Here is a 56,713-nt window from a genome sequence, read left to right on the forward strand (position 1 = left end):
CGCGTTTCTTCTCGCCAATCCTTTAATCGTTTTTGGAGTCAAGACCATTTACTGCAAGCAGGATGGCGCGGTGAAATTGACTTCTTTAATCAAGAAATTCGTCCTTTAATTGCAACCAACTATTTTCGGTCCCTAGGGGAAACGGGAGATTTCGTCAGTTATTTTTGGCGCATTGATCTGCCTTTCGCGATTGTTTTTGGCGTGGAATTCTTAGCTCGAACTTTTTATATCAGCCGCCGCCATAAAGGTGTCAGTTGGCTCGATGCTATGCTGTGGCGCTGGTATGACGTGTTTTTATGGTTGCCTTTTTGGTTCTGGTTGCCCTCTTGGCGGTTGCTGCGGATTATTCCTGTGACCATTCGCCTGCATCAAGCCAAACTGGTTGACTTAGACTTTGTGATCGCTCAGATCAATCGTGGGTTCGTAGCCAACTTCGCCGAAGAATTAACTGAAGTGGTAGTGATCCGTGTAATTAACCAAATCCAGGGATCAGTTCAGCGCGGCGAGGTGACACGCTGGCTATTTCGTTCACCCAGCGCCCGTGGTTACATCGACATCAACAACACCAATGAAGTAGAAGCGATCGCCACTCTCCTAGTCAAGCTGGTGGTGTATGAGGTGCTGCCGAAGATTCAACCTGACCTCGAAGCTATTCTGCGCCACAGCGTGGAGAGCGGACTGCGACAGTTGCCTCTCTACCAAGGCTTGCAACAAGTGCCGGGGGTGCGGGATTTGCCAACCCAACTCGCCGATCAAGTGGTTACCAATGTGACTCAAACCGCTTACCAAGCTTTAGTCGCTGCTTTAGAAGACCCAGTTGGAGCGCAACTCTCTAGCCAGCTTGTACAACATTTCGCTGAAGCCCTAGGCTCAGAAGTGCAAAACCAGCAAACTCTACATAAAATTCAAGGGCTGCTCTCCGACCTCCTGGAAGAAGTGAAGGTGAACTACATTCAGCGCCTCTCGGAAGAAGACATGGAGGGTGTCCTAGAGCAAACTCATCAGCTCCATCAAATTGTTAAAAAGTAAAGGCTAAGAAATCATGCTTCAAAGCGCAATTTCCTAGAAAAATAGGTCCATCAATCTGCCTCAATGCAGACTTTCCAGGGTTGATCTAGGCCCATCTGCCTATTCCAAAATGGGTGCGCTAAACTATAATCATGTGGGTTTGGGGCTACCCAAATCTAAGCGGTGATTTCATGAAAGTAACTATTTCATGGGGAGTGGGTCGTTACCCACTTTTTTTATTGATAGGGTCTGTGATAAATCTCTACGAACTTGAGAATTTGTCAAAGTAGATCATTGTGTAGCTCCGCTTACACATCACCCCTGATAGTCCCACTTTATAAAGTATGGATGTACAGCAAGCCGAAATAGTCGTTGGAGCTTGACGAAGGAGATAAGACAATGGCTCACCCTTTGATCCCACAAATTATTGACATTGCAACGCCCGTTGCCGCAACTTTGGGATTAGATGTGGTTGGGGCTGTGTTTCACACAAATCAAAGCCCTCCGATTTTGCGCGTAGACATCCGCAACCTCCAGGAAGACACTGGACTGGAGGACTGTGAACGGATGAGCCGTGCCCTAGAAGCGGCTTTAGATCTAGCTGATATTATTCCCGATACCTATGTACTGGAAATTTCCAGTCCTGGTATTTCTCGGTCGCTTACCAGCGATCGCGAGTTCATTTCATTTAAAGGGTTTGCTGTGGTTGTCAGCACTTCAGAGCCTTACGAAGGAAAAAAAGAGTGGCAAGGACTACTGGTGCGGCGCGATGACACGGCTGTTTACATCAACCAAAAAGGGCGAGCGATCGCTATTCCTCAAGCTTTGGTGACTAGAGTGCAACTCGATGAGCAACGTTAGCCCTGGCTACTAGTGATGGGTTCATCGACAAACCAACCCGAGCTAATCAGCGTAGTAAGCGGTTTCTAACTTGAGCAAATTGCCAGATGAGGCCATCCCTATCTAGCCAGCGTTAATTCCTGACGACTCACTGCTTCATTTAATCTTTCAAAACTATGGAGGTGTTACTGATATGTCAATGGTTCCTCTGCCTGGACTCAAAGTCATGATTGATAGTATTAGCCAGGAGCGTAATCTGCCGAAGCATGCGGTGCAAGCAGCATTGCGTGAAGCGCTCCTCAAAGGCTATGAGCGCTATCGACGGACTCAGCGCCTCGATCACGTCAATTTTGATGAAGAATACTTTGACAATTTTGAGGTAGAGCTTGATCCCGAAGAAGAAGGATTTCGCATTTTATCTACCAAGACGATTGTCGAAGCAGTGAATAATGCCGACCACCAAATTGCCTTAGAAGAAGTGCAAGAAGTGGCTGCCGAAGCTCAACTGGGTGACACCGTGATTTTAGATGTCACCCCTGACCAAGGAGAGTTTGGTCGGATGGCTGCCATTCAAACCAAGCAAGTACTGGCCCAAAAACTCCGGGATCAACAGCGCAAGTTAGTCCAAGAAGAGTTTCAAGAATTAGAGAGCACAGTACTACAAGCCAGAGTGCTACGGTTCGAGCGTCAATCTGTGATCATGGCGGTCAGCAGTGGGTTTGGTCAGCCAGAGGTAGAAGCTGAATTACCCAAGCGAGAGCAATTGCCCAACGATAACTATCGGGCTAACGCCACATTCAAGGTTTACCTGAAGCGAGTTTCTGAAGGCTCGCATCGGGGGCCACAACTGCTCGTATCTAGAGCCGACGCAGGCTTAGTGGTGTATCTGTTTGCTAACGAAGTCCCAGAAATTGAAGATGAAGTCGTACGCATTGTTGCCGTAGCCAGAGAAGCTAATCCACCTTCTCGCTATGTTGGCCCGCGTACTAAGATTGCCGTTGACACCTTAGAGCGTGATGTAGACCCAGTAGGCGCTTGCATTGGGGCTAGAGGTTCTCGGATTCAAGTCGTGGTGAACGAGCTACGTGGCGAAAAAATTGATGTGATTCGCTGGTCTCCTGACCCATCAACTTACATTGCCAATGCTCTTAGCCCTGCCCGCGTGGATGAAGTGCGCTTAGTTGATCCCGAAGAGCGCCAAGCTCACGTTCTAGTAGCCGAAGACCAGCTCAGTCTTGCTATCGGTAAGGAAGGGCAAAACGTGCGTTTAGCAGCACGTCTGACAGGTTGGAAAATTGACATCAAAGATATTGCCAAGTACGACTACGAAGCTGAAAACCGCAAGATTGAGGCTTTAGCAGAAGCACGTCAGCGCTCTAGGCCAGTTGAGTATGAGGAAGACTACGACGAAGAGTACGACGAAGAGTATTTGGAAGAAGATTATGCAAACTCTCCTGTCGAAGTGGAAGCCGATGAGGATGAGGACTTAGCAACTTCTGAGACAGATGAAGCCCAGCCTGTTACTGAATAGCTTTGTCATCAAGTAGTTCCTAACTGGGTAACTACGCCAGCCAAGGATGAGGACATCAATAACCATCAATATCAATGACTGGTGAATGACACGATGAAGCCTAACTACCGTCGGTGCGCTAGTTGTCGGAAGCTGGCTCCCAAAGAGGATTTCTGGCGCATTGTGCGGGTGCATTCCTCGCAAACGGTACAATTAGATCAGGGCATGGGGCGCTCTGCTTACCTGTGTCCTGAGGTTAGTTGCTTGCAAGCCGCCCAGAAGAAAAATCGATTAGGGCGATCGCTGAAAGCTTCAGTACCACCCGATTTGTACCAAACCTTAGAGCAGCGTTTGGCAAAAGCAAGGGCAGTCGATGGACTAAAACCAGATCGCGCTCTAGAATGAGAGAGTGGCAAATCCTCACTCTCCGAATAGGATTTAGCATGAATGTTGAGCTTGTAGGAGCATAATGACGGTATATTCTGGAATTGACAATCAAAATACAGGGGTAAAAAACTCTTGTCAGCAGCTAGGTGATCACCAAACGCAGGTTGTAGTCTACCTGCTGAGTTTGGTTCGGGAAAGTTAACACCAGGCGAGGATTAGTCAAAACCAGTATTTACAGGTTAATGAGGTTGCCCAGAAAGCAGCACTAAGTGGCATCTCAACCGCCTGCAAACCTACAAAGATTCATGCAAGACTTTAAACAAGAAATCTGGTTACAAGCTAGAAATAGCTGTTTGTCTTCTGGAAAACACTCTCACAGCAGAGTGCAACTTTTCTCGTTTAAAGTTAAAAGAGGAAACGACGTTTAATATTTTAATGCGTCAGCAGATCAACCACTTGTAGTTAGTTTGCAAAACAGTAGGCCACTATGTAACACATTCAAGAGGGAAGAGTGGATGAATAACGGCAAAGTTAGAATTTACGAGCTATCAAAGGAACTAAATTTGGATAACAGGGATATACTAGCCGTTTGCGAACAGCTAAATATTTCAGTTAAGAGCCATAGCAGCACGATTACAGAAGGTGAGGCTGAGCGCATCCGTGCTGCTGCCGAGAAATATACAGCGACCCACTCCTCTCCTCCAAAGCCAGTGGCAGTCAGTCACGGTACGGGTGCCCAAGCCCGCGAAGCTGCCCAAGCTGCTGGCAGGAAGCCACAGATTTTAGAAATTCGTAGACCCAAAACGATTAGTCCCAATCAGCAGTCTGCCGACGATGGGAATGAACCCATTCCTCAAGCAGCTAAACCTAATCCTCAACCTCCTATTAACCAACCCTTGCAAACTCCTGTCAAACCAGCGGCCCCGAGTCGTCCAGCTCGCTCTGCACCCTCTGCACCTGAAAGTGCAGCTCCTGCTGTTTCTATTCCCAATTCTCCCAGTTCCGAGACTCCTGTTGAAGTAGCTTCACCTGCTAGTGAGCCCGAAAAGCCTCAAGTTAAGCGGCCTCCTAGTATCACGGAAGAACCTGCTCCTCGCCCCAGAGTGAGTCACCAACCCACTATTCAGCCACAACAATTGGTGGCACCGCCCTCTAGACCCGCCCCTCCTACGGCAAACCGCGCTCAAGCGAACCCTGCTAATCGCGTCGTCTTAAAGCGCGATCGCCCTGAGCGTCCTGAAGGGGGTACATCATCACCAAGTAGCCCTTCAGAGCCTAGAGTTGGCCAACCGCCCTCCGAAAGACGTTTCGACGCTCCGGCACGCCAGCGCGATCGCCCCGCTGCTGGCTCGGACAGTGATGAGCGGCGTCCTCAGCCTGTGACTGAGCTGAGACGTCCTGCCAGTCCCGCTAGGCCTGTGCGTCCCACCGCTCCCCGCGAAGGCCAGCCTGGTACTTCCGGCGATCGCGCTGGTGGCCACCAGGGGGAACGCTCAGAAGCGGCTGTGGGAGCAGGCCCAATCGATGAGCTGCGCCGACCCACTCTACCGCGCAATCTGAAGAAAGGTAAGAGTTGGGAAGAAGAAGAAGAGGAAAACGCAGAAAACGCGAAGGCTAAGGCTGGTCCGAAAGCTAAGCGACGGCTTCAGCCTGTTCTCGATGACGAGGACATTGAAATTGAAGACCTCGACATTGACAGCATTGATGAAGAAGAGGAATTTGATGATGGCGAGGATGCTCCTGTTCAAGTGAGCCTCTCTCTAGCCCGTCCTGCTAAGCCTAAATCTCGTCCAGGCCAAGCTAGACCTGTTGCTGCTGCCCCAGCTGCCCCGAAGAGTAGAAAGTCAAACAGCCCTCGCGATCGCCGGGAGCGTCGGGAGCAGGAAGCCAAGGTCGAGCGCCCTACCAAGATTACTCTGACCACAGGGTTGACAGTGCAAGAGCTGGCCTCCCTCCTAGCGGTCCCAGAAACAGAAATTATCCGGGCTCTTTTCTTCAAAGGCATTGCTGCCAATATCAACCAAACCCTTGACGTTCCCACCGCGAGCATGATTGCTCAAGAGATGGAAGTGGAAGTCGAGATGGCGGAGAAAGAGGCAGAAGCTCGGAAAGTCACCGAGATGCTAGATGCAGCAGATTTGGAACTTTTGCAGCGTCGTCCTCCAGTGGTTACGATCATGGGTCACGTAGACCATGGGAAAACCACCCTGCTCGACTCGATCCGCAAAACCAAAGTGGCTCAGGGAGAGGCAGGAGGCATTACCCAACATATTGGTGCCTACCACGTTGACGTTCCCCATGAAGGCGATGTGCAGCAGGTTGTCTTCTTAGATACGCCAGGTCACGAAGCCTTTACCGCAATGCGAGCACGAGGTACGAGAGTCACTGATATTGCCATCCTAGTAGTCGCTGCGGATGATGGTGTTCGACCTCAAACGATTGAGGCTATTAGCCACGCCAAGGCGGCAGAAGTGCCTATTATCGTAGCCATCAACAAGATTGACAAAGAAGGCGCTCAGCTCGATCGCGTCAAGAACGAGTTGATGAACTATAACCTCGTACCGGAAGAGTACGGTGGTGACACCATCATGGTCCCAGTCAGTGCGATTAAAGGGGAAAATCTAGACACCTTGCTAGAGATGATTCTGCTGGTGTCAGAAGTAGAAGATCTCTACGCAAACCCAGATAGACCTGCTAAGGGAACAGTCATCGAAGCTCACCTCGACAAGGCTCGTGGTCCTGTTGCTTCTATGTTGGTCCAGAACGGTACCCTCCGCGTGGGCGATACCATCGTCGCAGGCTCAGCCTTGGGCAAAGTACGAGCAATGGTGGACGATCGCGGTCAGCGAGTCGAGGCAGCGGGTCCATCCTTTGCAGTGGAAATTCTAGGTCTAGGCGACGTTCCCGCTGCTGGTGATGAATTTGAAGTCTTCCAAGATGAGAAAGAAGCAAGGGCGGTGGCTTCGGCTAAGACCGATCAGCAACGTCAATCTCGTCTACAGCAGCAAGCCCTCGGTGCTCGTCGGATCACCCTCAACTCCTTGTCAGCTAAGGCTCAAGAAGGCGAACTGAAGGAACTCAACCTGATTCTAAAGGCGGATGTGCAAGGGTCTGTAGAAGCAATTCTCGGCTCACTGCAACAACTGCCTCAAAATGAAGTGCAGGTCCGGGTGCTGTTGTCTGCGCCAGGAGAGGTCACAGAGACTGACGTTGATCTGGCGTCAGCTAGCTCTGCCGTGATTATTGGGTTCAACACTACCCTGGCTAGCGGTGCGAGACAAGCTGCCGATGCAGCGGGTGTTGATATTCGTGAATACAACATCATTTATAAGCTCTTGGATGACATTCAAGGAGCCATGGAAGGTCTTCTAGAACCAGAAATGGTCGAAGAACCGCTGGGTCAGGTAGAAGTTCGGGCTGTCTTCCCAGTGGGTCGAGGCGCAGTAGCAGGTTGCTATGTCCTCTCTGGTAAGGCAATTCGTAACTGTAATGCGCGGGTTCGCCGAGGCAGCAACGTCATTCACGAGGGCATCCTAGACTCGCTCAAGCGGATGAAGGAAGACGCCAAGGAAGTCAATGCTGGCTATGAGTGCGGTGTTGGCATGAGCAGCTTCCATGATTGGGTTGAAGGGGACATCATTGAAACCTTCCGAATGGTAACGAAGCGCCGGACCTTGTCAGCTAGCTAAAAATCGAACTAGATAGATTTGTCGGTTTCCCCCAAGGCACCACAACTCTATCTAACTTATTTAATTGAATGAGAGGAGAGCGTTCTAGCTGTTTCCTCTCATTTTTTTATGGTTTCTCGAGATTGAAGGATCTCTCCCTTATACTGAGGCTGGATTATGCACTATTTCAGCTAACTGCTATGCGCTCTTCTTGGTCAGAGCCTTATTTGTGGGTTCATGCTGCTGGAGCGGCAGTGTTACCTATTTTTTTGGAACTTTGCCTGCTGGGATTTGCCGTTGGAGATCCCATCCTGCCTGCTGGGCTCGAAGTTGGCTTAGTTGCAGTTATTGGCATTGCTCCCCTGCTGTGGATGCAGTTGTTCCGCCCGTTCTACATTTTCAGTCTTATGGTATTCGCGCTGAAACCAGAGAGCTTAACTGTGGAGCAGCGCCGAATTCTCAGCTTATTTAAGATGCAAGAAAGCCGAGTTCTGGCAGCAGTCACGCCAGTGTTCTTGGTAGGTGTCCTATGGCAACTCTATCGAGTCGCACCTGTAGCCGCCACTGTTGCACCGTTTCCGGCAGGATGGCGAGTTCTAGGTTTGCTGATCGCTGCGATCGCCTTTCTGGCTTGCAACCTCTTTTTGCAGGTATCCGTTAGCGTTGCTCGGATACTGCTACTCAGTAATGCCGAGGTCGCTGCTACCGAACCCTTTCCTGCTGACAAAATCCGACAAAATTTTACGATTCCTGGCATCCAGGTTAATCAAATTTTGCCCCCTGTTTTGCCAGAAGCTGGGTCCTAAGTGAGTGCAGTAGGTGTTACAACTACTATGCCTATAGCAGAATCAGCAGGTTCCAGTTCTAGCTCTACAGAAGGAAATGAGGTTTAAGACCCTCAAGCGAGGGGAGATAGTGTTGTTTGCAGCACACCTCTAGGAGGTGACTTCGCTATCCTAAGAAAAGGGCGAAGATCAAAGCTCTATTCGTCTGAGTTCTGCTGTGTCTATAGCTTTTTTTGAGGTATTTATGGCTAATTCTGCCTTTTCCTTTGGTGACCTATCCGGTCCAAGTGCGGGTGCTAATAGTCCCGCTAGCCACTTCTCTCCAGATCCAGAAATTTGGTCGAATCTGAAGCAAGCGATCGCCACTAGCTCCGGGTTTCAGCGTTGGCAGCTAGAAGGCAAGACCGATGAAAACCTAGACGCTCTGAGCCTAGACCATCGAGTTCAGCGTTATCTACGCGAAACCTTAGAAACGTTAGCTTACTAAATGCTTAAAAAAAGCGGCCTCGATTTAGCAAGTTTTCGAGGCGATCGCTGAGACGGCTCAGTTGACGGTAGGCTCCCACTAGGCGATCGCCTTCGACTTCAACTTCTTGAGTTGGATAATTTTGCAGCACTTCCATCAATGTCAGCTTGCCATCAGGACTAGCAGAGAGAGTCAGGGCGGCCCGAAGCGCTTGCCGATTTGCTTGATTGGAAGGAGTATGAATTGCTGGGCTAATCTGATCAAGCACAGCATTGCCTGCCCAACTGTTTAATACTCGATCGAGTAGTCGGGGATTGACCTTAACTACTTGAGTTAAAGGCTGACGAATGTCTTCTGGACTTTTTCCAGCTAACTTCAAGTAAGTAGCTAAAGCCGGGGAAGGAGTGCCTGTCTCTGTCAGCCTCGTTAATTCTTGAACAGAAATTTTTTCTCTTAAAATCTTATACTTCAGCACTACCTGTTCGGCGGCGATCGCGTTAGAGCTACTGAGCAATATTCCAGCGGTGATGCCCACTGCTAGCGCCCGTCGCAACTTTAGAATGGGTGATTTCATGAGGAATCTCAGTGTGTCTATGGGCTTCTACGTAAAATGACAGTGAATCAGACCAATTAGTTTCGATTAAAGCCATAAAAATTCTATATTTTGTAATAGTAATTCGTTAATCTAAATTCCATTAGAGAATTACGTTTACTCAGCTTCACGATATGCCAATTAGTCGCTAAATTGAGAGCGTTTCAGCTTAGCTCAAGGGCTGATGCAAATAACAATTTTCTGTAGGGCATTCAGTTAATTCCACCCTCCGGATGTGGCGAAAAGGAGGGAACTCTAGTGAAGAACTGCTTGTCGTTTAGTACAACCGACCGATTTTAATCCTAAAATTTTGAGGAATTTCCTCAACTGACAGGTATCTTTTTGGAGGAGTTAGAGGCGGCTGGCAAGTTCCAGAGCACTTTGCTGCCCTTTAAAGCTCTATTTAATAGAGTCAGGTTTACCTTTGCTCCCTGTCCTTACCCATCTTCCCTTACCCACAGTGAGATCGTTTGAGAGCGACAATGATGACACATCAGGGGTCTCTGATTCAGCAACCTATTATCAATAAGATGCATACCACTGCAAAAGCGATCGCCCCTCTCCAGGTTGGCCTCACGGCTTTGTTGCTGTGGGTTGGCGGTACAGTAATTCTGCCCGCCGGAGCTAACCACGCTACTCCTTCGGGCCGTACCACCACGACAGCGCTGCAAGTTGCCCAACTTCCTGCCGGAGCCACTGTCCTCTACGTCAATTCCGCTTTGGGAACGGATGATGCGGGTGCAGGCAGTAGCGAGGGGGCACCCTATCGCAGCATTACTTATGCTCTGAAACAAGCTAAGTCCAATACTGTCATTCAGCTAGCGCCCGGTAGCTATACCAAAGATACAGGGGAAGTTTTTCCCCTGGTCGTGAAACCAGACGTCATCTTGCGAGGAGATGAAGCCAATAAGGGACAAACTGTGCTTGTGATTGGCAGCGGTCCTTACGTCAGTCCTACTTTTGCCTCCCAAAACGTTACGATTCGGGCTGATAAGGAAAGTGAAGTTCGCGGCCTCACCGTGACTAATCCTATGACTCGGGGAACGGCGCTTTGGGTAGAATCCAGCAATCCTGAGATCAGAAATAATACCTTCTCCAATAGCCTCCGGGATGGCATTTTTGTTACAGGTACTGGAGCGCCCACGATTGCAGACAATGTTTTTACCCAAAATAAAGGTAATGGCGTTTCTCTAGCCCGCGCTGCTCAGGGCGAAATTCGAGGTAACCTGTTCCAAGCTACAGGATTTGGCATTGCGATCGGTGGCACCTCTGCTCCGACCCTAGAGGGCAACCAAGTGATTCAAAACACAGACGGCATCGTCGTTTCGGATTCCGCTCGGCCTGTGTTACGAGATAACGTGATTGAGAACAACACCCGAGATGGTGTGGTTGCCATTACCAATGCTCAGCCCAACCTCGGTACCGCAGAGAATCCCGGTAACAACACCATTCAGAATAACGGTCGCTACGATTTGTACAATGCCACTCGTGGCAACACAATTGTGGCTGTAGGTAATCAAATTAATCCACAGCGGATTTCTGGCCCTGTAGATTTTGTTGCAGCTGATGTTACCCCTCCAGGCGGGTCAACAGTTTCACAATTTAAAGATGTGCAAGGCCACTGGGCTCAAGCTTTTATTGAAGCGCTAGCGGCACGAAATATTATTAGTGGCTTCCCGGATGGTACTTATCGGCCATCTACGCCAGTCACACGCGCTCAGTTTGCCGCCATCATTAACAAAGCTTTTACCCCTTCTGCCCAGCGCTCTAGTATCAACTTTGTAGATGTGGGTCAAAGTTTCTGGGGCTACCAGGCGATTCAAACCGCTTACCGGGGTGGATTTTTGGCAGGTTACCCAGGGGGTGTATTCTTGCCAGACCAACAGATCCCTAGAGTGCAAGTTCTGGTCTCTTTAGCAAATGGGCTAGGATACAGCGCTACCAACACCAGCGCTTTAACTCGGTATTACACGGATGCTGCTCAAATTCCTAGCTATGCGATCGCACCTGTAACAGCGGCGACCCAACGTAGCATCGTCATCAACTACCCAACGCTCAATCAATTGAGTCCCAATCGGGAAGCGACACGAGCTGAAGTTGCGGCTTTTGTCTATCAAGCCCTAGTGAATGCAGGCAAAGTTGATCCTATTACTTCTCCTTATGTGGTGAGTGGGTCTCAACCGTAATAGCTGTAAAACTAAGTTTCAAGCATAAAGTGCCAGTTCTCTTATGGGCAGAGCTGGCACTTTATACATTTATTCACGGGGATTTATGGTTAGGGTCTGTATATCGGCTGACCCCATTTCAACATCCTCATTTTGACAGATATTTTTAGAGAATCTTGATTTCGTAATGTTTTCTTTGTATTTCTGTTGTTCAGGATTTGTGAACTTTAATTAATGAAAAACTCATAGAATTTGCATTCTTTCAAGGCTCAGACAAGAAATCTGTAGTCTGCTGAAAGTAGACTTTGACAATTGAAAATTTCAAACCCTTCACTAGCGACTCAGGGTTTTCGGCTAGCTCTTTGCTCTAGGCGGAATAACCCAACCATGAGGGCAATGACAACAAGCTGAACGGCTAAGTTGGGTAAAGCTGCCTCTATATCTCGTCCCGCCAGAATTTGTAGGAAGAAGATAAAGGCTCCGATCGCGCCAGAAGCTCCAAAAGTAACGTAAATAAACTGTCTGACCCCTCGGTAGGGTGTTTTGAGTTCCGCTCTCAAGCGAGCATATTTCTCGGGACTCAGTTTCCGAGGATTACTATTCTGGTTACTGCGCTTTTCAGAAGCGGGTTCTCTCATGGTTTTTGTCTGACACAACCAGATTTAATCTTGACACGGTTGGAATCATGTCTGCTTGGGAGTAAAGTAAGCTATACAGGTCTACGTTGAACCTGCTAGAATAATAAACTGTTCATGCCGATGTGGCTCAGTGGTAGAGCACTCGATTCGTAATCGAGCGGTCGCGGGTTCAAATCCCGCCATCGGCTTTTGTAGTGTACGTTCGCATCCATACGACAGTAGAACGGAGCGCTTAATATTTAGCGATCGCCGCAACTTAGCACCAACACAGTTCCTTAGCTAGTAGGATACTGAGCTGTATCTGCTAACACCTTCAATGAACATTGCTCTGAGTTCATGAGAGGGTTGGGACGGAAATTCCGAATATGTAGTGTTGAGGATTTACGGCCTTTGGGTATAGATCTTTACGGACTGATTCTTTTTCTTACATACTGAAACGTAATTCATAGCAATACTGACCAGTTTGCTAATTTGAGTGTGTAGTCCCGTGTTGAGTGATCGCCACTATGTTGCTAGATGCGGATGATTCCAGTGAAGGAATTAGCAGGTTAGAGCTAGAGCGCTTTTGGGGTAAAGAGTTGACAGGGCTAACGATCGCCCAGCGCAAAGTCGTGATCGAGCTTTACCGAAAGTCTAAGTACCCAGTAGTTTCGGCGATCGAAATTGAAGCACAAATGAATCAAGCTTCGTCCTCTCAGCCTGAGCCAATTGAGGCAGTCGTCTCAAAGCTGGCCTAACTCCTCATCCTTCCCGGTAAGCGCTTGCAGAGATGCAACCTATAAGTAAATACGACAGCAGACCCAAGAAAAAATAATCTCTGCCTAAGAATTATTTGTGTTTTAGAGTACAGCCCATTTAAAAACTTTAAACAAAGATAAATATTAAGTGTTTTTCGGGTGACTCATGCTGCCTCTAGTCCTTTCTCATGAGCTAGTGCATCCCTTTAAGTTTTGGTATCACGACGAACTTCACGACGGAATGTGTTCGGGGAAAGAGTTATATCAACTAGTGGAAAAATTTGGAGCTGATGGCCGACAAAAAGCCTTTGGTTTAGCAGTGCGTTTAGCAGAGCAGGGTAACCAAGTTAGTGTGACTTGTATGCGGGCTGAATACTGCGTGTGGATTAGCCTCAGAAGTGCCAGACCACAGACCCAGAGAACTCAACTTGCCGTAGCAGCTTAGTTTAACGACTTAAATAAGCTGGTTCCTCTCAGGAAGGTGTAACCAACGTTAGAGGCTATGACTGATTGAGCTGTTTAGGCTGAAGAGAGTAGCTTGATGACGGACCTAACGATGCGAAGAAACTCTATAACCACGGTTTTGGTGTTGGGCTTGTTGTTGGTAACTTTATTTGCTCCGTTTTCGGCCTTAGCTTTATTAATGTTGTTTATCTTTGTCTCTGTCGTAGGGTCGATGGTCTGGACCCTAGTGAGAACTTTGGTGCAAGGAGACGCCTAAGCGATCGCCCTGTCTAAAAACTCGCCTTACCTGCAAGCTTTAAACCTATGGAATCATGTCAGCTCAGTGCTTACCAGTTATGAGTCTGGTAGTGCAGGGGTAGATTTTTTGCTGTTTCGCTTCAGCACAGCAACTAGGTTCTATCGGACTGAACGAACAATATTGGGCGGTTTTCGTCTCAAGTCGTAGAGCCAGGAGATTGCAGAGGTGCCCTGCTCGAATGTAAACTTTTGTCTAGGGCCTTGGTGTCTGTTACGACAGTTGCACTACAGATCTAGCGATCGCTCATTTACTTCTGCCTTGGGTTGAATTCTGAATTAATTGACTGCTTGTGAGGAGCATTCTGTCCTTAAACTTTGACTCGCTTCAGGGTTGCAAACGACAGAGTGAACGAAGGCTGTTGGACTAAAGCGATCAGCTCAGAACTTTCTTGGAAATAGTTGATTATTCATGAAGTATTGGCGGGAAACACTGGCAGTTGCCCAGCGGATTGTGCTGGAACTGGTGCGGCGACAACGCAGCTTAATTTGCTGGAGCATCTTTCCAGTCTCAATTTTGCTGATCAACGGTTTAATCTTGGCGGAACGCACCCAGCTCTCCAATGCTCAGGCATTCGAAGCCGCTGCCCCTTTAACTTTGGTGGGAGCTGCGTTATTTTTTAGCTGCTTAGGCGGAAGCATTGCTACTGTCGTTGCCGAGCGAGAGCAACAAACTCTTAAGCGTTTGGCTATTTCTCCCCTCAGCGGCACTTCCTATTTTTTAGGAATTTTCTTGGCTTACAGTTTAATTGGCCTTGGTCAGACTCTGTTGGTCTATTTTGTGGCAGCTTTTGCGGGCGCTCAGTTTCAAGGGTCGCTCTGGTTGGGTGGGCTAATTATTCTGCTCAGCATTATGACTTATGTTGGGGGTGGGTTCTGCCTAGGGACTCAGTTTGCCCGCCGCACCGAAGATGTGAATGCCCTTGTGTCTGCCTTTGGCGTGCCTTTGCTAATTCTGGGCGGTGCCTTTATCCCCATTAGTTTTTTCCCAGAAATATTGCTAGATATCGCCCAATTCAATCCGATTTACCACATGAATGAGGCGCTGTTTGGAGTAGCAGCGGATGGCAAGGGTTTAGAGGCGATCGCCCCTCACTTTCGCGTGTTAGTGGCTTGTGCGGGAGTCATGGTGGCTGGGGGGTGGCTCTCCTACCGACGCATGTTGCAGATGGAAAGGAGACTGTAACGTCAGTGTTGCAAATTGACAACCTCACCAAACAATACGGTCAGCGGCAGGTGCTACAGGGTTTGAGCCTGCATATCCGACCGGGAGAAATTTACGGCTTGCTTGGTCCTAACGGAGCAGGCAAAACCACAACGATCAATATTCTGTGCAACTTGCTCAGAGCCGACAGCGGGACGATTCGGGTTAGTGGTCATCTAGTTTCGGAAGCCACGAAGCCATTGATTGGCGTGGCTCCGCAAGAGAGTTTGCTGTACAAAAGCTTAACTTGCGAGGAAAACCTCAAGTTCTTTGCTCAGATCTATGGCTTGTCAGGCAAAATGCGATCGCAACGAGTGCAGCATTGTTTGGCAGCAGTAGGACTCGCTGATCGCGCCAAAAGCCCCGCAGAAACTTTGAGCGGTGGAATGCAACGGCGGTTGAGTATGGCGATCGCTTTAGTTCACCAACCTAAATTAGTTGTACTAGACGAACCTACTACTGGGCTAGATATTGAAGCTCGCTACGAAATTTGGGATTTGATTCGGCAGTTGCAAACGCAAGGGATTACAGTGCTACTGACGACACATCTGCTCGATGAAGCAGAGCGTCTTTGTCAGCGCATCGGTATTCTGAAGCAAGGCCGTTTGTTGGCTGAAGGCAGCTTAAGCGAGCTACGGCAACTGATTCCAGCGCAAGAGATTGTGTTGGTACAAACTCCAGAAGAGGAGTTGGCGATCGCACGAGCCGCACAACTCGGTTTTACCAAGCGTCGTTATGGTCGAGACTTGGCTTTCTGGTTGCCGCAAGCGCTAGAGCTAAAAGAAATTTTGGCCCACTTTGATGGCATTCCCCTCGACTCGATCGCCCGTCAGCCAGTGCGTTTAGAGCATATTTATGTGGAAGTGACGCAAAACCAAGGACAAGGATTGCCTGAAGTGCCACAACCCAATCTATTAATTCAAGCCTAAGCGGCTCAAATGCGATCGCGCTCAGCCTTTCATGGACTAGAGGGGGCACGAAACTGCCTCAAGATTTCCGTTTAATCACTCACCTGACGGAAAAACTAAGGTATGTAAAATTAAGGGGAGCTAAGCCAGTCCCCCCTTGAACTTGATACGTTTGAACTGACTAGCGCATCAGCTCAGTTCCAGACACCTATCCTTTCAGACCTCTGGCTATAAGCACAACCTATGAACTCTGAGCTTGACCCTAAATCGTCTCAGTTGGCAGCCCAGCCTCAAACTTCACCGCCGATGGTGAAGCAGGGATGGCTTAGAAAAGTGAGTAGGCGTCTGAGCATTGGCCAAAAAATTAGCTACGGATATGCGATCGCGTTGGGGGTCGCAGTAATCGGGACTACCGCTGGTTTTGTCGTTGGCGATCGTTTCCAGCATGCTGCTTTAGAACGTCACAATCGGGCCGAAGAAGAAGTTCGGCTGCTCCACCGCCTGCAAGCCAGTATCCTTCAAGCTCGGACTCACCAACAGCAATTAATCCCTTTAACCGAAGATTTGTCTGCACTGCGGGATGAATATGAGCACTTTCTGGTTCACGCGGCTGAAATCAAGCGGCTTTGGGCTAGTGTAACAACTCATGCTCAGCAGCTCGAATATCAAGCGGATGGCCATCAAGAAGGAATTCCAGAACTATTAGAAACTTATCAAGGAGTCCCAGAGGCTTATTTTCAACAAGCCAATCAGCTGCTAGAACCAACGACTCAGGCCAATGTCTCGTCAGCTCAGCTTCAAGCTTTGCAGCAACAGCTTTTGAGCTTTACTAATAGCGCGATCGCCCTACGGTTTGATGGAGTCTCCGACGACTTGGTGGACATCATCAACACCTCTTATGAAGAAGCAAGTCAAGCGAAAGCGACTCTGCTTTCCTGGGAAACTATTCGCATTCAGATTATTGCTGCCAGCATCCTTCTGTCTAGTTTGATTGGGGGTCTGCTGGCCTTCTATACCAGTCGGGCGATTACTAAGCCCATTAAGTGGGTGACCACAGTAGCACAGCGGACGGTCCAAACCTCTAACTTCGACCTCCAAGCTCCCGTTACCACTGAGGATGAAATTGGCATTCTCGCAGCTTCCTTCAATCAACTCACACAAAGAGTAAAAATGCTGTTGGAAGAACAGCAGGCAGCGGCATTGCAACAGCAGCAAATGCAAGAGACGCAACTGATCCAGAGTGAAAAGATGTCAAGCTTGGGCCGTATGGTGGCGGGGGTAGCCCATGAGATTAACAATCCGGTTAACTTTATCTATGGCAACTTAGAGCACGCCAACACTTATGTAGATGATCTGCTGGCACTAATCGACACCTATCGACGTGAAGTACCGCAGCCGCCTTCAGCCGTGCAAGCTCAGACCGAAGAGATTGACTTAGAGTTTTTGCAAGAAGATCTGCCCAAGCTGCTGCAATCGATGAAGATGGGGTCTGACCGAGTGCGGCAAATCGTCCTGAGCCTGAAAAACTTTTCTCGCTTGGATGAGTCAGAAGTGCATGCGGTGGATCTGCACGCCTGTCTGGACAGCACGCTATTGATCTTGGGTAGCCGCATCAAAAAGGGAATTACCGTCACGCGCAACTACGGAGCAGTGCCCAACATTGAAGGTTACAGCGGCCTCCTCTACCAAGTATTCATGAATCTGCTGAGTAATGCGATCGATGCTTTGGAAGAGCAAACTGACACAAATAGCCCCAAACAGCTCATCATTACAACAGAGCAACCTGACCCCAATTGGGTCGTCATTCGCTTTCAAGATAACGGCTCTGGTATCGACGCTGACACCCAACATAAAATCTTTGAGGCCTTCTTTACGACTAAGCCGCGTGGCGTAGGCACCGGGCTAGGACTCTCGATCAGCCGCCAAATTGTGGAAGAAAAACATCACGGCCAGTTGACCTGTTGTTCGGAGATGGAACAGGGGACAACCTTTGTGATCACGTTACCTGTAAAGCCCAGTAATTCTTTACCTAAGACGACAGCAAAAAGCGATCGCCCCAAACCCGCATTCTTAACTTAAAACCTCAAATTAGTCCTCAAACTAAAAATTCATGTAGCCTAAATTTGAACAACTGCGCTGAGTTACTAGCCAGTTCCCAGCAGTTTGTGGCCATGAATGAGATGAGACCTATGCAGCAACGATGGAAATGGTACGGCTTGGCTTTGCAACTATTAGCTCTGAGCCTCACTCGTCCTGTCTGGGCAGAAACAGTTAACCTTACCTTGCTGCATCTCAACGATGTCTATGAGATCACGCCAGTTGAAGGAGGGAAGCGAGGGGGCTTAGCGAGAGTAGCGGCTTTGCGCCAGCAGCTATTGCGCCAGAACCGTAATACTTACACCGTTTTAGCAGGTGATTTCTTCAGCCCTTCTGCCTTGGGTACCGCTAAAGTCAATGGGCAACGCTTGGCAGGGCAGCAAATGGTAGCCGTGTTGAATGTGATGGGTTTGGACTACGCTACCTTCGGCAACCACGAGTTCGACTTGTCCGAGGAGTTGTTTCGGCAGCGATTGCGAGAGTCGAAGTTTCGTTGGTTTTCGGGTAACGTTACCGACGCATCAGGTAAGGCCTTTCCCGGTGTAGCTCAATCCCAGATTCTGACGGCAAAAGGCAAGCAAGGAGAGGTCGTCCAAGTTGGCTTAATCGGGGTGACTCTGGATAGTAACCAGAAAAACTACGTGCGTTATCGAGACGCGATCGCCTCAGCTCAGGAGCAAGTCAAAGCCATGCAAGGCAAAACGGATGTGATGGTGGCGCTGACCCACCTCTCCCTGGAACAAGACCAACAACTCGCCGCTACGATTCCTGAGATCGACTTAATTTTGGGTGGGCACGAACACGAAAATATGCAACAGTGGCGAGTCGTCGGTGAAACTAATAAAGCTCGGAAATGCAACGCAGGTTTAACACCGATCTTTAAGGCAGATGCCAATGCCCGCACCGTTTACATTCATGATTTGCAATACGACACCCAAACGCGCTGTCTACGAATTAACTCTCGTTTGCAGCCCATCACAGATGCCATGCCAGAGGATGCCCGCACCGCGAAAGTGGTGCAGCAATGGGTCGATCGCGCCTTTGCAGGATTTCGGGCCGATGGATTTAACCCAGAGCAGGCGATCGCAACTACTCGTGAAACTTTAGATGGGCTGGAATCCAGTGTTCGCAACTCTCCGACTAACCTGACGAAACTTGTGGCTCAGGCGATGCTGCGGGAAGTGGAGGGAGCTGAATTGGCAATTTTTAATGGTGGCTCGATTCGTATTGACGATCGCATTCCCGCAGGGCCGATCACGCAATACGATGTGATCCGGATTCTGCCGTTTGGCGGTAAGGTGCTATCGATCGAGATGAAGGGTGAAGTTCTTCAGCGTGCTCTCACTCAAGGACGAGATAATCGAGGAGCGGGCGGTTACTTGCAAACTGCGAATGTAGATTGGAACGCCAATACAAATCGTTGGTTGATTCAAGGTCAGCCTCTGCAACCAAATCGGATGTACCGTGTTGCTATTAATGACTTTTTAATGACGGGTCAAGAAAGCAATTTAGGCTTTTTGACGTTCCAATCGCCTGACATCAAGCTAGTAGAAGAGAAACAAGACATTCGTTTTGCAGTGATTAACCAACTCCAAGCTCAGCAGGGTGCCGCTACAAAACCACAGTTCCCCGTTGCAAGACCCCAGTAGGCATAAGTGCGATCGCTCCGTAGCTTAGGAAAACATCAAAGTTCGGTCATGAGGACATGTATTTTGGAACGATTACCCGCGCAGCCGATTACGCCAGAAAACTTTCAACCTTACGGCCAAGTGATTGCTGCCAGTACGGATGGGAAGCTGTTTGACTCGGAGGATGCCCAACTGGTGCTCGATCGCGGTACGCCTCGCTTCTACATCATGCGGCTGCACAGCAAAGGTCGGAAGTTTCACAACATCACTCGCCACGTTCAATGCACCCAATGTTTGGGGTCGCTCGAAGGGAAGGAATGGTTACTGGCTGTAGCGCCCCCTTCTCCAAGTTCGCAGCCTGACCTAGATAAGATTGCTGCGTTCCAAATCCCCGGTAACTGCTTCATCAAGCTTAACCTCGGCACCTGGCACGCTGGCCCCTATTTCGACGCTGATTTTGTGGATTTCTACAACCTGGAACTGAGCGACACCAACCTCAACGATCACGAAACTTGCAACTTGCTGGAGGCTTATGGGGTGGAGTTTGCGATCGCTACTCCTTAACCAGCGAATCTAAGCCGATAGAACGAATCATCTGGCTGATAATCTGCTCGGTTGAGTGAGTAGTAAGCCACCTCAAGATTGTAATAGTGAGCTTGTTTTTCATATTTCAGCCCTGCTTTTTGCATCACTCGTTGCGAGGCAAGGTTGGTTGGTAAAGCAATAGAGACAATGCGCTGAAGTTGCAGTGTCTCAAAACCAAAGCGCACACTAGCTCTGGCGGCTTCTGTCGTAAGTCCTTTGTTCCAGTAATCGTGGGCGATCGCGTAAGCCAGCTCTACTTCGGGCGTGTTTTGCAACCACTGCAATCCGCAATGCCCAATCAGTTCTCTATGTTGCTTCTCCACCATTGCCCACAGCCCAAAGCCATGATGTTGCCAGTGGTCTATAAAGTTGGTCAAAACAGCTTGACCCCGCTCCCAAGTCAGGGGCTGAGACGAAGGCAGCGTTTTCATCACGTACGGATTGGCAGTAATTTGCCGATGGTGAGCTTCCAAGTCGGCGATCGCTAGGAGTCGAAGCTGTAGCCGCTCCGTTTCAATTTCGTATCCCGTCATGACGTGGCAGAACTTTCTGAAGTGTTGAAAAGGTAAAGCTTTGTTTCGGTATCCTACAAGGGAAGCAGATTAGTTTTCTTCCTTTGCTCGATGTCCCTTAACTCCTCATATCATGCTGGCAGCAATTTTATTTGACTTGGATGGCACCCTCACCAACACCGATCCCATTCACTTCCGAGCTTGGCAAGAACACCTCAGCGAACACGGAATAGAGATTGACGAGACGTTTTACAAAACCCAGATTAGCGGCAAGACCAACCCCGTGATTATTGGAGAGATTTTGCCAAATTTGTCTGTGGAGGCAGGGCAACAACTTGCGGATGCTAAAGAATTACGCTTCCGGGAATTAGCGACACAAGAAATTACAGCTATGGCAGGGCTGACCCAAATTCTAGATTGGGCGCAGCAACAGCAGTTACCTTTAGCCGTTGTAACGAATGCCCCACCCGAAAATGCCTACTTCATGCTGGAAACTCTGAAATTAAATGCTCATTTCCAGACAGTGGTGATCTCGGATGAAATTGGTGTGGGAAAACCAGATCCTGCCCCCTACAACATTGCCTTGGAGCGGCTAGGGGTGTCTCCAGAAGCCGCGATCGCCTTTGAAGATTCCCCCTCAGGGATTCGCTCAGCAGTCGCAGCAGGAATTCCTACCGTTGGCATTGCTTCCACCCACAATCCCCAAGTGCTTTACGATTTAGGCGCGATGCTAGTGATTCCCGATTTTACTGATGAACAACTCTGGGCCTTACTAAAATCTCCGGGCAAAGTTGATGAAACGAAATTATTAGTAAATTAGTGATTCATCAGCGATCGCTCGAACTAATCAACAACTCCTCATCTCACTAAAAACTGCTGTTCTTAAATACAAAAAAGCTGGAATTACACTTATAAATTCCAGCCTACAAATATTGGGTTTAGTTTAGTTATAGAGGATTAGCTTAGAGTTAGATAGGGGGTAAGTATAACCTTCTTAAGAAAAGAAGCTTTTTGTTTCGCTGGCACCAATCCAAAAGATTTTTAGTTATGGATTAATCTATGTGAACTGGCGGTTAAATCAGCGGTGAACAGCACTCAGGCTGAGCAATCTTGAAGTTTTCGACTTATTGACCAGGCTGCCCTTTTTCAAAAGCTTTTTGGATCAAATCGTGGCTGTCGCCAGTATTAGCTGCGTCAGGACGTAAGTCTTGAGCCATTGCCCGGAAGTCACTGGGATCGCCTGTAGGTTCTGCTTCAAACTTGGTTTCTTCTGCTGCATGAAGTTCGTGTTCGGGTGCAGTAGCTGCTGCTGCCGCTTCTGCGCCTTGGCTGCTGCGATCAACGTCGCTGACGCTATATTCTTTAGAAGCTTCGTAGTCAGCATCTATGTTTACTTTAGGAGCTTTTTGTTCACCCGCAGAAATCTCTTCTGTCGCTTGTAGAGCATCAAAATTTTGACCTTCACCTGGGGTTAAATCGGTAGTTGCGTCAGCCATATTGAACTCCTAACTTTCGTTTTTTAACTTCATGCCCTGACTTTAACAAAGCTGGCTCTGCTTTCCTCAACCCCCCAGGATAGATTCCCAACCTCCCCCTGTGGAGAGATTCGCCAAAGCAAGTTAAGTAATCGAAACTCTCCCTCCTGAGGGGCGATCGCGCTCCAAAAATTGTGATAACTCTAACCTGGAGTAACTTAATATTCTCTAGGAGAAAAGTTTATGACTTCTGACCATGAAAGCGGTAGATCCCAACTTCTAAATGAAGATACTACAAAAGCAGTTGAAGCATTTAACAAGCTCGGGACAGATGAGAAATTAGCTTATTTCTACTACGTTTACGAGAAGATGGGTGAGTCAATTACCCCCGCGGCTCCAGCTGCAACAGAGCCAAATTTAGCCCCTAAATTAATGGGTGATTTTTACGAATTATCTGATGACGAACAACTGGCAATTATGCGCCAGATTGTGAATCGTGAAGACACCGAATATTCACGGGCTTATGGCTCTTTAAAGGAAAATAATCAACTAATGGTTTGGTTTGCTTGGGCGCAAGCAATGGGCGAAACAGTAGTTGATTTGCCAGGAGACTACAACGCGGCTGAAGGCATCAACAACCTACTTTCTCAAACCGAACACCTAGGTTTTGAGCATCAAATTTCCATGTTCCGAGAAATTGCTGCCAACATGGGCTATACCGATGTTCAGCCGATTCCGACTCAAGCTGAAACGGGCAAGACTTCTAGCTTCTAGACTGGAGCTAGGATTGCAATAAGTTGTAGAGACGTGCCGATCGCGTCTCTATTATTTTGGCTATTTTGACTGTTTTGGCTGATCAGCTGGATGAAACTTGCGATAAAGCATGCCCTTCACGGGGTTTCCCTGCTTTAAGTGGCGTTCGGCGATCGCACCTACTTCATCAGGCTGCACCCGACAATACCAGACTTCCTCTGGCAACACGAGCATCATGGGGCCATTGCCACATTGTCCCAAGCAACTACTGGCTTCAACTTGTACGTCAGAAGTAGCTTGGGTTTGCAAAGCTGCTAAAACTCTTGTCGCGCCTTGCTTTTGACAACTTTTGTTTTGACAAACGAGAACACGTCTAGGAACTGACAAGCACCTACACTCAAAACTGCTTCTCTATCCTAGACTCCTGATTAGGTGAAGTAGATTCAGCTTGCTTAAAGTAGCTGCAACAAACGGCTGAGTCTCTCGGAGTAGCTTTTCATCACTTCTAGGGCAAAGATGGGAGTTTCTTGGACGGCGAAGAGAAACCGCTTTTGATCCAGAAACGCTAGTTGGCAATCGGTTTCGGCCACAGCCGTATAATTTCTGGTTTTTGCACCAATCAACGCGCCAACTCCGAACACTTCACCTCGCTCCAACGTTTCTACCACTCGGTTATTGATCACTAAGCCAACCGTCCCTGAAAGAATGCCATACATTAATTCAGCGGGTTGCCCGGTTTCAAAGATGACTTGATCAGTTGAGAAGTGCTGTGGCTCTGGCTGCCTTTGGAAGATGCTGAGGGTTGTAACTGGGTCTAACATGACTCGGCAATTCCAATAAGTTAAAAGTGGTGTTTTTCGGGAGGGAATTAAAGACTGGGTTCGCTCCAGCAAGATGAAACCAGCTTTAGACGCTCGAATTCTACTGTTTTGGGTCCAGCGACGCGGGATTCTAAAGAATAATTTCTAGATTAACGGGCGATCGCGCCTAGATCGAAGTGCATACAGAAAACCCAATACTAATTAGCTTTAACTCAAGAGTAGTAGGGTTTATGGCTGTCTTTAGGTAAAGTCTAGTTGTATCGCAATCCCTCTTAAGAGGTAGGAAGTACAACCCCAAGACAGAGGAAGTATAACCATGAGTCAGAAAAAATAAGGCAGTATTGATGGCTTTAATCAGTTTTGCCACAACTCTGATGGCGATGCACATGGAGGCAATGGCTAATGTCTACTCTGAATATTTCGCTACCTGAAGCAGTTCACCAATTTGTTGAGGAGCAAGTTACTTTTGGCGGCTACGATACGAGCAGCGAGTACATCCAGCACTTAATTCACCAAGATCAAGAACGAGTTAACAAAAGACAGTTAGAAACGTTGTTAACCGAAACCTTAGAGAGTGATGAATTAGGCTACATGACTGACGAATGGTGGCAAGAAAAACGCACTCAGATTTTGCAAAAACTCCGCTCTGAGCAGAAGTAATCTAGCAGTACGGCGATCGCTAGTCACGCAATATAGGCTGAAGTTGTTTGGTACAGCTTCGCCCAAATAAGCTTTTGTTCTACCTTAGGTGCCGGGGAGCGATCGCAATTCTTCACTTAAATGGGTGCGATCGGCTAAGGCTTTGAGTAGTGGTCCATGTGCACCAAACTCGACGATGCTCACAGAGCCCACTGGACAGCCCAAACGGTAGCGGAAACGGCCCACATCAATACCCAACAAAGCACAAAGAGTAATCCGAATTGTGGCTTTGTGCGCCACGATCAAGACATTACCGTCATTAAACCGTTCTTTGATTTCTTCGATGACTTGTAAGGCTCGGGTCGCGATCGCCACCGCTGGTTCTCCTTCCGTGGGTGGGTACCAAGCAGGGTCAGCAGACCATCGCAAGTAATCATCATGAAATTTCTGGCTCACAGTGGCCACCGTATTGCCTTCCCACTTGCCATAGTTAATTTCTTTCAGCCCATCTCGCAATTCTGGTTGCAAGCCTGTCGCCTCACAAAGCGGCTTTACGGTGGCGATCGTCCGCTTCATGGGGCTAGAAAAAATTGCTGTCCAGGGTATGGCTTTATAGGCGACAGCAAAGGCCTGAGCCATTGCCAAACCGTCGGGGGTGAGTTCAGGGTCGATCACGCCACAAAAGAGGTTTTCGCGGCTGCAAGTGGTTTGGCCGTGGCGGAGAAAGTAAAGCGTGAGGCTCAAGGTTGTCAGCTCCAATACAGGGGTGCAAATCACCATTGCCAGTGTAGACAATCTTGACTGACAACCCGCCAATTTCGTAAGTCCTTTAGGACTGGTGTATCACCAGCAAGCCAGAGAAAATTCTAACGATAGGAACAACTGCGTAAAGACACCGTCTTTTGATCAAGAATTCATTTCAACCCTATCTTTCTACCAGTAAATTTACAGGGTGTCCTCATGCTGCTGATTCGTGAAATTGTCCAACAGGCTTTCACATCCGGTTGTTTGACAGTTGAAGCAGAAGAGCAACTCCGGAAGTTATTGGCCAAAAAGTACGATGCCCAAGACTTACGGGCTTTCATGAAACTGCAACAGGCCACCATGTCCGGTGTGGTCAAGCAAGAGTCTCGCGAGTTGCTGTATTCGCGCTAATCTACCGATTTCCTCTGTTCTCCCCAGGCGATCGCTCTTTGTAAAGAAGAAAAGAAGCGATCGCTTTTTTCTGTCTCAGTTTGCTACCACTTGAGGAACGCAGCTTCTGATCCGTGTTCGCGGCGAACTCTACCATCTTCCTCAAACCAGGCAATCACTTGCTCTGGGGTCAATTCTTCGATCGCCACTCCTGCATCTTGGGCAATGTGTTTCAGCAACTGTAGAGAAGAAATGGTGAGGCGAGTCAAGAATTTTTCATGAGACGACAGCAACGCCGCATCTACAGCAGCAGATTCTTCCAAGCTAAGAAACTGGGTCGTAGGTTGTTGGGGTTGAGTCATAGTCAACAATTAATCATGGCAGTTTGCAGTGGACAGTTTGCAGCGACATTAAAGGCGATCGCTACTAGCTTAGAAACAATGAGTCCAAACTAAACCTTTCTAGAGAATTATTCTGCCCGACTACCCTGCTCAGCGCTAGTTGCCAACTGCTGCTTTAGTCTGGATCAAATAGCCACAGCGATGTTCGCCATTCACAATCCAGTGAGTCCGTTCTACGGTACAACCGGGTAATGCCGCCGCAAACATTTCTAATTCATGACCGCACACACTCGGGAATGACTCCGCAATATGCGAAATGGCGCAGTTATACTCAGTCACAACATAGCGCTCAGCCTGATCTAATTGAGTCGAGACGGATTGCGCCTCAGTACTAGCCACAGAGTGCCACTCAGCCATATAGCCTTCAGCCCGTCGTAGCTCAACTAAATTAGCCACTCGCTCTTGCAAAGATCCTGAACCAACGCGATCGCGATATTCTGCCGCCTTGCGTTCCCACTGCTTTTGGAGCAACACTCCCACTTGTTCACGGCCCACTGTTTCGGTCAGCGTATCTAGAAGCGAAAGCGCAAATTCTTCGTAACGATCCGGGAAGCGATCGCGACCTTGACGGCTGAGCTTGTAGACGTGGTTGGGACGCCCCATACTGACATGCACAACTTCGTGCAAAATCAACCCCTCCGCCTCTAAGTCTTTCAAGTGACGGCGAATTGCTTGAGGACTCAGCTTCAAGTGTTCCGCCAGTTCTTGGGCAGTCGCTTGGCCCTGCTTCAATAAATGATGCAGGATGTCCTGTTTCGTAGAAGGTTGCTGTGTCGTTGCCATCCTTGTCTCAAAACCAGCTAAAGCGAACGGCAAAAATTGCGCGAACAGACTTTGACAACTAAATTGTTTCTAAAGTACCCTAAAATAGAAATTAAGCAACGAAAGTGTTGTTTTAATTATTTAATTATAGATTGTAGTTCAGTTTGTCCTGCCATCCTGCCTCATGAATTCAACGACCCCTGAAAGCCAGCAAGCAACAGAAAAAAGCCTCGAAGCCATGAGGCACTTTTCAGAAACTTATGCCAAACGGACAGGAACCTACTTCTGTATAGACCCCGGTGTCACCGCTGTTGTGATCGAAGGGCTAGCCAAACACAAGGACGAACTGGGTGCTCCTCTCTGCCCTTGCCGTCACTACGAAGACAAAGAAGCAGAAGTAGCCGCTGCTTTCTGGAACTGCCCTTGCGTCCCCATGCGCGAGCGCAAAGAGTGCCACTGCATGCTCTTCCTAACCGAAGACAACGAGTTTAGGGGGGACAAGCAGGAAATCAGCTTTGAAGAAGTTAGAGCTGTGACCAATCAATATTAATTTTTAGCCTTTTGCCTGCGGCTGACTCGATTCCTTTCCCTAGAGAACACACTTTCCTCGTTTGCTGACCTAGCGTCTCATTTCGCCCCAGGTTTGCTGTTCAGCCGCCTCCGATCCCTAGAGTCCTGAGAGAACACTACCGATGACTGCAAGCGTTAAGACACTCGTCAATCAGCCCTACAAGTACGGGTTTGTGACGGACATCGAGTCAGAAACCGTACCCCGTGGATTAAGCGAAGATACCGTTCGCCTGATTTCGGCCAAGAAAGAAGAGCCAGAATTCATGCTGGAGTTTCGCCTCAAAGCCTATCGCCAGTGGCTCAAGATGACGGAGCCGACTTGGCCCCATGTCACCTACCCCCCAATCAATTACCAAGACATCATTTATTACTCCGCACCCAAGCAGAAGCAGAAGAAGCAGAGCTTGGACGAAGTAGACCCCATTCTTCTGGAAACCTTCGAGAAGCTGGGCATTCCGCTCACCGAGCAGAAACGCCTCGCCAACGTAGCGGTTGATGCCATTTTCGACAGCGTTTCCGTGGCCACCACCTTCCGCGAGAAGCTAGCTGAGAAGGGCGTGATCTTCTGCTCGATTTCGGAAGCGCTGCGTGAGTATCCAGAGTTGGTACAGAAGTACCTCGGTAGCGTTGTGCCTGTCGCCGATAACTATTTTGCGGCCCTTAACGCGGCGGTGTTTAGCGACGGTTCCTTCGTTTACATTCCCAAAAACACCAAGTGTCCAATGGAGTTGTCTACCTACTTCCGGATCAACAGTGGCGACACAGGGCAGTTTGAGCGGACGCTGATTGTGGCTGAAGAAGGCAGCTCAGTCAGCTATCTCGAAGGCTGTACTGCCCCTATGTACGACACCAACCAGCTCCACGCCGCTGTAGTGGAATTGGTAGCGATGGACAATGCTGAGATCAAGTACTCCACTGTCCAGAACTGGTATGCAGGCGACGAGAACGGCAAAGGCGGTATCTATAACTTCGTCACCAAGCGCGGTCTCTGCCAAGGCGTGAACTCCAAGATTTCTTGGACCCAAGTGGAAACAGGTTCGGCCATCACCTGGAAGTACCCCAGTTGCGTGCTGGTCGGTGACAACTCTGTAGGTGAGTTCTACTCGGTGGCGCTAACCAACCACATGCAGCAAGCCGACACAGGCACCAAGATGATCCACATCGGCAAGAACACCCGCAGCACGATCATCTCCAAGGGGATTTCGGCGGGCAACTCCAAGAACAGCTATCGGGGTTTAGTGAAGATTGGGCCGAAAGCGGAGGGCGCACGGAACTACTCGCAGTGTGACTCGATGCTGATTGGCGACAACGCCCAAGCCAACACCTTCCCCTACATCCAGGTACAGAACAATACAGGCAAGGTGGAGCACGAAGCCTCAACTTCCAAGATTGGCGAAGACCAGCTTTTCTTCTTCACCCAACGCGGCATCTCGATGGAAGACGCGATCTCGATGATGATCAGCGGTTTTTGTAAGGATGTGTTCAGTCAGTTGCCGATGGAGTTTGCGGTCGAAGCCGATCGCCTGTTGGCCCTGAAGCTAGAAGGCAGCGTGGGTTAAGACCTCTCCCCCAGCCCCTCTCCTTGCAGGAGAGGGGAGAAACCAAGAAGCGAAAGAAGCGATCGCACCCCTCTCCAACCTGCTCGAATTCTCTAACCCTCAAGCATTCCAGAGTTTTAATCAGTTGCAATGATCATTGAAAACAGCGAAGTTATTTTATCCGTCCGGGATCTAACCGCGAATGTGGACGGCACCCAAATCCTTAAAGGCTTGAACCTGGAAGTCAAGGCTGGAGAAATTCACGCCATCATGGGGCCAAATGGTTCTGGCAAGAGCACCTTTTCCAAGATTTTGGCAGGACACCCCGCTTATGAAGTGACGGGTGGCGAAGTGATCTTCCTGGGCCAAAACTTGCTGGAGATGGAACCTGAGGAACGGGCGCGATCGGGTGTGTTTTTGGCATTCCAATACCCGCTAGAAATTCCAGGAGTCAGCAACATCGACTTTTTGCGCGTGGCTTACAACTCCCGCCGCAAACATCAAGGTCTAGAAGAACTCGACGCGTTTGACTTTGATGATTTGGTGCGGCAGAAGTTGGATGTGGTCAAGATGGACCCTGCGTTTCTGAATCGTAGTGTGAATGAAGGTTTCTCTGGTGGCGAGAAAAAGCGCAACGAAATTCTGCAAATGGCGCTGCTCGAACCCAAGCTAGCCATTCTGGATGAAACTGATTCTGGCTTAGATATTGATGCGCTCAAGATTGTGTCTGGGGGCGTCAACCAGATCGCGAATCCTCAAAATGCCACGATTATGATCACCCATTACCAGCGCTTGCTCAACTACATCACCCCTGATTTTGTGCATGTCATGGAAGGCGGTCGCATCCTGACTACAGGTAGCAAGGAACTGGCTCTGGAACTGGAAGAGCGCGGTTATGAGTGGGTGAGAGAAGAAGACGCGGCTGAGGTGGCAGCACGATGACGATTCAAGTTTCTCCCGAACAAACGATAAATTCTAGCGCTGCTGGCAACCGGGAAGCATACTTAACTCAGTTACTGAAGTTAGCTCAAAGCGCTGAGCTGACAGTTAGCGATCGCCTCCCAGAACTCAGATCCCAAGCTGCGGCTTTGGTGCAAGAGCAAACCTTCCCCACGACTCGCAATGAAGAATGGCGCTACACCGATTTGTCGCCCTTGTTGCAGGTGGAGTTGGCAGTTGGCGATCGCTCATTAGCAGTCAACCTTGAAGCCGTTCAAGCCTTCACGTTGCCAGAAGCGGCTACAAGTCGGTTGGTGTTTGTGAATGGCGTTTATGCGCCGGAACTCTCGGCGATCGCCAATCTTCCAGCCAATATTTTTGTCGGCAATCTGGCGGCTTTACCAGAGGAGTTGAAAGCGCGATCGCAGAACTACTTGGCAAAGCAACCGGGTGCTGAGGAAGTCTTTACGGCGCTCAACACCGCAGGTCTGAGTGATGCTGCCGTGGTTTGGATTCCGAAGAATCAGGAAGTTGAAACACCGATTCATCTGTTGTTTGTCTCGACTGCCAGCGATCGCCCCGTGCTATCCCAGTTTCGCTGCTTAGTCGTGGCCGAAACAGGGAGTAGCGTCACGCTAGTAGAAGACTATGTCACGGTAGGCGAGGGTGTATATTTCACCAATCCAGTAACGGAAATCTGGGTCGAACAAAATGCTCAGGTGCGTCACACTAGAATTCAGCGGGATAGCCAAGACGCTTTTCATATTGGCAAAACTGCGGTCAGCCAAGCCCGTGACAGTCGCTACACCTGTAACGCCGTTAGCTTTGGCGCAAAACTGTCACGACACAACTTGGAAGTTTTCCAAATTGGAGAGCAAACCGAAACCAACCTCAACGGCTTGACGCTCGTGGGTGGAGACCAACTCGGCGATACTCACAGCACGATCGCCTATACCCAACCTCACGGCAGCAGTCGCCAACTCCACAAGACCATTGTGGATGGGCAAGCACGAGCGGTATTCAACGGCAAAGTGTTTGTGCCCAAACTGGCACAACTCACTGACGCAGGACAGCTCAACCGCAACTTGCTCCTTTCCCCCAAAGCCCGTGTAGATACGAAGCCGCAGCTAGAAATCACAGCGGATAACGTCAAGTGCAGTCACGGCGCGACGGTGGGGCAGATTGACCCGGATGAAATCTTCTATCTGCAAAGTCGTGGTCTGGATCAGGCCAGTGCCCGTCAGCTTTTGGTTTATGCCTTCGCGATCGAGATTATTGATCAAATCCCCGTTGCCTCTGTGCGCGATCGCCTGTCTCAGCTAGTGAAACAACGAGCCTTTTAGAACCATGACTATCGCTCAGGAAAGAACTCTCGCCGCTCAGGTCCGCGCTGACTTCCCGATTTTGGATCAGGAGATCAACGGCAAACCCCTGGTTTATTTAGACAACGCGGCTACTTCCCAAAAACCTAAAGCCGTGTTGCAAGCGTTGCAACACTATTACGAGCACGATAACGCCAACGTCCACCGGGGTGTGCATACGCTCAGCTCGCGGGCGACGGATGCTTACGAAGGCGCAAGAGATAAAGTTGCTAAGTTTGTCAATGCGGCATCTCGGCAAGAGATTATCTACACCCGCAACGCCAGCGAAGCGATCAACTTGGTGTCGAACGCTTGGGGCTTGAGCACGCTGAAGCAGGGCGACGAGATCATCCTGAGCGTGATGGAGCACCACAGCAACCTGATCCCCTGGCAGTTGGTGGCGCAGAAAACGGGCGCGGTGCTCAAATTTGTGGAGCTAACGGAAACCGAAGAATTCAACTTAGAGCAGTTCAAGTCGCTGATTTCAGACAAGACCAAGCTCGTCTCCGTGGTGCATGTCTCCAACACCTTGGGCTGCATCAACCCTGTTAAGGAGATCTGCGCGATCGCTCACCAACATGGTGCGAGAGTGTTGATCGATGCCTGCCAAAGCCTGCCCCACATGCCCGTTGATGTGCAGGATATTGACTGTGATTGGCTGGTTGGCTCTGGTCACAAGATGTGTGCGGCGACTGGCATCGGTTTCCTTTACGGCAAACTGGATCTGCTGCGCTCCATGCCTCCCTTCTTGGGTGGTGGTGAGATGATCGCAGATGTGTTTCTCGATCACTCCACCTACGCTGACTTGCCCCACAAGTTTGAAGCGGGCACACCTGCCATTGCTGAAGCGATCGCCCTGGGTGCTGCGGTGGATTACCTGATGGGAATTGGCATGGACAGAATCCACGCCTACGAAGAAGAACTGACGGCGTACCTGTACCTGCGCTTAGCCGAGTTGCCTGAAGTTCGCACCTATGGCCCCAAATCGACGGAAGATGGCAAAGGCCGAGCTGCTCTCGCTGCTTTCACGGTAGGCGCAGTTCATCCTCACGACCTCTCGACGATTTTGGATCAAGCAGGCATCGCCATCCGGGCGGGACATCACTGCACCCAACCCCTGCATCGCCATTTAGGGGCACAATCTACGGCACGGGCAAGTTTGTATTTCTACAACACCCGCGAAGAAATTGATGTCTTCATCGAATCTCTCAAAGAAGCGATCGAATTCTTCGGCAGCATCTTTGGTTAATTGTTAATCACAACTTTTCTTGTAAGTGAGGTGGGCAACAGCTCACCTTATTTTTTGAGCCAATTAGTTAAGTGTATAAAAGGACAATAAGTTTGTAACTAAAGGTCATACACTAAATACCAAAGATAGTTTTAATAGCGTTGGTAATGGTTGGTAGGTGCTTATCAGCAAATTCAACAAGTCCAGCACCACGCCTCATAACATTAGGTAATGCTTCCAGAGCATTATCTACTTTTTCCAGCAGATCTTGGTTTTGTGGTTCAACACCTAATCGACCAATGAGATCTACGTACTTTAAAGCTTTCTCTTGGTCTTGCTTACTTAAGCCAGACTCTTCCTTCTCAACCTCTGTCTTTAATTGCTGAAGTAAACTCTTTAAAGAAGCAGCTTCAGGCTTATTACACTCATCCAACCTACTAATCGTATTATCTACTTGGCCACTAATATCACCACCTGCAACACCGACCATTTCTTTGCCTGCAACACCACGAATATTTCCACCAGCAATACCACTGATATCACCTTGAATATTGCTGAAATTAAGCTTATTAGCCTTGTCTGGCATAAAGTCACCCAGTATATTGACTGTGATAACAGTTTTTTCATTACTGTTCTTGGCTATACTTCTCAGTTGTAAATCTCTAAGTCTAGACTTTACAACTAGATCTTGAAACTCGCCTGGCTCAAAATCTCTATATTGAGGTTCTCTTGCTTTGAAATTCTTTTCTAAATAAATGTATCTGCATTTTATATTCTTAAGTTTGGTTATCTTGTTAATTATTAATCCAGAAATACACGCTCCTGTTAGATCTGCCCCTGTAAAATTCGTGCTAGACGCATCAACCTCAGCTAGGTTAGCACCCTCGAGTTTAGTTTGACTGAAGTTAGCTCTACTAAGATCAGACTGGCTTAGATTGGCGTTTATCAAACTGGCATCAACGAAGATACTACCAAGTGCTTTGATACCAATTAGGCTAGCATCATCAAGAACTGCGCGTTTAAGATTGGCTTTACTCAAGTCTGCTTCATTTAAATTTGCTTTGGTTAATAAAACGCCTTCTAGATTTTGATCCTTAAAGGAATAACCTTTATAGTTTCTTCTGCTTCCATCTTTGTGAGCGCATAACTCTACAATTTTAGGATCTTGAAAACGACAATTTGAGAACTTAGCTTTATCCCAATTTACCTGAGCCAGCTTCGCTCCTGTAAAATCTGAGTTCCGAACTATTGAGTTATTGAATCTTGCACTCGCTAAGTTTGCTCTCTTGAACGATGTTCCAATCGTTGTTTTTGCTTGTTTTCTGAGGTCTATACATCCAATTAAAAATACAACGCCACAACTGGATAACAATGCTAATCTGTGTTTCGCAAAGGAATTGTCAATTGTATTGTTGAAAACTAACGTAAAAGCTATACCGCTTCCTAGGATTAATAATTTTGATTTGGAATTCCAAAACAAGGAGAACCATTGCCAATAAGATAGCCCTGTCTGACTACCTTCAAATATCGCCCCGGTTAATGTAGCTCCAGTAAAGTCACACCCCCGCAAATCACATTTACTGAGATTTGCTCCTGTTAGTGGTTCATTTTTGAAGGAGCGTCCCCGTAAATTTCTGCCAGAAAGATCTAAATTGGATGTTTGACTCATGAATCAAGAAAAAAAGGACACGAGCTATTTATATAGTTTTAGTTAGTCCTCTTTCAGATACAAGTCCATAGGCTAAAAATTCTGATGGCACTGAAAATTGTTTGGAGAATAGAAATTTATTGAGAAGAAGAGTCCATTACAGTTTAGCAAGTTTGATTTAGTCAAGTACTTCAAGCTAATGTGCAAGTATCTTAGCAAGCGATCGCTAAAATGTAAGGCAATCGGGCTGTAGAAGGATGGTTACTGATGGTACAAACACCGCCCAAATCCATCACGCTAGACGAGTTTCTCAAACTGCCAGAAACCGAGCCAGCAAGTGAATTTATTGAGGGAAAAGTTTTTCAGAAGCCAATGCCGCAGGGACAGCATAGCCGCATTCAACAAAAGCTAACCGCCACGATCAATGCAGTTGTTGAAGACACTCAAATTGCGCTAGCCCTGCCTGAATTACGCTGCACATTTGGCGATCGCTCTATCGTTCCTGACATCGCAGTATTCACCTGGGAACGCATTCCCACCAATCAGGATGGGGCGATCGCAAATACATTTGCTGCACCGCCTGATTGGACAATTGAAATTCTCAGCCCCGATCAATCCGTAACTCGCGTCATCACCAATATCCTCCACTGCCTCAATTATGGAGCGCAGATGGGATGGTTAATTGACCCCGCTGAACAACTGGTACTGGTCTACACTTCCAAACAACAACCGCAATCCTTCGATGCCGAGAGCGATCGCCTCCCAATACCTACATTTGCAGCAGAGTTGCAATTAACAGTTGGACAGATGATGGGATGGCTGAAAGTCAAATAAATTGAGTTGCAATCCACCAAGACTGAGCGTGGTGTATAGGCGAGAGAACGTGGATTGATTAGAATGCCAGTGCTGTGAACTCCCATTTCGCCATGCCTGCATCTCCTCAAGTCATCAATCAATATCACTGCTTTGACGGCACCGTCGGCTTTTACAGTCATCAATCTTCAGCTTGTAGCAGTGAGATGAAATTTGCGGTGTATCAGCCGCCGCAAGCTAAGGCAGAACCAGTGCCCGTGTTGTATTTCCTCTCTGGTCTGACTTGCACCGAAGAAAACTTCATTACGAAGGCGGGAGCACAGCAGTTTGCCGCCAAGCACGGGGTGATGCTCGTGGCACCGGATACGAGTCCACGCAATACAGGGATTCCGGGTGAAGATGAAGATTGGGATTTTGGTACAGGCGCTGGATTCTATGTCGATGCCACCCAGGAGCCGTGGAGCCAGCACTACCGGATGTATAGCTACATCACCGAAGAACTACCAGCGCTGATCGCAGAGCATTTTCCGGTGAAGCGCGATCGCCAAGGTATCTTTGGGCATTCAATGGGCGGTCATGGAGCGCTAGTTTGTGCACTGAGAAATCGCGATCGATATCTTTCGGTATCTGCCTTTGCGCCAATTGTGGCTCCCATGCGTTGTGCTTGGGGACAAAAAGCCTTTAATAATTATTTGGGTGCAAATCAGGAGCAGTGGCGATCTTATGATGCTAGTGAGTTGATTCTTACCGCTGATTGGCAGCGTCCTATTCTGATTGACCAAGGCACGGCGGATAACTTCTTAGAAAATCAACTGAAACCGCAGTTATTTGAGCAAGCCTGTGCCCAGGTAGGGCAACCCCTCACCTTGCGAATGCAGCCAGGGTACGACCATAGCTACTACTTCATCGCTACATTCATGGAAGACCACATTCGGCATCATGCTGAGGCGTTGTGGGCATAAAAAAATCCCCAGCGCAAGGCCAGGGATTAAATTCAGGGTGCATCTACCATTCCTTTCTTCTAGGAAGGGGTGGGTAGCTCCGGAAAAAGTTGAACAACTTTGGTGGAAATGCAGAGTCAAAAGCTGCGATCGCTCTGCTAGCTCGATCTATGCGTTTAACTATGCTGTTGAGGTCGCTTAAAGAAGGCAACCATATCCTTAGCTGCGTCACTCACCACTGAAACTAATTCCCAGCCTTGCTCGCCCAATTCTTTCATGTTTCTCCAGCTACCATTAGCTGCCTGATAAGACCCAGAAGCATTGACGTAAACCGTTATGTACTCAAAACGCTGCATAGTGTTTGGCTCAATGGCAAGGTTTCTAGCTGGCTCAAAGACAGCTTAAATTTGTCAGCTCACCTGTGGCCTGCTGCAAATGCTATCAGCATGCCCTTTCCCAAAGCATTATTCGTTATGGTGAAAAAAGTTTGGTACACCAATAGGGACAGTTGGAAAGCATGAGCAAAGGTCAGCTAATAAAACTTTGGGCGTGGTCGCTTGGCCTTTTTCTGTGTTTTACCTCACCCGCCCCTGCCCAAACTATTTTTAGCCCGATGCAGCAGCGCTTGAGCCCTCAGGCTGTTCTCCGCCAGCTAGCAGCCGCTGATGTGGTTTACCTAGGCGAGACTCACGATAACCCAGCCGATCATCGAGCACAACTCAAAATTATTCAAGCGCTTCACCAAAAACAGCCCCGACTGGCGATCGCGCTAGAAATGTTTCAGCGCCCCTATCAACCTGCGCTCGATCGCTATTTAACAGGCCAGATCACCGAAGCAGAGCTGCGCCAACAAAGCCAATTTGATCAACGTTGGGGCTACGACTGGGAGTACTACGCCCCCATTTTGCGCTTTGCCAAAGCCAAACGTCTACCTCTGATCGCCCTTAACACCCCCACAGAAATCACCCGCAAAGTCGCTCGCCAAGGCTTAGATAGTTTGACGGCCAGCGATCGCCAATTTATTCCGCCCGCTTCAGAAATCCACACCGACAACAAAGCCTATCGCCAACGCATCCAGAAAATCTACGAAGAGATGCACCAAGGCCACAGCTCCAGCAACAACTTCGAGCAGTTCTTTCAAGCCCAAGTATTGTGGGACGAAACAATGGCCGATCGCATCACTCAATTTGCCACCACTCATCCCAACTCCCAAATAGTCGTACTGGCTGGACAAGGCCACATCATCTACGGAGACGGCATCCCTAGCCGAGTTGCCCGCCGCCTCAAAAACACCCCTAACTTCGTGCAGCGCTTGGTCCTACTCAACCCAGAAAATATAGAAAACGGAGGTAGAGCGATCGCGGACTATCTGTGGAAGGATGAAGGATGAGGGAGGAAGGATGAAGGTTTATTTATGGAAAATACTGCTGGACTGGATTGGATTTTAGGGGGGCTTGCGATCGCCATCCTCGCCGGAGCCTTACTGATGCTATTTAGCGGCGTTCTCGCCATGAATAAAAAGTAGAACCCCACACCACAAAACCACTTTTGGAGGGGGTCTGGGGGACGCAACCGTCCCTCAGCGGGAGTTTGAGGGCAGGTGCCCTCAAGTTCTTGGTTCGCTCAAGCAACCCTTATTTTTCCAAAAACCCCACATACGGCCTAAAAAACGGCACCAACTCCCCCCGACTCACCACCAAAGTCGGAAACGATCGCTCTCCATAATCCTGCCCCACTTGCAGCGGAAAAATCGGCTCCGATTCCAACGGCACCCAGCTTGCTCCACCCGCCTGCGCGATCGCCCATACCGCCGCAATATCCCAAATCTTCGGGGTTGCCTCCACTGCCCCCAACGTCGAGCCCAGCGCCACCGTCAGCAGATTGTAAGTCGCCACCCCTAACATGCGAATCTTACAAGGAAAGCGATTTTGCATCACCGCTGTACTCCGGGCACACAAACTGAAAAAGTGATTGCGCGAAGGCTCATCCACACTACTGTGAATTGGCTGGCGATTGAGAAACGCCCCAGTAGGCCCACTCAACCCAGAATCACCGTACCAAAACCCATGAAACGACTGGCCCAGTGTCGGCAAATGCACATACCCAAATACAGGCGTACCGCGATACAGCAACCCTAGAGAGATTCCCCAAAGCGGAATGCCGCGGGCAAAATTGGTTGTGCCATCTATCGGGTCAATAATCCAGCACCATTCCGTCCCCGGAAAAATGTGCTCCACCTCCTCGCTCAGCACCCCATGCTTCGGGAAAGCCGCCGCGATCGCCTCTCGCAATTCCTGGTCAGCCCACTGGTCGGATTGGGTAACTAAGCTGCCATCTGCTTTCTCTGCTGCTTGCGCTTGACCAAAATCCGCCAGTAACTGCTTACCGACTCTAGCCGTCGTCGCCTCAGCAAAGTCAAGAATCGTCGTCCAAAAATCAGTCATTAATCCAGATCACCTTCTAGCACAGCCGCGATCGCCTGTTTGTTATTGCTGCGAAATTCCTGCACATTCACCCGCCCTAGAAACCAAACCGCCAATACCATGCCCACAGCTTGCAGTGCAAACACTAAACCGTAAGCAAAAACTAAGTTGCTGAACAGTTTCTTGCCAATATCGAGCACCGCCCCGCCAGTCACAGTTGCTAGCGCTCTAGCCATTGCCTGGGACAGACCCCAAGCACCAATAAAAGTGCCCGCTGTTTCTGCTGCCGTGAGATCGAGCATCAAGCTGATCGCCCCCGTCGTAGTGATCCCAGAAGCCAAGCCAAACAAGAACAAAGCACCTTGGAGCAATTTGGCATTTTGACTAAAGCCCGACGAAATAATCAAAAGAAAACTCAATGCCACCAAGAAGCAGCCCCAACGAGTCGTCTTCTGCTTACCCAAGCGGGGTACTACCAAAAAGCCAGTGGAGCTAATGCCCAGCAGCGTTCCCATGCCCCAAAAAGCATTCAGCCTCGTTGTTTCTGAGATCTGCATCTGAAAAACCTGCGCCCCGTAAGGCTCCAGCACAGGTTCTTGCATAAACAAGCTAATCGTCATCACCAAGAGAAAAGTGAAAAATAACCCAGTCTGCCGATTAGCGGTCAGAATCTTGAGGGCACGTCCAAAAGTGATGCTATCTTCGCGATCGGACAGGCTAGAGCGAGAAGCATAGCAGGAATACTTCTTCTCTACCCCAACCGTCGCCAGCAGCGCCAGACCAAACACAGCCGCCGGAATTATCATGAACACGCGATTGATCGATGCTTGCACAGCCGCGATCGGCGCATCTAAGGCCAATGGTTTCAGCACCACACTAATGATGATGGCTCCAATCACAATGCCGACCATCAGCATTGACCAGACAATGCCTACTAGCTTCGAGCGGTTACTTTCATCTGAGACATCTACCAGCAAGGCGGCAAAGGGGGTTGAGCTAGAGCTAAGCGCCAATCCATAAATGGCAAAAACTAACCCTAATAGCCCTACCCATCCATAGGTTTGAGCAGTCCAGCCTTGAGTTTGCAAGTTACTCCCCAATTGCCACATCACTTGTACCGCGAGGAAAGAGGCAATCGCAAACAAAGCAGCGCCTACCCAAACATAGCCTGTGCGGTGATGGCCCAAAAATGGCTTGGAGTCGGACATCTGGCCAAACCAAACCCGCGCTGGAGCGACAAACTGATGCATCGCGATCGCCCCAGCCGTCACCAAAGCTGGAACTTTCAGCTCATCAATCATCACGCGGTTGAGAACGCCCAAGGTGAGCAGAGACATAATGCCTAAGCCCATCTGAAACAACCCTAACCGAAACATGGTCAACAAGTTAATCCGAGAAATCGCTGCTGTACTAGCTGACGGCTCTAAATTTTCGTTCGAAAAGTCATCAGTTTCCATATCTACTAAAAAGTTGATTAGAACAATATTGATCAGCTGGTTGATGTCGCTTTATTTCTTACGATAGAGGCTTCAAGGAAGCTCTAGAGAGATGAAGCCTAAAGTCATGCGTTCTTATTGCGAAGTAACTCTATCCTCAGGCGTAATCCAAACTCTATAAAAATCCTGGAACGCTTAACTCAAAGCCTCTCCAGCCTTTTGTAGAACGTTACACTCTAAGCACATAACGAAAAGTAAAGAGGTTAGAGGTCACAGTATGCAAACAATAAAGCTCGGCCCCACGGGTCCGGTTGTGCCTGCTTTAGGCATTGGTACGTGGGCTTGGGGCGATAAGCTGTTTTGGAACTACGGCAGTCATTATGGCTCAACCGAAGTTGAATCTGCTTTCCGAGCCACCTTAGAAGCTGGAGTCAACTTCTTTGATACTGCGGAAGTCTACGGATTTGGTGAGTCGGAAAAGCTGCTGGGGCAGTTTATGAAGCAAGCTCAACAACCCGTACAAATCGCCACCAAATACGGTCCTGCTCCTTGGCGCTTTGGCGGGCAATCTGTCACTGACGCTCTTACGGAAAGCCTGAAGCGATTGCAAGTAGACCAAATTGCCCTCTACCAAGTTCACTGGCCCTTCACCTTCCTTATGAGCCAGTCAACCTTGATGAATGCTTTGGCTGATGAAGTGCAGCGAGGCAGAATTGCTGCTATTGGCGTGAGCAACTACTCGGCGGACCAAATGCGAGAAGCCCACAAAATTCTAGCTGAGCGGGGTGTGCCTTTAGCAGTGAATCAAGTTCGTTACTCCCTGATCACTCGGCAGATTGAAGCCAATGGCATTCTAGACATGGCGCGGCAATTAGGAGTCACGATTTTGGCCTACAGCCCCTTAGCTCAAGGCTTACTAACTGGCAAATACACAGTAGAAAATTACCAGGAACCTACTGGAGCCCGCCAATGGGATTCTCGCTTTAGCCGCGACGGTCTCCAGAAACTTGCGCCTGTGCTCCATCTACTTCAAGATTTAGGCACCAAGTATGGTCGGACACCTGCTCAAGTTGCCCTGAATTGGTTGATTGCTCAAGGTGGAGTCATCCCGATTCCAGGCGCTAAGAACGCCAAACAAGCCCAACAGAATGCGGGGGCTTTAGGCTGGACGCTCAGCGATGAAGATGTGATGCAACTGAATAAAGTGAGTCATTCTTGGCGCAGTTAGCAGCACAGTTAAGTGGAGGCTGGCGATCGCACCTCACCAAACCTAAGGAGGAGAGCGATCGCCCCAATTCCTTCAGAGGTTGGTATCAATTAATACTTTGGGTTTATTGAACGACTTGATGAATGTAGGAGAGGTCTACCACGCCAAAATTAGTGCTAAGGGCCACATTTAGGTTTTCCAAAGCTTGAATTAGCCAATGCACCCCTTCACGAGCGCAAGCTTCGTAGTGATTGAACAAAATAGAAAAGCGCTTTTCTAAATAAGGCTTCACTTTACGGCAGAGTAACACAATCTTCAGTAACAACCCGGTTGCGGCAGTAGCCCCCAAGTTGGTAATCAAATCGACAAAAACAAAGTGATTAGGGCGCTGAGCACTTTCTACGACTAAGAAGTTGAGTAGATAAGCGCAAGTTCTAATCAGCAGAAACTCATTCAACCGCTGGTCATGATTATCTGGCAGGGTATTGCGCAGATGTAGGTAAAGCTGATTGTTGAATTGTCGCTTACCGTACTCTGGATCAACCGCAGCCACAATGTACTCATACAAGTCATCCTTAAACGTCGCATAGGATGGCGTGTACTTTGCGTTGAGCAAAAAGCGTTGGGCTAAATCTCGATAAGAAGCATCTCCATCTACTCGCCCCGCAAATTGCTGCAAAGCCTGGTAGAGTTCGTCATCACTCAACAGCGTCGGATTCTTCACCGCTTGAAGTTGGCGGGCTTCTATCAAGGTCGGTGACAAGCGTACGGTTTGAGACTGCCGCACTCGATAGGTGACGTACTGCGATAGATCCACTTCAAATTGTCGCTGAACCTGAGTTTGGATTTGACGGATTGTTTGCTGATGCTCGTAAGAACTGTCTTCGCTCAGCAAGCAGTGGTCATAAAGATAGGGATAGCGCCGAATCAGCGTTCCGAGAGAGCGGTTATCCTGCTGCTGCGTTTCATTAGTTTGAATAATGACTCGCGCTAAACGTCGCAGGGTAGCACAGTACTCACTTTGGCAAAACAAGACAACCAGTTCCCGCAAGCGCCTGACTGATTTGCTGCGAGACACCTCAGTAATCGGGCGGGCAGAAGGAGCCTCGAACAGCGCCACCAATTCCAAAATTGGCTGCTGCAACTGCGATCGCGTCTGCCAACGGTTGATCAAAATGTGACAGCATCGATTTAAGACAAACTTGAATTCTTGCTCGGCAAACTTAGACGCAATGAGCTGATCGAGCGCAACGGTAATTTCGCGTTCTGGATAGCCAATGCCATCAATAAATAGTGACCGAAAGCGGCCAATTAGCTGCTGAGGCGACTCATGCTCGACGCAGAAGAGCAAGTGATCATAAAGCTTCTGCTCCTCTGGTGTAATCTCTCGATTGTACTGACCCATCCAAGTAGTCACGTTAGTTTGCGCTCCCACACTGGGGAAAGGAGGCTAAGCGAAAATTTTGTAAGGCTTGATTTATTAGCAACAAATAAAAGATTGACGTAAATACTTAGGAGAAAACTCGGTTTACAAGAAAAGCTTGTAAACTTCAATACTAACTCGATCCTAGTACTCTCCCATCCTACTGGGTGAGATCACTGGTCAATGTGACTGAAGTCACCGATCGTTTAAAGATTCGGTGAAGTTTTCAACCCTCTGAAGTCTACAAGTTAACTGCTTTTTTGACTAGCTTCCTGTTTGGCATGTGGAGTACAGGACAGTCAATCAAGCGCTGAAAAGCTTGTAGACACAGGAACAGAAATTTATTCCATTGAGTAATACAACTACAGTTCAGCCCTTTCCGGAAGGATCGGCATAAATTCATCAAAAATTTTTTCAAGTTTGCTTAGGCGCACATTATCCGTGGGTAGGAGCAGGCAACGGTATGATCACAGCTAGTTTGTTTCAATCACTGCCGTCTTATGCCTTGTCGTGCCACCTTATCCCAGCTCGTAGAGATTCTGCACGCTATACCCCTTAACCTCTCTAGCGCGGATTTAGCGCAGCAAGCGATCGGCATTGGCACCGATACTCGGAGTCTTCGACCTGGAGAAGTGTTTGTCGCTTTGCGGGGTGAAAAGTTTGACGGGCATGGATTTGTCAGTGCTGCGCTAAACCAAGGGGCGATCGCGGCGATCGTGGATCAAGCTTATGAAGAAACTCCACCACGGGAAAATACTGGCGCTTTTCCTCTGCTGCAAGTGACAGACACGTTGCAGGCATACCAAGCGATCGCGCGGTGGTGGCGAGACCAGTGCGGGATTCCGGTGGTGGCGGTGACCGGATCGGTGGGCAAGACCACTACGAAAGAATTAATTAGTGCGGTGCTGGCAACCCAGGGACGAGTCCTGAAAACCCAGGCCAACTACAACAACGAAGTTGGGGTGCCGAAGACTCTACTAGAACTAGAGCCAGACCATGACTATGCCGTGATTGAAATGGGCATGCGAGGTCCGGGAGAGATTGCACTGTTGGCTCAAATTGCGCGGCCTGACATTGCGGTGATTACGAATGTGGGGACGGCACATATTGGACGGTTGGGTTCTGAGGAGGCGATCGCGCAGGCCAAGTGTGAGTTGTTGGCGAAAATGGCTCCCACAGGAACCGCAATTCTCAACCACGACAGCCCACTGTTGTTACCCACTGCGGCAACGGTCTGGTCAGGAAAGACTATCAGTTATGGTTTAGCAGGTGGGGACTTCCAAGGACAGTTATTAAATGCCAGCACTTTAAGTGTAGAGGGGATACAGTTTCCCTTACCTCTACTGGGAGAGCACAATGCTCTCAATTACCTGGCTGCTCTGGCGGTTGCCAAAAGCTTGAATATTAGCTGGGAGCCCTTGCAGGCGGGCTTGGCGGTGGAGTTACCTAGTGGTCGCGCTAAGCGCCATGAGCTACCCAATGATGTAGTGATTTTGGACGAAACTTACAATGCTGGGCTGGAGTCGATGATTGCGGCTTTGCAGTTGCTAGCCCAAACGCCGGGTCAGCGTCGTATTGCGGTTCTGGGCACGATGAAAGAGTTGGGGGAGCGATCGCCGGAGTTTCACCAACAGGTGGGAGCGATGGCAGCTCAATTACGTTTAGATCATTTGTTGATTTTGGCTGATCCAGTCGAAAGTGCGGCGATGGCGGCTGGAGCGGTGGGGATTGCGACGGAGGAGTTTGATGGGTCTGAGGCGGTGGTGGAGTGCTTAAAGCAATTGGTGCAACCGGGCGATCGCTTGTTGTTTAAGGCATCGAGGGCGGTGGCGTTGGATCGCGTGGTGGATAGTTTTTGTCAGGGATTTAGCGCGGGTACGTTGTCGTAGTAGTTTTGGTGGTCTGAGTTGGGATTTAGCAATCCGAGCCCTTGAGGGCACCTGCCCTCAAACTCCCGCTGAGGGACGGTTGCGTCCCCCAGCCCCCCTCCAAAGGTAACTTTGGTGTCTCTCGCGAAGAACTTTTGTCCTCTAAGTTTCTGGCTCCTGACTCCTAACTTTTCATCCCTCATCCTTCCCCTCACCCCTCTCTTCTCACTCCTCACTCTCCTAAATCCCATGACTCTTCCCAATCACCCAATGGCGACGGAAGAAGCGGGATAGGGCGGTTTCTTCTAGGGATAGGTAGATGGGGCGACCGTGGGGACAGGTGTGGGGACGGTGGGTTTGTTGCCATTGGTCGAGGAGGGTTTGCATTTCTGGCAGGGTGAGGGGGGTGCCGTTGCGGATGGCGCTGCGGCAGGCGGTGGCAACGAGGGCGGATTCTAAGTCGCCGCCCAAGCTGAGTTCCCAGAGGGCGGCGGGGCAATCTTCGCGTTGGCCTAGGAGGTCTGGGGCGGTGCGGATGGCCCAGAGTTGTTCGCCAAAGGGTTCGACTTCTAGTCCTAGGCGTTGCAGTTGTTCGCGCTGGGGGGCGGAGAGGTTGTTGAGGATGACGGGGGGTTCTAGGGGGACTAGATGCCAGCGATCGCACAGTTGCTCATACAGGACGCGCTCATGGGCAATGTGCTGCTCTACCAACCACATGCCCGCAGGATGCTCGGCGACGATATAGGTATTGCTGACTTGGGCGACGGCTCTTAGTTCTAGAAGATTGGTGACGGTCGGGTTGGTTGAGTCATCAGTTGTAACAGTGGTTTCGGTTTCTACGGGAATGGTGCGACTGACTTGATACACACCATCGGCTTCGGCGACTTTCAAGAGTTGTCCCACTCTTTCGGAATGGTAGGACTCGTTGAGTTGGGCTGGACTGAAGTGCAGGGCTTGGGCGATCGCTTGGGTGACGGCTTCTTGCCAATCGCTTAAGTGATGCAGATAGACTTCGGCTTTGGCAGGATGGCGGTTCCAGTCGATGTGGTTAGGGGGAACCTGCAAGTGAGCAAAGCAAACAGGGTAGCGATCGCGGGGGAGGGTGCGGCGAAAGGCGGCCAGAATAGTTTGTTCTAGTTCGGGGGCTTTGACGATGCGGCCATTGATGGCGACTCGCACCCAGTCGGGACGACGACGATGGCAACGGTCTGGCAAGCCTAGGACTAGTTGCAGCTTTTCTGGGTTGGAAGTGTCAGGGTTGGGAATTTCTGGGATAGTGGCGGTTCTGGGGCTAGCGATCGCTATAGCATGTAGGTCACTGAGGTGGCTGCTTCGTAGAATCTGGGCTAAAACTGGCTTGGCATCTTCTCCAGACCAAATCGAGAACCAAGGGCGATCGCTTTGCTCAACTTGCCAGGTAACATGCGGGTGACAAAGGGCGATCTGATGGATAGTGAGCTGAATCGAGCGTAACTGCTGCGCAGGGGAGGGCAGTCCTTCTCGGCGAGCGGGCCAGATGCCAAACAGGTTGCTGGCGGTGACGACGGTGCCAGGGGCGATCGCGACAGGCTCGACTCGCGCTGCCTCTCCTTGGGTGTTGTAGCTAACTTGCCAACCCGCTTGATTACTATGGAGCCGACTTAATACTTCCAGTTCTGCCAATTGAGCCAGGCTGTGCAGCGCTTCACCGCGAAATCCTAAGCTGGTGATCTTCCACAGGTCTTCGCTCGCTTGAATTTTGCTGGTGCTATGGGGCGTAGCGGCTTGTTTCAAATCTGCCAAGTCCATGCCAGCGCCGTTATCAGCCACTCGGACTCGCCATTGCTCTGGCCAGAGCGCGATCGCAATGCGGGTTGCCCCTGCGTCTAGGGCGTTTTCGACTAATTCCCGCACAACTGCCGCCAGAGAATCGATCACTTCTCCAGCCGCAATTAAATGGACTACCTCTAGCGGTAGGGTCTGAATTCTGGGTGCCATAGATCCAGTTTAGAGGACAGATCTGCTGGAGTGAGGCTAGGTTTCGAGTGCGATCGCCTTGCTTTTGAACGCACTTGAAAGGTATGCGATCTCTCCAAAGGGAGAACTTTTTGACCTTACTACTCAGGGGGGATCGATTGCCTTTGGGCTTGCGATTACAGTTCAGATGATGTGATTCGATTAATAAGCTCGTTATGGAAAATATGCAAGATAAAGCTAGAAGTGCCGTAGATAATGCTGCTCACGCTGCGGATAACGCAACCCATAAGGTCGCAGATGCAATTGAACATGCTAAAGAAGCTTTGCCCAATGTCACTCCTACCCCTCCTGGCCTGAAGGCTCAATCTTCGGTTCATGACCTCAAGTCTCGTTTGGAGTGGGGTGAGCCTGCGCTGACGATTCTAGATGCTCGCGATCGCGAAAGCTTTAATGCTAGCCACATCACTGGAGCCATGTCCATGCCAATGGATGAGTTGGTGTCTTGGGCGCAGTCCAGCCTAGAACCCAGCCGCGACATTTATGTGTATGGTGGCAACGAGCAAGAAACGGCTCAAGCAGCCCAAACCCTCCGGGGCGCTGGTTTCTTCAATGTGGCTGAGCTAAAAGGTGGCTTGGAAGCGTGGAAAGCAATAGATGGAGCCACTGACGGGGCTGAGGACTCTCAAAGACCTCCTGGACCCGAAGGATACAACGTGATCTCTGCGCTCGCCAATCACACTCAAAAGCAAGAAATTGATTTCCAATAATTAATCATTGAACCCTTGCTGCGTCTGGTGTCTTGCTTTTAAGCGCTAGATTGATTTCGGGGCCACCTTGAGGTGACGCCCCATTTTTAATCTTTAGCTGATCAGTTGCCGCTTTAAACGAGACACCAAATCAAGGTTCAAAAGTCAAGGTTTCTACATAAAATTTTGCAGCTTGCAAAATCAGTTGTTAGATTGCAAGCAAAGCTACTTGGCATTCTCCACATGGACGCGTTCTTTAGCCTTCTCCCTCGGCCCCCAGCGCTACGGTCCAAGTCTCGCGTCTACGACCTCAAGGCTCGCTTAGATTGGGGTGAACCCGCACTGACAATCATTGATGTACGCGATCGCAACCAATTCAACCTCAGCCACATCACGGGTGCGATTTCCATGCCTCTGCCCGAGCTTCCTGCTCGCACCCTAGATTCCCTAGAGTTCGATCGCGATTTGTACATCTACGGCGATATTGACGAAGAAGCCGCCGAAGCTGCTGCTAAACTACGGGCCGCCGGATATCGCCAGGTATCAGAGTTACGAGGTGGCTTGCCCGCCTGGAAAGCCGTGGGCTACCCGATTGAAGAGACGCTGACCGCTTTTCAACGCTAAAAGGGTGCTTTTTATAAGCTTAGTGCTCAAACAAGTCTTTGTATTGCAGCAAGTCCAGAGCCACGAGGGTCGGCAGACAGTTAAAGCACTGCTGGGCTAAATCCCATCGCTCCTCTCGCTGCAACATGGTTATGAGTTTCTGGCGCACGCTCAAAAGATAGCGCACATCATTAGCGGCGTAGCGCAGTTGCTCGTCTGACAAATTGGCCGCGTTGCCCCAGTCCGAGCTTTGAGCACTTTTATCCAGCTCTACTCGCTCCAACTCTTGCACTACATCTTTCAGGCCGTGGCGTGGAGTATACGTGCGGGCTAGTTTGCTGGCAATTTTGGTACAGAAGATGGGTGCGGTCTGAATACTCAGATTGTGCTTCAGCGTGGCGATGTCAAAACGGGCAAAGTGAAACACCTTTGTCACTGTCGGCGCTTCTAACAGTTCCTGGAGATGAGGAGCCTCCGTTTGGCCACGCTCAATCCGCACCACGGCTCCTCGGCCTTGAGGATCGCAGAGTTGGACTAAACAAAGGCGATCGCGGTGGGGTAGTAAACCCATTGTTTCTGTATCAACCGCGATCGCTTCGGCGGGTAAGTATTGCTGTAATGCTGCTTCAGGTAAGTCGCGATCGTAAACCTGAAAGTCTTCAAAATCCATCGCTCAACCGCTCATAAACAAAGTGCCCGAAACCGCCACAGCAGCAGGGCACCTCTTATTGTATGGGCTACAAGAGCCTGAGACTATCCGTTATCGGGATCGAATAAAGACCTGAGTGAAGTAATATTCGCCTTTGGCGTTTTTGGCCACACCGATGCCGCTGACGTTGTAGTTGCCTTCGATGTTGGTGCGGTGTCCCGTGCTTTTAATCCAGCCTTGCACTGCCTTAGTCGCAGGATCACTAAAGCCTTGGTTATAAGCAACGTTTTCAGCCGCCCCTCTGTACGCTACTGTTTTAGCGATCGCTGCGACTCGTGGCTGGAATCCATCATGGCTGAATGGCACTTTACCATTGGCCATGTTTTGGCTGTGAATCCGGGATTGCTCCGCGATCGCTGCGTTCCAAGTTAATGCAGGTAGGCGCTTGGAAGCACGGTACTTATTGATCTGATCAAAAGCAGATTTTTCAATAGCGGTGAGTGAACTAGCCGTTGTTGGGGTTTGAGCGAGTAGTTGTGCGTGTGAGTGAGCAGGCTGAGCCGTTTGGCTAAGAGATTTGGTGATGGCAGGGGCAGGATTTTGGTGAGTGAAAACTCCCACCAATCCACCCGTCATCACGACAGCACTGCAAGCAATCCCAGTCAGAAGGGGTCGCATCATGAAACATGGCTCCTATTTGATCTAGAGCAAGTCAGAAATGGTAGATGAGGTGCATGCAACCCTGAGTCAGTCAAGTTTTGAGGAGAGAAAAGATTCTCAAGCTAACACCCGATCTATTCGGACTTGTAACTAGAACAATGGTTCCCTAATTGGCGATCGCTTGCGAGGGCGTAGCCCTTATCGCGCTTCTCAAAGTAAGGGCGAAGCATTCGGTTGAGAGTCTTTGTCGTTGCCCAAAGTACTATTGCCGAATGCTTCGCCCCTACGAAAGGCAAAAGGTGGAATTCCTAGGAATTCTGCTCGTCCAGCTTCAGGTATTTGATCACACTCTGCACGTCCTTGTCGCCACGGCCAGAGCAGTTGATCACAATGCGGGGGCTACCTTCGAGTTGAGGGCAAAGGTAATCTAAGTAGGCGATCGCATGAGACGTTTCCAAAGCGGGAATAATTCCTTCCAACTTAGAAATCAATTGGAAGCCATCTAGTGCTTCTGCGTCCGTGATGCTGTAGTACTCCGCTCGACCGCTGTCTTTGAGGTAGCTGTGCTCAGGTCCAACGCCAGGGTAGTCTAGGCCCGCACTAATCGAGTGTGGCTCAACTACCTGGCCGTCTTGATCTTGCAATAGATAGCTCATCGCCCCATGCAACACACCCACACGACCACGAGTTAACGTCGCTGCGTGCTTCTCCGTGTCTACGCCTTCGCCAGCCGCTTCAATGCCGATCATGCGAACACTCGGTTCATTCACAAATTCGTGGAACAAACCCATCGCATTCGAGCCACCACCCACGCAAGCCAGCAGGATATCAGGTAAACCACCCCACTTTTCTTGGCACTGTGCCCTGGTTTCCTGACCAATCACCGCTTGGAAGTCGCGCACAATCATGGGGTAAGGATGCGGACCTGCAACCGAGCCGAGAATGTAGTGAGTCGTTTCCACATTCGTCACCCAGTCTCGAATCGCCTCCGAAGTTGCATCCTTGAGGGTGCCTGTTCCAGACGCCACGGGACGCACCTCCGCGCCCATCAGCCGCATCCGAAACACGTTTAGAGCTTGCCGCTCCATATCGTGCACACCCATATAGATGATGCACTCCAGCCCAAACCGAGCACAGACCGTTGCGGTCGCCACGCCATGCTGTCCCGCGCCCGTTTCCGCAATAATCCGCTGCTTACCCATCCGCTTCGCCAGCAGCGCCTGAGCCAAAGAATTATTGATTTTGTGAGCGCCTGTGTGGTTTAAATCTTCACGCTTCAAATAAATCTGGGGACCACTCCCATCCGGGCGAGCATACCGAGTCGTCAGCCGCTCCGCAAAATAGAGCGGGCTGGGCCGTCCCACATAGTCCCGCATCAGGCCTTGTAGCTCCTGCTGGAACTCCGGATCGTTGCAGTACTGATGAAACGCAGTCTCCAACTCACTCAGCGCTGGCATCAGCGTTTCTGGCACATACTTACCACCAAACTGACCAAACCGCCCCAGCGCATCAGGCCGCTGAGCCGAGGTAATCACTTCAGCAAGATTATCGATCGCAGATTGATGGGTAGAAGAAAGAGGAGTACGTGTCACAGACCTGACGCAGTGAGGGGACAGGTTCATTATAAGAAATACCACTAGTTCTGAAACAGCGATCGCGAGAAAAGGAGGGAACAGGGAAGGATGAAAGAGGAGGGCTGAAGGATGAAAAAGGGAGGAGCCCCAAGTCAGGAGTCGGGAGTTGGGAGAGTGAAGCATTACAAAGTGCCGAAAACAAAGTACCAAAACACCCACACTTAGACTCGTCTGGAGGGGGTCTGGGGGACGCAGCCGTTCCTCAGCGGGAGTTTGAGGGCACCTACCCTCAAGTCTTGGTTTAGCCCAGAACTTAAATCAAGCTGTGGCAAACCAAGCTAAACCCCTAACCCTGCTTAAAATCCATAAATCAGGCTTTTCCGCATCCCACCATTCTCAACCGCCAGATTAAAGCCATGCCGACACCACAGCCAGTCCGCCAGCAAGGGGGAATCTTCGACCCCAACACCTTCACAAGGCCAGAGAATGGGCGATCGCTGTCTTACCCAATTCTGATTGTGGGAGGCTCCACAGCCGCCTATGCTGCCACTCTCGCAGCCCTACGCAGTGGCATCACCGTTTGCCTCGTCCAACCCCAAGCCGTAGTTGGCGGACAATTCACCGCTCAAGCCCTCCCCGCCTCCGATGATGGTGATCTGCTACGACAAGCAGCCACTCCCTTTCAAGTCGAAGGCGAACGGTTTGCCATTTCTAAAACCCAACGCAGCTTCCGCGATCGCCAACGGGAATTACAAAAGCTCAACGGTAGAAAAGTTGCCAATCCGGGCGGAGGTTGGGTCAGCCCCCTAGCTACTACCCCTGTGGTCGCCGCAACCGCGATGAACGAAGCGATCGCGCCTTACATCAGCCAAGGCAAGCTCATCCTGATTCCTTTTGCAGAACCGATCAGAGTCTTGACTAGCAACGATCCAGGCCAGCGCCGTCGCGTGACGGGAATTGTGTTTCAAGATCGCCAGAACAATCACACCTTTACGATTAACAGCAGAGTCATTCTGGAAGCAACAGAGTTAGGAGACTTGCTAGAACTAGGCAATATTGAGTCTCGCGTCGGTCAGGAAGCCCGGAGTGAAACCGGAGAGCAAGCCTTGCCCGAACGAGCCTTGCCCCAATGTCAGCAGTCTTTTACCTTTGGCGCTGTTGTCGAACGGACGGCTCCGGGACGTGGGGTGGCAATCGGGGCTCCTCCTGGATATAACAGCAGTCCTTGGCTAAATGCCGCAGAGTTTCAAAGCGCCTTTTGGCACAAAAGCCGTGGACAGTGGGAACCCCAACCCCGTGAGTTTTTCAATCCTTTTGGCATCTTTCGCTATCGACGAATTTCCCGGGCAGCCGAAAATGAGAAAACAATTAGCCCTGGGGATGTCACGGTTCTGAACTGGGGCCAACATCAACATGGGGAAAATGGGCCTTGGTGCTGTGGCAATGACTATCGAGTCGGGGTCTTAGTCGGTGTGAGCCGAGAAGAACGGCAGCGCCATATTCAGCAAGCCCGCGATCGCGCCCGTGCTTACGTTCACTATTTGCAAACCAACGGAGTCCCAGACCTAAAGCCACGCGGCGACCTCACTTGGACTCGGGATGGTATTGCCATAGAGCCTTACATTCGCGAAGCTAGACGTGGCATTGCAGCCACCACGATTCGCCATGAAGATGTCGCCAAGCCCTTTTTCCCTGGCCAGGCAAGAGCAAAAAGCTTTGAGGATAGTGTCGGCATCGGTCAGTATCACTATCTTGATCTGCACGGCAATGACGAGCCAGGGCATGCCAGCTTGCCAGGGGAAAACGTGATTGCGTTGCCTTTTACCTTGCCTCTGGGCGCTTTGATTCCGATTAACACCGATGGCTTGATCCTCTCGGCCAAAAGCATTGGCACTACCCACATTACCAACGCGGCTTATCGGATGCACCCCGTAGAATGGGCGATCGGAGAAGCGGGAGGTTATCTAGCAGCCTTGGCTGTAAACGCAGGAGTAGAAGTTCGCGATATTGCCACCAACGAAACGCTCAAACGCAAGCTCCAAGGCACCCTGACTCGCAATGGCATCCCGCTATTTTGGTTTGATGATATTGCTCACGATGATCCCGACTTTGAAGCGATTCAAGTGTTGGCAGCCGCAGGCATTATTCGTAGTGAGAGCTACACAGATTTGCATTTTCGCCCCTCAGCCAGCGTCAATCGAGCTGTGGTCGCGACCGCATTGGTCAAGCTGTTGGGCTTTGAACTGGTTTCGCCTGCCACGCCAACCTTCGTGGATGTGTTGCCTAACTACCGCTGGGCTTACCCGATGATTGAAACATTAGTCGCGAAGCAAATTGCCGCTGGTGTGGGCGATCGCCGTTTTGCCCCAGAACGCCCAATTACCCGTGAGCAACTCTCGTTCTTAGTTAAAAAAGCACTGCCTGCTGCCTACGATCGCGCTTTTGCGAGAACTCCTGCCGACAAACAAGTGCTACAACGGCGAGAACTATCGCGGGTTTTATATGAAGTAATGCGGGTGAAGCTCGGCATTTAGGGGTTGCCTGAGTTATGAAATTGGGCAACAGCCAAAACGATCGCGCTACCGTGGAGATAAAGTTCGCACGTTCAATCCTCCTATGCTGCAAAAAATTCTGGCTCGTCCTCTAGGATGGCTCTTGGTTTTAGGAACTTTGACTGGAAGCGCGATCGCCGTTCATCCTGCTCAAGCTCAAACGCCTGATCTCACACCTACTGAATCTCCATCGCAACCGACGCAAGTAGATCCGACTCTAAACGAGGGTTATCCGATTCGCCGTCAGGATGCGCCGCTGCCAATCCCTCAGGTTTACGAAATCCCAATTGAGCAATTTGAGCCACCCTTCTCCGACGTACCGCGTGAGCATTGGGCCTATGAAGCAGTGACCCGGTTGTTTTACATTGGGGGAGTGAAGGGAGAACCTACAACTCCCACGAATTCAACTCAGCAATAAGCAGTTTCTGACTATGGCTTCTTCTAAGCGTAAGCCGACTGATAAAAGCGATCGCGTCGTTTACTCCGAGTTTGGTAACTCCACCAATCCCGATGCGTTTGCGCGTGGAGTTCCTGATCTACCACCCAACCAACAAAACTTGAAGGTGCAGGCGACCCGGAAAGGCAAGGGTGGCAAAACGGTGACTGAAATTACTGGGTTCCAAGCCAAGGCAGAAACATTGGCCGATTTGTTGAAAAAGCTAAAAGCCCAGTGCGGCGCGGGTGGCACTGTGAAAGAGAATGCGATTGAGATTCAGGGTGACCACACACAGAAACTCGTAGAAATTTTGACCAAGTTGGGCTACAAAGCCAAGGCGAGTGGTAAGTCGGGGTGAGATGAGGTGCGATCGCCTTGTAACATTAGGGACGCGATCGGCACCGTGACATCACTTTCAGAGTCATAGATTAAGTGGGCTAGATGAGGCCCACTTTTTTTGACGGAATTTGGGGCAAATTAATTGGATTAAGAGAGATAAGCCGCCATCCATTTGTCTTTGCCTGTCACCTTGGCCTTACAGAACTTTTCCATGCATAAAATCTACCGACCCCGCTCACCGCTGACCTTCCTCACCACCTTTTTGACTGCGATCGCGATGGTGATTGCAGCGGGTTTGATGACCCCCACCACCGCACAAACGAGCCCAACTAAATTTAAGGACGTTCAAGGTCACTGGGCACAGAACTGTATTGAAAATTTGGCTGACCAAAAAATCATTAGTGGCTATCCTGATGGTAGCTTCCGCCCCAGTGCCCCCGTCACGCGTGCTGAATTTGCCGCAATGGTAGTGAAAGGGTTTCCGGGAGCCGTTAATGCCACCCTACCGACCGCACCCATCCGATTTAGTGATGTAGCGACTAATTATTGGGCGGCTCAATCGATTGATAAAGCATCTGGTGCGGGGTTTATGTCCGGTTATCCCGGTCGAATTTTTAGACCAGCCCAGAATATTCCTCGGGCTCAAGTTCTAGTGGCATTAGCAGGTGGCTTGGGCTACAAAGCTGCTCAACCTGTTGCCACGACCTTGAGTGCTAGCTTTAACGATGCTCAGGCGATTCCTGACTATGCTCGGAATGCGATCGCGGCGGCGACTGAAAAGCAAATTGTCGTTAACTATCCCAACGCCAAAGCCCTCAATCCCAACCAAGTAGCGACTCGCGCCGATGTAGCTGCGGCCATCTGTCAGAGCCGAGCAGGCACCAATCAACTCGCCCTGATTCCTGCTCAATACATCGCTGGCAACAAACCCCAGTCTCAACCCCAAAGTACCAATAAAACCAGTGAAATTCGGGGCGTGTGGCTTACCAATGTCGATAGCGAGATCTTGTTTAGTCGCGATCGCCTCAAGAATGACTTACAAGATCTGGCAAATCTTAAGTTCAACACCATTTACCCAACGGTTTGGAACTGGGGCCATACACTCTACCCTAGCCAAGTCGCCAAAAAAGTGATTGGTACAGAGGTAGACCCAACACCCGGTCTGCAAGGGCGAGACATGCTCGCGGAAGCAGTCGAAGAAGGCCACCGCAATAATCTGGCTGTGATTCCTTGGTTTGAGTTTGGCTTCATGGCTCCTGCCGAGTCAGACCTAGTGGCACGTCATCCTGACTGGCTTACTACTCGACAAGACGGTTCCACAATTTGGGCAGAGGGCAAGCACAGTCGCGTTTGGCTCAATCCTTTCCAGCCGGAAGTGCAACAGTTCATGATCGATTTGGTCACCGAAATTGTCACCAAATACGACATTGATGGCATTCAGTTTGATGACCACTTTGGGCTACCTGCTCAGTTTGGCTACGACCCCATCACCGTCAAGCTTTATCAACAAGAACATCAAGGCCAAAGCCCACCCAGCGATCCCAAAGATGCCGAATGGACTCGTTGGCGTGCCGACAAAATTACTCAGGTCTTTGCTCGCACGTTTGAGGCGATTAAAGCTCGTAAACCCAAGGCGATCGTCTCGTTGTCTCCCAATCCCCAAAAGTTCTCCTATGAGGAATTTTTGGCCGATTGGGCCACGTGGGAACGCCGTGGCTTGGTAGAAGAACTGTTGTTGCAGATTTATCGCACTGACTTAAACACCTTTCTTTCAGAACTCGATCAGCCCGAAGTTCGAGCTGCGAAACAACATATTCCTGTCGCGATTGGCATTTTGGCAGGCTTGAAAGACCGTTTGATGCCAACTCCACAAATTCAAGCCCAAGTGCAAGCAGTACGCGATCGGGACTTTAAAGGCGTGTCTTTCTTCTACTACGAAACCATGTGGAACTTTGACACCAATAACGTCGCCCGTCGCAAAACCGCTTTTCAAAATCTCTTCACCTCAAATGTGACTCGCCCAAATTTGGTGCAGGAGCAGGCGGTGAAGACGGAAGGATGAAAGAGAAGGGATGAGAGATGAAGAAGGAAGGGGCTAGGAGTTATACCAATTCTTCAAAGTAGAGCTACAGATGCTACAAAGCTGGTGTGGAGTTCAAGCAATCAATATGGCCGGGGTATACCAGCTAGAGATTACCGAGAGTGAAGCAGAACTCAAACAACTGCTCAGACAGCAGAAAACAGCCTCTGCTAAAGAACGTGTGCAACTGCTGTATTTGCTGAAGAGTGAGCAAGCCGACACCGTCCAAGCAGCAGCTCAATTGCTCGGTCGGCATCGAGCCACAGCGCAAGAGTGGTTGCGACGCTACCGAGAGGATGGGTTAGCGAAGATGTTGCAGACGCAAGCTCGGTCGGGTCGTCCTCGTGCGATTCCACAATGGGCAGAGACGGCTCTACAAAAACGCCTGGAAGCTCCTGAAGGGTTTGATGGCTACCAAGCCATTTGTGATTGGCTAGAGGCTCACTTGGGCCTAGAGATGAAGTACAAGACGGTACACAAACTGGTGCATTACCGCTTGCAAGCTAGTCCAAAAGTACCTCGTCCTCTCAGCGTGGAGCAATCGTGCGAGCAAAGGGAGGCATATAAAAAAACTTGAGTGAGAACCTAGCGATGCTGGGGTGGGTGGCCCTCACGATTCTGGGGTGGAGTGGGAGTATCCGCTTTTTCTGCGGGGATGAAACTCGCCTAGGACTCAAGACTCTCGGAGGGCGAAAAATCACGGTCAGAGGCGTCAAACCGGTGGGACGGGTGCAGTGGCAATTTGAGGCCACCTACCTTTACGGCATTGTGGACCCGAAAACGGGAGCATCTTTTTTCTTCGAGTTTTCTCATCTCAATACGGATGCTTTCAAGCCTTCCTCAACTTGGTCTCCCAGAAGTTTAGGGATGAGGTATTGATCATTCAGTTAGATAACGGAGCCTTCCACAAAGCCAAGCGCTTGAAGGTTCCAGCCAACATCGTGTTGTTTTTTCAACCACCACATTGTCCGGAACTTAACCCCATTGAACAAGTGTGGCAATATCTCAAGCGGCGATTGCGTTGGAGTCTTCCTGCCACCCTGGACCAGTTGCGTCAGCAGTTGAAGGAACGGCTGGAAGCACTCACTCCAGAAGGGGTGGCCTCGATTACAGGACGAGACTCGATTCTCTCAGCTCTATCTGTAGCCGGGTTTTAGAGAATTGGTATTAGAAGTCAGTAGCCCTAGAGACAGTTCCGATTCTCTATGAGAGGCGAATCGCTTAAGAAGTTAGGGGAACTAAAACCCTT

58 protein-coding genes and 1 tRNA gene (1 of these 59 running past the window's edge) are annotated in these 56,713 nt (G+C 49.7%); 41 read left to right on the forward strand and 18 right to left on the reverse strand.

All coding sequences use genetic code 11. The features are described 5' to 3' along the window. The 7 genes from H6F90_RS26665 to H6F90_RS26695 form a co-directional block, all read left to right on the forward strand. A protein-coding gene (locus H6F90_RS26665; protein ID WP_199296198.1) for a hypothetical protein crosses the window boundary here: on the forward strand, positions 1–1,029 show its 3' portion. Its footprint begins 441 nt before the window's first position; only the last 1,029 of its 1,470 coding nucleotides appear in the window; its start codon lies beyond the left edge, outside the window; its stop codon occupies positions 1,027–1,029. A gap of 378 nt (positions 1,030–1,407) precedes the next feature. After that, positions 1,408–1,869, forward strand: coding sequence for a ribosome maturation factor RimP (rimP, locus tag H6F90_RS26670; protein ID WP_190434242.1), 462 nt, complete (start codon positions 1,408–1,410; stop codon positions 1,867–1,869). Positions 1,870–2,041: 172 nt separating this feature from the next. Then, complete coding sequence (gene nusA, locus H6F90_RS26675; protein WP_190434244.1) at positions 2,042–3,379, forward strand: transcription termination factor NusA; 1,338 nt, start codon at positions 2,042–2,044, stop codon at positions 3,377–3,379. Between the two features lie 93 nt (positions 3,380–3,472). Next, entirely contained in the window at positions 3,473–3,763 is a 291-nt protein-coding gene (locus H6F90_RS26680; protein ID WP_190555052.1) for a YlxR family protein, read from the forward strand. A 497-nt stretch (positions 3,764–4,260) separates the two neighbouring features. Beyond that, positions 4,261–7,434, forward strand: coding sequence for a translation initiation factor IF-2 (infB, locus tag H6F90_RS26685; RefSeq protein WP_190555053.1), 3,174 nt, complete (start codon positions 4,261–4,263; stop codon positions 7,432–7,434). A gap of 179 nt (positions 7,435–7,613) precedes the next feature. Next, a complete protein-coding gene (locus tag H6F90_RS26690; RefSeq protein WP_190555054.1) occupies positions 7,614–8,219 on the forward strand; it encodes a low-complexity tail membrane protein in 606 nt (201 codons plus the stop codon). Between the two features lie 223 nt (positions 8,220–8,442). Continuing rightward, positions 8,443–8,685 carry a hypothetical protein gene (locus H6F90_RS26695; protein WP_190555111.1) on the forward strand — a complete coding sequence of 81 codons (243 nt, stop codon included), beginning with the start codon at positions 8,443–8,445 and terminating at the stop codon, positions 8,683–8,685. 4 nt (positions 8,686–8,689) lie between these two features. Here H6F90_RS26695 and H6F90_RS26700 read toward each other — a convergent pair whose 3' ends face one another. Then, positions 8,690–9,238, reverse strand: coding sequence for an alpha/beta hydrolase (locus H6F90_RS26700; RefSeq protein WP_190555055.1), 549 nt, complete (start codon positions 9,236–9,238; stop codon positions 8,690–8,692). Between the two features lie 500 nt (positions 9,239–9,738). Between H6F90_RS26700 and H6F90_RS26705 the strand changes: the two genes are divergently transcribed. Beyond that, positions 9,739–11,442 (forward strand): DUF1565 domain-containing protein, encoded by a 1,704-nt coding sequence (locus tag H6F90_RS26705; RefSeq protein ID WP_242024642.1) that lies wholly within the window; start codon positions 9,739–9,741, stop codon positions 11,440–11,442. A gap of 320 nt (positions 11,443–11,762) precedes the next feature. Here H6F90_RS26705 and H6F90_RS26710 read toward each other — a convergent pair whose 3' ends face one another. Continuing rightward, positions 11,763–12,059 carry a DUF3493 domain-containing protein gene (locus H6F90_RS26710; protein WP_190434253.1) on the reverse strand — a complete coding sequence of 99 codons (297 nt, stop codon included), beginning with the start codon at positions 12,057–12,059 and terminating at the stop codon, positions 11,763–11,765. A 116-nt stretch (positions 12,060–12,175) separates the two neighbouring features. Here H6F90_RS26710 and H6F90_RS26715 point away from each other — a divergent pair. The 9 genes from H6F90_RS26715 (at position 12,176) to H6F90_RS26755 (ending at position 19,956) form a co-directional block, all read left to right on the forward strand. After that, positions 12,176–12,247: transfer RNA gene (locus tag H6F90_RS26715), tRNA-Thr, on the forward strand. Positions 12,248–12,565: 318 nt separating this feature from the next. Next, positions 12,566–12,796 carry a hypothetical protein gene (locus tag H6F90_RS26720; RefSeq protein WP_190555056.1) on the forward strand — a complete coding sequence of 77 codons (231 nt, stop codon included), beginning with the start codon at positions 12,566–12,568 and terminating at the stop codon, positions 12,794–12,796. Positions 12,797–12,962: 166 nt separating this feature from the next. Then, on the forward strand, positions 12,963–13,241 hold the full coding sequence (locus tag H6F90_RS26725) for a hypothetical protein (RefSeq protein WP_190555057.1): 279 nt from the start codon (positions 12,963–12,965) through the stop codon (positions 13,239–13,241). 111 nt (positions 13,242–13,352) lie between these two features. Beyond that, entirely contained in the window at positions 13,353–13,517 is a 165-nt protein-coding gene (locus H6F90_RS26730; RefSeq protein ID WP_190555058.1) for a hypothetical protein, read from the forward strand. Between the two features lie 450 nt (positions 13,518–13,967). Continuing rightward, a complete protein-coding gene (locus H6F90_RS26735; RefSeq protein WP_190555059.1) occupies positions 13,968–14,741 on the forward strand; it encodes an ABC transporter permease in 774 nt (257 codons plus the stop codon). 5 nt (positions 14,742–14,746) lie between these two features. After that, positions 14,747–15,688, forward strand: a complete 942-nt coding sequence (locus H6F90_RS26740; protein ID WP_190555060.1) for an ATP-binding cassette domain-containing protein — start codon at positions 14,747–14,749, stop codon at positions 15,686–15,688. A 222-nt stretch (positions 15,689–15,910) separates the two neighbouring features. Next, on the forward strand, positions 15,911–17,746 hold the full coding sequence (locus tag H6F90_RS26745) for an ATP-binding protein (protein ID WP_242024643.1): 1,836 nt from the start codon (positions 15,911–15,913) through the stop codon (positions 17,744–17,746). A 92-nt stretch (positions 17,747–17,838) separates the two neighbouring features. After that, positions 17,839–19,413 carry a bifunctional UDP-sugar hydrolase/5'-nucleotidase gene (locus H6F90_RS26750; protein WP_199296201.1) on the forward strand — a complete coding sequence of 525 codons (1,575 nt, stop codon included), beginning with the start codon at positions 17,839–17,841 and terminating at the stop codon, positions 19,411–19,413. 48 nt (positions 19,414–19,461) lie between these two features. Further along, positions 19,462–19,956: an ureidoglycolate lyase gene (locus tag H6F90_RS26755; protein ID WP_190555061.1), complete on the forward strand. Its 495-nt coding sequence runs from the start codon at positions 19,462–19,464 to the stop codon at positions 19,954–19,956. Here H6F90_RS26755 and H6F90_RS26760 read toward each other — a convergent pair. Beyond that, a complete protein-coding gene (locus tag H6F90_RS26760; RefSeq protein WP_190555062.1) occupies positions 19,953–20,510 on the reverse strand; it encodes a GNAT family N-acetyltransferase in 558 nt (185 codons plus the stop codon). The genes H6F90_RS26755 and H6F90_RS26760 overlap by 4 nt on opposite strands. A gap of 112 nt (positions 20,511–20,622) precedes the next feature. Here H6F90_RS26760 and H6F90_RS26765 point away from each other — a divergent pair, with 112 nt between their 5' ends. Beyond that, complete coding sequence (locus H6F90_RS26765) at positions 20,623–21,309, forward strand: HAD family phosphatase (protein WP_190555063.1); 687 nt, start codon at positions 20,623–20,625, stop codon at positions 21,307–21,309. Positions 21,310–21,613: 304 nt separating this feature from the next. On the opposite strand, the gene H6F90_RS26770 is transcribed toward H6F90_RS26765, so the two are convergent. Then, positions 21,614–21,985 carry a hypothetical protein gene (locus H6F90_RS26770; RefSeq protein ID WP_190555064.1) on the reverse strand — a complete coding sequence of 124 codons (372 nt, stop codon included), beginning with the start codon at positions 21,983–21,985 and terminating at the stop codon, positions 21,614–21,616. 222 nt (positions 21,986–22,207) lie between these two features. Here H6F90_RS26770 and H6F90_RS26775 point away from each other — a divergent pair, with 222 nt between their 5' ends. Beyond that, on the forward strand, positions 22,208–22,738 hold the full coding sequence (locus tag H6F90_RS26775; RefSeq protein ID WP_190555065.1) for an orange carotenoid protein N-terminal domain-containing protein: 531 nt from the start codon (positions 22,208–22,210) through the stop codon (positions 22,736–22,738). 60 nt (positions 22,739–22,798) lie between these two features. Here the strand turns inward: H6F90_RS26775 and H6F90_RS26780 are convergent, their stop codons facing one another. Beyond that, a complete protein-coding gene (locus H6F90_RS26780; RefSeq protein ID WP_190555066.1) occupies positions 22,799–23,104 on the reverse strand; it encodes a ferredoxin in 306 nt (101 codons plus the stop codon). Positions 23,105–23,169: 65 nt separating this feature from the next. Beyond that, on the reverse strand, positions 23,170–23,538 hold the full coding sequence (locus H6F90_RS26785) for a cyclic nucleotide-binding domain-containing protein (RefSeq protein WP_190434277.1): 369 nt from the start codon (positions 23,536–23,538) through the stop codon (positions 23,170–23,172). Between the two features lie 402 nt (positions 23,539–23,940). Between H6F90_RS26785 and H6F90_RS26790 the strand changes: the two genes are divergently transcribed. Beyond that, positions 23,941–24,198 (forward strand): type II toxin-antitoxin system ParD family antitoxin, encoded by a 258-nt coding sequence (locus H6F90_RS26790; protein WP_190434279.1) that lies wholly within the window; start codon positions 23,941–23,943, stop codon positions 24,196–24,198. Between the two features lie 84 nt (positions 24,199–24,282). On the opposite strand, the gene H6F90_RS26795 is transcribed toward H6F90_RS26790, so the two are convergent. Beyond that, positions 24,283–24,957, reverse strand: a complete 675-nt coding sequence (locus tag H6F90_RS26795; RefSeq protein ID WP_370588102.1) for a histidine phosphatase family protein — start codon at positions 24,955–24,957, stop codon at positions 24,283–24,285. 180 nt (positions 24,958–25,137) lie between these two features. Between H6F90_RS26795 and H6F90_RS26800 the strand changes: the two genes are divergently transcribed. Next, positions 25,138–25,332 (forward strand): hypothetical protein, encoded by a 195-nt coding sequence (locus tag H6F90_RS26800; protein ID WP_190434281.1) that lies wholly within the window; start codon positions 25,138–25,140, stop codon positions 25,330–25,332. A gap of 83 nt (positions 25,333–25,415) precedes the next feature. Here the strand turns inward: H6F90_RS26800 and H6F90_RS26805 are convergent, their stop codons facing one another. Further along, a complete protein-coding gene (locus H6F90_RS26805) occupies positions 25,416–25,673 on the reverse strand; it encodes a hypothetical protein (protein WP_190555067.1) in 258 nt (85 codons plus the stop codon). A gap of 135 nt (positions 25,674–25,808) precedes the next feature. Then, positions 25,809–26,495 (reverse strand): iron-sulfur cluster biosynthesis transcriptional regulator SufR, encoded by a 687-nt coding sequence (gene sufR / locus H6F90_RS26810; RefSeq protein WP_190555068.1) that lies wholly within the window; start codon positions 26,493–26,495, stop codon positions 25,809–25,811. A gap of 163 nt (positions 26,496–26,658) precedes the next feature. Here sufR and H6F90_RS26815 point away from each other — a divergent pair, with 163 nt between their 5' ends. From H6F90_RS26815 to H6F90_RS26835, 5 genes are all read left to right on the forward strand, one after another. Continuing rightward, the gene (locus tag H6F90_RS26815) at positions 26,659–27,024 is read left to right on the forward strand and encodes a ferredoxin thioredoxin reductase catalytic beta subunit (RefSeq protein WP_190555069.1); all 366 of its coding nucleotides are present in this window, start codon (positions 26,659–26,661) and stop codon (positions 27,022–27,024) included. Between the two features lie 142 nt (positions 27,025–27,166). Continuing rightward, entirely contained in the window at positions 27,167–28,603 is a 1,437-nt protein-coding gene (gene sufB / locus H6F90_RS26820; RefSeq protein ID WP_190555070.1) for a Fe-S cluster assembly protein SufB, read from the forward strand. 129 nt (positions 28,604–28,732) lie between these two features. Beyond that, positions 28,733–29,524, forward strand: a complete 792-nt coding sequence (sufC, locus tag H6F90_RS26825) for a Fe-S cluster assembly ATPase SufC (RefSeq protein ID WP_190555071.1) — start codon at positions 28,733–28,735, stop codon at positions 29,522–29,524. Further along, positions 29,521–30,864, forward strand: a complete 1,344-nt coding sequence (sufD, locus tag H6F90_RS26830; protein WP_190555072.1) for a Fe-S cluster assembly protein SufD — start codon at positions 29,521–29,523, stop codon at positions 30,862–30,864. Before sufC ends, sufD begins: the two co-directional genes overlap by 4 nt. A gap of 4 nt (positions 30,865–30,868) precedes the next feature. Continuing rightward, positions 30,869–32,131, forward strand: a complete 1,263-nt coding sequence (locus tag H6F90_RS26835; protein ID WP_190555073.1) for a SufS family cysteine desulfurase — start codon at positions 30,869–30,871, stop codon at positions 32,129–32,131. 112 nt (positions 32,132–32,243) lie between these two features. Here H6F90_RS26835 and H6F90_RS26840 read toward each other — a convergent pair whose 3' ends face one another. Continuing rightward, a complete protein-coding gene (locus H6F90_RS26840; protein ID WP_190555074.1) occupies positions 32,244–33,779 on the reverse strand; it encodes a pentapeptide repeat-containing protein in 1,536 nt (511 codons plus the stop codon). 246 nt (positions 33,780–34,025) lie between these two features. Between H6F90_RS26840 and H6F90_RS26845 the strand changes: the two genes are divergently transcribed. Together H6F90_RS26845 and fghA are read left to right on the forward strand one after the other, a co-directional pair. Further along, positions 34,026–34,592: a Uma2 family endonuclease gene (locus tag H6F90_RS26845; protein ID WP_190555075.1), complete on the forward strand. Its 567-nt coding sequence runs from the start codon at positions 34,026–34,028 to the stop codon at positions 34,590–34,592. 92 nt (positions 34,593–34,684) lie between these two features. Then, positions 34,685–35,533 carry an S-formylglutathione hydrolase gene (gene fghA, locus H6F90_RS26850; protein WP_190555108.1) on the forward strand — a complete coding sequence of 283 codons (849 nt, stop codon included), beginning with the start codon at positions 34,685–34,687 and terminating at the stop codon, positions 35,531–35,533. Between the two features lie 155 nt (positions 35,534–35,688). Here fghA and H6F90_RS26855 read toward each other — a convergent pair whose 3' ends face one another. Then, positions 35,689–35,868, reverse strand: a complete 180-nt coding sequence (locus tag H6F90_RS26855; RefSeq protein WP_190434298.1) for a DUF4177 domain-containing protein — start codon at positions 35,866–35,868, stop codon at positions 35,689–35,691. Between the two features lie 161 nt (positions 35,869–36,029). Here H6F90_RS26855 and H6F90_RS26860 point away from each other — a divergent pair, with 161 nt between their 5' ends. Beyond that, positions 36,030–36,902 (forward strand): ChaN family lipoprotein, encoded by an 873-nt coding sequence (locus tag H6F90_RS26860; protein WP_190555076.1) that lies wholly within the window; start codon positions 36,030–36,032, stop codon positions 36,900–36,902. 244 nt (positions 36,903–37,146) lie between these two features. Here H6F90_RS26860 and H6F90_RS26865 read toward each other — a convergent pair whose 3' ends face one another. Together H6F90_RS26865 and H6F90_RS26870 are read right to left on the reverse strand one after the other, a co-directional pair. Then, positions 37,147–37,956, reverse strand: a complete 810-nt coding sequence (locus H6F90_RS26865; RefSeq protein ID WP_190555077.1) for an inositol monophosphatase family protein — start codon at positions 37,954–37,956, stop codon at positions 37,147–37,149. After that, entirely contained in the window at positions 37,956–39,392 is a 1,437-nt protein-coding gene (locus H6F90_RS26870) for an MFS transporter (protein WP_190555078.1), read from the reverse strand. The genes H6F90_RS26865 and H6F90_RS26870 overlap by 1 nt, the downstream gene beginning before the upstream one ends. Positions 39,393–39,648: 256 nt before the next feature. Here H6F90_RS26870 and H6F90_RS26875 point away from each other — a divergent pair, with 256 nt between their 5' ends. After that, on the forward strand, positions 39,649–40,599 hold the full coding sequence (locus H6F90_RS26875) for an aldo/keto reductase (RefSeq protein ID WP_190555079.1): 951 nt from the start codon (positions 39,649–39,651) through the stop codon (positions 40,597–40,599). Beyond that, positions 40,587–40,709 (forward strand): hypothetical protein, encoded by a 123-nt coding sequence (locus H6F90_RS31245; protein WP_255525070.1) that lies wholly within the window; start codon positions 40,587–40,589, stop codon positions 40,707–40,709. The genes H6F90_RS26875 and H6F90_RS31245 overlap by 13 nt, the downstream gene beginning before the upstream one ends. On the opposite strand, the gene H6F90_RS26880 is transcribed toward H6F90_RS31245, so the two are convergent. Then, positions 40,703–41,983 (reverse strand): hypothetical protein, encoded by a 1,281-nt coding sequence (locus tag H6F90_RS26880; RefSeq protein ID WP_190555080.1) that lies wholly within the window; start codon positions 41,981–41,983, stop codon positions 40,703–40,705. The genes H6F90_RS31245 and H6F90_RS26880 overlap by 7 nt on opposite strands. Positions 41,984–42,501: 518 nt before the next feature. Between H6F90_RS26880 and murF the strand changes: the two genes are divergently transcribed. Beyond that, positions 42,502–43,890: a UDP-N-acetylmuramoyl-tripeptide--D-alanyl-D-alanine ligase gene (gene murF, locus H6F90_RS26885; RefSeq protein ID WP_190555081.1), complete on the forward strand. Its 1,389-nt coding sequence runs from the start codon at positions 42,502–42,504 to the stop codon at positions 43,888–43,890. A gap of 219 nt (positions 43,891–44,109) precedes the next feature. On the opposite strand, the gene mutL is transcribed toward murF, so the two are convergent. Next, on the reverse strand, positions 44,110–45,846 hold the full coding sequence (gene mutL, locus H6F90_RS26890; RefSeq protein WP_190555082.1) for a DNA mismatch repair endonuclease MutL: 1,737 nt from the start codon (positions 45,844–45,846) through the stop codon (positions 44,110–44,112). Between the two features lie 194 nt (positions 45,847–46,040). On the opposite strand from mutL, the gene H6F90_RS26895 reads away from it, so the two are divergent. After that, complete coding sequence (locus H6F90_RS26895; protein ID WP_242024644.1) at positions 46,041–46,592, forward strand: rhodanese-like domain-containing protein; 552 nt, start codon at positions 46,041–46,043, stop codon at positions 46,590–46,592. Between the two features lie 222 nt (positions 46,593–46,814). Next, positions 46,815–47,195 (forward strand): rhodanese-like domain-containing protein, encoded by a 381-nt coding sequence (locus H6F90_RS26900; protein WP_190555083.1) that lies wholly within the window; start codon positions 46,815–46,817, stop codon positions 47,193–47,195. 19 nt (positions 47,196–47,214) lie between these two features. On the opposite strand, the gene H6F90_RS26905 is transcribed toward H6F90_RS26900, so the two are convergent. The 3 genes from H6F90_RS26905 to trpB form a co-directional block, all read right to left on the reverse strand. Continuing rightward, the gene (locus H6F90_RS26905) at positions 47,215–47,844 is read right to left on the reverse strand and encodes a ribonuclease H-like domain-containing protein (protein WP_190555084.1); all 630 of its coding nucleotides are present in this window, start codon (positions 47,842–47,844) and stop codon (positions 47,215–47,217) included. 90 nt (positions 47,845–47,934) lie between these two features. Then, complete coding sequence (locus H6F90_RS26910; RefSeq protein WP_190555085.1) at positions 47,935–48,504, reverse strand: CAP domain-containing protein; 570 nt, start codon at positions 48,502–48,504, stop codon at positions 47,935–47,937. A 287-nt stretch (positions 48,505–48,791) separates the two neighbouring features. Next, positions 48,792–50,075: a tryptophan synthase subunit beta gene (trpB, locus tag H6F90_RS26915; protein WP_370588103.1), complete on the reverse strand. Its 1,284-nt coding sequence runs from the start codon at positions 50,073–50,075 to the stop codon at positions 48,792–48,794. 398 nt (positions 50,076–50,473) lie between these two features. Here trpB and H6F90_RS26920 point away from each other — a divergent pair, with 398 nt between their 5' ends. From H6F90_RS26920 to H6F90_RS30275, 7 genes are all read left to right on the forward strand, one after another. Then, positions 50,474–52,591, forward strand: a complete 2,118-nt coding sequence (locus H6F90_RS26920) for an FAD-dependent oxidoreductase (protein WP_190555087.1) — start codon at positions 50,474–50,476, stop codon at positions 52,589–52,591. A gap of 82 nt (positions 52,592–52,673) precedes the next feature. Then, positions 52,674–53,027: a hypothetical protein gene (locus tag H6F90_RS26925; protein ID WP_190555088.1), complete on the forward strand. Its 354-nt coding sequence runs from the start codon at positions 52,674–52,676 to the stop codon at positions 53,025–53,027. Between the two features lie 13 nt (positions 53,028–53,040). Further along, a complete protein-coding gene (locus tag H6F90_RS26930; RefSeq protein ID WP_190555089.1) occupies positions 53,041–53,403 on the forward strand; it encodes a translation initiation factor in 363 nt (120 codons plus the stop codon). Positions 53,404–53,595: 192 nt separating this feature from the next. Beyond that, a complete protein-coding gene (locus H6F90_RS26935) occupies positions 53,596–55,446 on the forward strand; it encodes a family 10 glycosylhydrolase (RefSeq protein ID WP_190555090.1) in 1,851 nt (616 codons plus the stop codon). Between the two features lie 106 nt (positions 55,447–55,552). Then, positions 55,553–56,041, forward strand: a complete 489-nt coding sequence (locus H6F90_RS30265) for a helix-turn-helix domain-containing protein (RefSeq protein WP_199296202.1) — start codon at positions 55,553–55,555, stop codon at positions 56,039–56,041. A 14-nt stretch (positions 56,042–56,055) separates the two neighbouring features. Then, positions 56,056–56,343, forward strand: coding sequence for a hypothetical protein (locus tag H6F90_RS30270; protein ID WP_199296203.1), 288 nt, complete (start codon positions 56,056–56,058; stop codon positions 56,341–56,343). After that, entirely contained in the window at positions 56,340–56,621 is a 282-nt protein-coding gene (locus H6F90_RS30275; RefSeq protein ID WP_242024645.1) for a transposase, read from the forward strand. Before H6F90_RS30270 ends, H6F90_RS30275 begins: the two co-directional genes overlap by 4 nt. Positions 56,622–56,713: the final 92 nt, after the last annotated feature.

The sequence above is a fragment of the Trichocoleus sp. FACHB-591 genome, assembly GCF_014695845.1.
In the GTDB taxonomy this organism is placed as follows: Bacteria; Cyanobacteriota; Cyanobacteriia; order FACHB-46; family FACHB-46; genus Trichocoleus.

Coding starts and splice junctions, on each gene's coding strand:
- H6F90_RS30270 (WP_199296203.1), top strand. CDS start 56,056: ATGCTGGGGTGGGTGGCCCTCACGATTCTGGGGTGGAGTGGGAGTATC.
- H6F90_RS26795 (WP_370588102.1), bottom strand. CDS start 24,957: ATGGTGATTTGCACCCCTGTATTGGAGCTGACAACCTTGAGCCTCACG.
- H6F90_RS26880 (WP_190555080.1), bottom strand. CDS start 41,983: ATGGGTCAGTACAATCGAGAGATTACACCAGAGGAGCAGAAGCTTTAT.
- H6F90_RS26925 (WP_190555088.1), top strand. CDS start 52,674: ATGCTGCAAAAAATTCTGGCTCGTCCTCTAGGATGGCTCTTGGTTTTA.
- H6F90_RS26750 (WP_199296201.1), top strand. CDS start 17,839: ATGAATGAGATGAGACCTATGCAGCAACGATGGAAATGGTACGGCTTG.
- H6F90_RS26725 (WP_190555057.1), top strand. CDS start 12,963: ATGCTGCCTCTAGTCCTTTCTCATGAGCTAGTGCATCCCTTTAAGTTT.
- H6F90_RS26910 (WP_190555085.1), bottom strand. CDS start 48,504: ATGATGCGACCCCTTCTGACTGGGATTGCTTGCAGTGCTGTCGTGATG.
- sufR (WP_190555068.1), bottom strand. CDS start 26,495: ATGGCAACGACACAGCAACCTTCTACGAAACAGGACATCCTGCATCAT.
- H6F90_RS26745 (WP_242024643.1), top strand. CDS start 15,911: ATGAACTCTGAGCTTGACCCTAAATCGTCTCAGTTGGCAGCCCAGCCT.
- H6F90_RS26770 (WP_190555064.1), bottom strand. CDS start 21,985: ATGGCTGACGCAACTACCGATTTAACCCCAGGTGAAGGTCAAAATTTT.
- H6F90_RS26800 (WP_190434281.1), top strand. CDS start 25,138: ATGCTGCTGATTCGTGAAATTGTCCAACAGGCTTTCACATCCGGTTGT.
- H6F90_RS26775 (WP_190555065.1), top strand. CDS start 22,208: ATGACTTCTGACCATGAAAGCGGTAGATCCCAACTTCTAAATGAAGAT.
- H6F90_RS26785 (WP_190434277.1), bottom strand. CDS start 23,538: ATGTTAGACCCAGTTACAACCCTCAGCATCTTCCAAAGGCAGCCAGAG.
- sufB (WP_190555070.1), top strand. CDS start 27,167: ATGACTGCAAGCGTTAAGACACTCGTCAATCAGCCCTACAAGTACGGG.
- H6F90_RS26700 (WP_190555055.1), bottom strand. CDS start 9,238: ATGAAATCACCCATTCTAAAGTTGCGACGGGCGCTAGCAGTGGGCATC.
- H6F90_RS26845 (WP_190555075.1), top strand. CDS start 34,026: ATGGTACAAACACCGCCCAAATCCATCACGCTAGACGAGTTTCTCAAA.
- H6F90_RS26835 (WP_190555073.1), top strand. CDS start 30,869: ATGACTATCGCTCAGGAAAGAACTCTCGCCGCTCAGGTCCGCGCTGAC.
- H6F90_RS26870 (WP_190555078.1), bottom strand. CDS start 39,392: ATGGAAACTGATGACTTTTCGAACGAAAATTTAGAGCCGTCAGCTAGT.
- H6F90_RS26680 (WP_190555052.1), top strand. CDS start 3,473: ATGAAGCCTAACTACCGTCGGTGCGCTAGTTGTCGGAAGCTGGCTCCC.
- H6F90_RS26855 (WP_190434298.1), bottom strand. CDS start 35,868: ATGCAGCGTTTTGAGTACATAACGGTTTACGTCAATGCTTCTGGGTCT.
- H6F90_RS26935 (WP_190555090.1), top strand. CDS start 53,596: ATGCATAAAATCTACCGACCCCGCTCACCGCTGACCTTCCTCACCACC.
- H6F90_RS26690 (WP_190555054.1), top strand. CDS start 7,614: ATGCGCTCTTCTTGGTCAGAGCCTTATTTGTGGGTTCATGCTGCTGGA.
- H6F90_RS26765 (WP_190555063.1), top strand. CDS start 20,623: ATGCTGGCAGCAATTTTATTTGACTTGGATGGCACCCTCACCAACACC.
- H6F90_RS26755 (WP_190555061.1), top strand. CDS start 19,462: ATGAGGACATGTATTTTGGAACGATTACCCGCGCAGCCGATTACGCCA.
- H6F90_RS26840 (WP_190555074.1), bottom strand. CDS start 33,779: ATGAGTCAAACATCCAATTTAGATCTTTCTGGCAGAAATTTACGGGGA.
- infB (WP_190555053.1), top strand. CDS start 4,261: ATGAATAACGGCAAAGTTAGAATTTACGAGCTATCAAAGGAACTAAAT.
- mutL (WP_190555082.1), bottom strand. CDS start 45,846: ATGGCACCCAGAATTCAGACCCTACCGCTAGAGGTAGTCCATTTAATT.
- H6F90_RS26895 (WP_242024644.1), top strand. CDS start 46,041: ATGGAAAATATGCAAGATAAAGCTAGAAGTGCCGTAGATAATGCTGCT.
- H6F90_RS26730 (WP_190555058.1), top strand. CDS start 13,353: ATGCGAAGAAACTCTATAACCACGGTTTTGGTGTTGGGCTTGTTGTTG.
- H6F90_RS26735 (WP_190555059.1), top strand. CDS start 13,968: ATGAAGTATTGGCGGGAAACACTGGCAGTTGCCCAGCGGATTGTGCTG.
- H6F90_RS26900 (WP_190555083.1), top strand. CDS start 46,815: ATGGACGCGTTCTTTAGCCTTCTCCCTCGGCCCCCAGCGCTACGGTCC.
- H6F90_RS26790 (WP_190434279.1), top strand. CDS start 23,941: ATGTCTACTCTGAATATTTCGCTACCTGAAGCAGTTCACCAATTTGTT.
- H6F90_RS30265 (WP_199296202.1), top strand. CDS start 55,553: ATGGCCGGGGTATACCAGCTAGAGATTACCGAGAGTGAAGCAGAACTC.
- fghA (WP_190555108.1), top strand. CDS start 34,685: ATGCCTGCATCTCCTCAAGTCATCAATCAATATCACTGCTTTGACGGC.
- murF (WP_190555081.1), top strand. CDS start 42,502: ATGCCTTGTCGTGCCACCTTATCCCAGCTCGTAGAGATTCTGCACGCT.
- H6F90_RS26710 (WP_190434253.1), bottom strand. CDS start 12,059: ATGAGAGAACCCGCTTCTGAAAAGCGCAGTAACCAGAATAGTAATCCT.
- nusA (WP_190434244.1), top strand. CDS start 2,042: ATGTCAATGGTTCCTCTGCCTGGACTCAAAGTCATGATTGATAGTATT.
- H6F90_RS26920 (WP_190555087.1), top strand. CDS start 50,474: ATGCCGACACCACAGCCAGTCCGCCAGCAAGGGGGAATCTTCGACCCC.
- H6F90_RS26720 (WP_190555056.1), top strand. CDS start 12,566: ATGTTGCTAGATGCGGATGATTCCAGTGAAGGAATTAGCAGGTTAGAG.
- H6F90_RS26815 (WP_190555069.1), top strand. CDS start 26,659: ATGAATTCAACGACCCCTGAAAGCCAGCAAGCAACAGAAAAAAGCCTC.
- H6F90_RS26760 (WP_190555062.1), bottom strand. CDS start 20,510: ATGACGGGATACGAAATTGAAACGGAGCGGCTACAGCTTCGACTCCTA.
- sufC (WP_190555071.1), top strand. CDS start 28,733: ATGATCATTGAAAACAGCGAAGTTATTTTATCCGTCCGGGATCTAACC.
- H6F90_RS26905 (WP_190555084.1), bottom strand. CDS start 47,844: ATGGATTTTGAAGACTTTCAGGTTTACGATCGCGACTTACCTGAAGCA.
- sufD (WP_190555072.1), top strand. CDS start 29,521: ATGACGATTCAAGTTTCTCCCGAACAAACGATAAATTCTAGCGCTGCT.
- H6F90_RS26865 (WP_190555077.1), bottom strand. CDS start 37,956: ATGACTGATTTTTGGACGACGATTCTTGACTTTGCTGAGGCGACGACG.
- H6F90_RS26705 (WP_242024642.1), top strand. CDS start 9,739: ATGATGACACATCAGGGGTCTCTGATTCAGCAACCTATTATCAATAAG.
- H6F90_RS26860 (WP_190555076.1), top strand. CDS start 36,030: ATGAGCAAAGGTCAGCTAATAAAACTTTGGGCGTGGTCGCTTGGCCTT.
- H6F90_RS26695 (WP_190555111.1), top strand. CDS start 8,443: ATGGCTAATTCTGCCTTTTCCTTTGGTGACCTATCCGGTCCAAGTGCG.
- H6F90_RS26805 (WP_190555067.1), bottom strand. CDS start 25,673: ATGACTCAACCCCAACAACCTACGACCCAGTTTCTTAGCTTGGAAGAA.
- rimP (WP_190434242.1), top strand. CDS start 1,408: ATGGCTCACCCTTTGATCCCACAAATTATTGACATTGCAACGCCCGTT.
- H6F90_RS26875 (WP_190555079.1), top strand. CDS start 39,649: ATGCAAACAATAAAGCTCGGCCCCACGGGTCCGGTTGTGCCTGCTTTA.
- H6F90_RS26930 (WP_190555089.1), top strand. CDS start 53,041: ATGGCTTCTTCTAAGCGTAAGCCGACTGATAAAAGCGATCGCGTCGTT.